Here is a 56,603-nt window from a genome sequence, read left to right as displayed (position 1 = left end):
CGTGCTCGTGCCTCCGGCGGAGGTCGAGAGCTTCGGTGAGCGCACCTTCGCGAGGGCGCTGAACGCGGTGCTCCAGGGGGCGCTCTCTGGCGTCGCGGTGGACGACGAGGAGGAGGCCGTCGACGAGGAGGTGCTCGTCGAGGCCGAGGAGGAGGAAGAAGAGGAAGAGGACCAGGGCGCCCAGCGCGAGCTGGCCTATGAGTACGACGACGACGTGTCGCGCGGCCGGAAGGGCGACGAGGGTGCTGGGCTCGGGAAGAGTGGCGCGAAGCTCGGTGGTGGGAAGAAGGCTCCGTCGAAGGCGGCGGTGACGCAGGTGGAGCTGTTCGTGCGGCCGACGATGCAGGAGGCGCTGCGTAAGGAACTGGGGCCCGAGAAGAAGGCGCCCAAGAAGAAGCCGTCCGCTGCCCAGGCGCCGGAGCCGAAGGTCCCCGCCGAGCCTGTCGTGAAGAAGGCCAAGGCGAAGGAGACCGTGACGCTCGCCGAGGTGAAGCCGGGGGCTGCTCCTCAGGCCGAGCCGGTCGCGAAGAAGGCCAAGGCGAAGGCGAAGGAGGCCGTGACGCCCGCCGAGGTGAAGCCAGCGGGTGCTCCTCAGGCCGAGCCTGTCGCGAAGAAGGCCAAGGCGAAGGAGGCGGCTACGCCACCGGCGCCGGCTCCTGCGACGAGCGCCGTGAGCAAGGCCGTCGGCAAGAAGCCCGCCGCGACGAAGGTGCCAGCGAAGGTGGCTCCCGCGCAGCCTGCCGCGAAGAAGGCACCGGCGAAGTCCGCCGCGAAGAAGGCAGTGGCGAAGGCCGCCACGAAGAAGGCATCCGCGAAGAAGGCACCCGCGAAGGCCGCCACGAAGAAGGCACCCGCGAAGAAGGCAGTGGCCAAGGGTGCCGCGAAGAAGGCACTCCCGGCGAAGGCCACTGCGAAGAAGCCCGCCGCGAAGAAGGCCCCTCCGCCGAGGGCGGGTGCCAAGAAGGCCGCTGCGAAGAAGGCACCCGCGAAGGCCGCCAAGAAGGCCAAGGCGAGGAGGTAGTCACTCCTCGTGTCCACGCGCGGCCCCTCGATTCAGCAAGGGGCCGCCCCGCGGCTCGATGCGAGAAGCCCGTCGATGTCAGCTTGGCGTGGTCTCGCCGTTCCTCATCGTCAACTCCTGGGAGGAGAAATGACGATGGATGCTCTGCGCGCGCTCGAAGGCTGGCTTGCCAATCACTCCAATGGAGATTGGGAGCACCAGTACGGTGTTCGGATCGAAAGCCTCGATAACCCAGGGTGGTCAGTCTATGTCGACTTGACCCAGACGGAGTTGTCGGGGGTCGTCTTCGAGGAAGTGATAATCGATCGGACGGACGAGGATTGGGTTCGCTGCCGAGTGCGTGCCGACGTCTTCGAGGGGTTCGGTGGAGTTGCGAACCTGCGGGAGATCCTGGGTGTCTTCCTGGCGTGGCAGGGGAAGCTCGCGAGCGGAAGCGCTCTGCTCCCTCCCTCTGGCGGGTGACGGCGGTGGGCGCGGGCCTCTTCAGCCCGGCCTCGCCATCGAACCGGTAACGCCGAGAGCCTAGTACTACTTGATCAGATGCGGGACGGCCCGAGAGGAGGAGCGCGAGCTCCGAGTCTGCGGAGGCACAGCGGGCAATGGCCGATGCGGCGCAGCAGCAGGTGCTGAAGGCGACGTCGAACCTGGGGCAGCGTCCACGGCGTCTTGCTCTGGGGGGGAAAGCGCTCGACGGAGCGCGAGGAAACCGTGGGCCACCATGCACAGCGTGGCGTGGTGGTGAAAGCCTCTCCAGGTGCGGCCCTCGAAGTGGTCCAGCCCCACTTCGCCCTTCATCTCCTGGTAGTCCCGCTCCACGCGCCAGCGCAGCTTTGCCAGGGTGACGAGGCGTTTGAGAGGCGTGTCCGCTGGCAATGAGGAGAGATAGAACTTCGTCGGCGCGGCTTCCCCCTGCGGCCACTCACACAGCAGCCATTCGGGAGTGCCTGGCGCTTTGCGGACGACGTGGCCTTCGGCGACTTGGATTCGCACCGCGGCGAAGGTGGAGGACTGCGTGCCACGACTGCCCTCGCGCCAGCTGACACGGCGGTACTCCTCTTCGGGCAACTGGCGCGCCAGCTCTTCAATCGTCCAGGGCTGCACGCCGCTGTCGGTGACGAAGCGCGTCCGGGGGCGCCCGTACTCGCCCGCCTTCTTCACCGGCAGGTGCGGCGCAGTTCCTGGAGGCCATACCTTGTGTTGCCCTGGCACGCCGACGAGGTAGGGCAGTCTCCGGGCCGTGAGTCCTTCGCGGAACTCTCGGCAGTTGCCGTACCCCGCATCCGCCAGGACGACGTGCCGCCGCACGCCCCATCTCAGCGCGTCATCCAACTGCTCCAGCGCCAGCTCCCATTTGCGCGCGGCTCCCACCGTCTCGGGGACACCTACCGCCTTGCGCCGCGCCGTGTCCGCCACCCAGTCCTCGGGTAGGTACAGCCGCATGCCGATGCATCCGCTGCCTCGCGGCCCCGCCAGATGCAGGCTGACGGCCACCTGGCAGTTGTCCGTGCGCCCCAACGTGCCCGAGTACTGCCGGGCCACCCCCACCGAGTGCTGCCCCTTCTTGGGAAACCCCGTGTCGTCCACCACCAGGGCCTCCAACTCCGGCACCTGGGTTTCCAGTTTCCTAGCCAGCCGTTCTCGCAGCGCCTCGTCACTCCACGTCCCCTGCGAGACGCACTGCTGCAGCCGCTGGCGCATCGCCTCCACCTCGCGGGCGTCCTCAACCAGTCGGGACGCCATCGGCTCGATGCTCTTGCGTTCCCCGTCCAGCAGCAGGCCCGTCACATAAGCCTCCATGGCCCGGCGCCGCTCCAGCCGTCCCATGCCGACCACCATCTCATCGAGGTAGGCGCTCAGCGCCTCATCCAGCTTGCGCAGCTGTGCCGGTGTCATCCCGACCGTAGATCATGACCGCCACCCGGATTCAAGTGACCGGGTAGTACTAGCTCTCCGGAAGCTGATCCCTGCGCGCGGGGCGCAAGCGCTCCTCGGGCTGGGCCGTCAGCTCCACTTCTTCCTCTTCTTCGTCACCTCGACGGAACTCGTGAATCTGGTCCGGCAGGATGTCTCGGAAGTCCGGCTCCTCCTCCAGAGGGGGCGTCGCCGCCATGTCCTGGTCGGAGATGTTGATCTCCTCCTCGCCGGTGTCCTGATTCACGTGACGCAATGAGGTGGACTCGCCCACGTCCTCCGAACCGAGCTTCTTGAATCGCATGGTGTCTCCTCGCTCAAGCGGGGTGGGCCGGCCGCCGTGTCTCAACAATGAGAACCCGCGAGCACCGCCGCAATTCGTGCCGCCCGCCCGCCTGCCGGGTTCAACCGTTCAGCCCTTCGGGAACGCCGCACGGCCCGTGGGGTAGACGGGCTCCACCTTCAGCACCACCATGCCCAGCGCCAGCACGCGCGACAGCGTCTCGCGCACGGTGTAGCGCCAGGGCGTCGAGCGCCCCTCGTCGGCCGCCACGCCCCACGCGTCGATGCCCACCGAGTTGGCGATGAACAGCGCCCGGGGCAGGTGGAAGCGCTGGGTGACGAGCAGCGCCTGGCTCGCTCCGAACACGCCGCGCGCCCGCAGGCAGCTGTCGTAGGTGGACAGCCCCGCCTCATCGCCCAGCACCGCCTCCTCCGGCACGCCGCGCTCCAGCAGATAGCGCCGCATGGCCCGAGTCTCGTGGTGGAAGGGCTTCACCTCGTCCCCGCTCACCAGCACCGCGCGCACCTTGCCCTCGCGCCACAGCGCCATCGCCATGTCCAACCGCTGGGCGAGCACCGGAGAGGGCACCGCGCCCGGCGCCAGCCCCGCGCCGAAGACGAGCGCCACCGGCGCGGACGGCGCCTCGGCCAACGACACGATGCGCTCCTCGTAGCTCACCCGCACGAGGTGCGAGGTGACGAGCAGGCCCACCGTGCCCACGAGCAGGAGGATGAGGGCCCTGCGCGCCCAGATACCGCTCGCTCGGGTTGGCTTCATGGACCCTGGAACCACCGCTCCAGGCGCCATTCTGTTACGACCCACCGCCCTGGCAAAGCCCCGTGTGGACTGCCTGCGTCAAAGGGGCGCGTCCGCCTGGGGAGCGGCCAGCCCCGGCAACAGCCGCCGCAGCGTCTCCAGGAGCCGCCTGGGGTCCACCGGCTTGGGCAGGAAGGCCGCCACGCCCTGGCTCGCCGCGTACACCGCCCTGTCTCGAGGGCTCATGTCCGCCGTCTCCGCCGACAGGATGACCACCGGGACCCTGGAGAGCGCCGGGTCCGTCCCACGCGCCGTCAGCACCCGGTGGCCGTCCAGCACGGGCAGCCCCATGTCCAGCAGGATGAGGCAGGGAGGCACCGGGCCCGCCAGGTGCGCCAGCGCCTCCCGGCCGTCACCCGCCACGCGGACCTCGTAGCCCTGGAGCTCCAGGTAGCCCTGGAGCGCCTCGCGGATATCCACGTCGTCCTCGACGATGAGCAGGGGTCCACCGGAGGCGACGGTCGAGGCCATGCCCTGGAAGGTAAGGGGTTCGCACGCCACCGACAGCCGGGGGTGCCCGCCCGGCAGCCCTCCGCCGGAGCTTGCGGGAGCACCCGGGCCGCGTGTCGGGAAAGCCCCGGCAGGACTGCCGTTGACCGGCCTGCGGCCCGCTTATATAGGGGGCCCCGCCGTCAGACTGCCTTGCTCCCACCCGGGCGCACCTGGGCAGAACGTCCCACAGGAGTCCTCCGTCCCATGGCGTCCCTTCGCGACATTCGCAAGCGCATCCGCTCGGTGAAGAACACGCGGCAGATCACCAAGGCCATGAAGATGGTCTCCGCCGCGAAGCTGCGAAAGGCGCAGGACGCCATCCTCGCCGCCCGTCCGTACGCGACGATGCTGGACCAGATCATCGCGGACCTGTCGGCGCGCTCCGGTGACGACAACCTCACCCACCCGCTGCTGGTGTCCCGTCCCGTCAAGCGCGTGGAGCTGCTGACGCTGACGTCGGACCGTGGCCTCGCGGGCGGCTTCAACTCCAACATCACCCGCCGCGCCAACCGCTTCATCTACGAGAACACCGCGCTGGAGAGCATCCGGGTCTCCACGGTGGGCCGCAAGGGCAACGACTTCTTCCGCAACCGCAACCAGACCATCCGCAAGGACTTCGGTGGCCTGTACCAGCGGCTGAACTACCGCGCCGCCGCGGACGTGGCCGAGGAACTGGTCGCCAGCTACCTCAACGGCGAGGTGGACGCGGTCCACATCGTCTACAACGAGTTCATCAGCGCGATTAACCAGAAGGTCGTCGTCGCGCAGTTGCTGCCGCTGCAGACGCTCGGCGCCGGCGCGCCCCCCGCCGAGGGCGCCACCGCGATGGTGGACTTCAAGTACGAGCCGGACCGCCAGGCCGTGCTGGACCGCCTGGTCCCCCAGGCCGTCAACATCAAGGTCTACCGCGCCCTGCTGGAGAGCGTGGCCAGCGAGCACGGCGCCCGCATGAGCGCCATGGAGAACGCCACCTCCAACGCCTCGGACATGATTTCCAGCCTGACGCTCACCTACAACCGCACCCGTCAGGCGGTCATCACCAAGGAGCTGATGGAGATCGTCTCCGGCGCCGAGGCGCTCAAGTAGTCCTTCGCCTCCTGTCCGCAGCGCCTTCGGGCCCGCCCCATTTTTGGGTGCGGGCCCTTCGCGTTTAAAGGCGTCCTCGAGTGCGTGTGGGCTCGCGTGAGGAGGACCTCGTGAAGCAGCGACTGTGGGTGGTGCTGGGACTCTTGTGCATCAGTGGGTGTGCCTGTGAGACGGTGTCCAGTGGCCACGGAGGCATCGGCTTCGACTCCTTCGGCAGCGGCACCCAGCGCGAGCCCTATGGCGAGGGCCTGCACGTGCTCAGGCCGGGCAAGTCGCTCATCACCTATGACTTGCGCGTCCAGGAGATGAAGGACGAGCTGAGCGTGCTCTCCAACAACGGCCTGGATTTGAAGGTGGACTCCAGCGTGCGCTACCGGGTGGACCCGACGAAGCTCTTCGAGCTGCACACGCAGACGGGCCCCCGCTACGCGGACATCCTCATCGCCCCCATCGCCCGCTCGGAGGCGCGCAAGGTGTTCGGCCGGTACGCGCCGGAGGAGATCTACTCCACCAGGCGCGAGCAGATTGAGAAGGAGATCCAGGACGAGGTGACGCGGGCCCTGCAGGGCAAGCACGTCGTCGTGGAGGCCATCCTCGTCCGGGACGTCACCCTGCCGGCCGCCATCCGGGAGGCCATCGCCGACAAGCTCGCCGAGGAGCAGCGCAGCCAGAAGATGCGCTTCACCCTGGACAAGGAGCGCCAGGAGGCCGAGCGCCGGCAGATCGAAGCCGAGGGCATCGCGAAGTACCAGAACATCGTCCGCCAGGGCCTCACCGAGGAGTACCTGCGCTTCAAGGGCATCGAGGCCACGGAGAAGCTCGCCTCCAGCCCCAACGCCAAGGTGGTGGTGGTGGGCGGCGGCTCGAAGGGCAACCTGCCGCTCGTCTATCAGGTGGACGGGAAGTAGCCGGGGGGTTGGCGCCGGGGGCGTGGATCCGCTAAGCGGGACTTACCGGTCAGGTCCCCGGGAGGCTTGATTCTGGGGGAGGCCCCCGGTAAAGGGGCACCGCCCTCCCACCCGGGCCGAAATTTGATGACGGGCACGGCGCCGGCCGCTCCCCCTCACGAGGCAGACGAAATCCCATGAGCGCTCAAGTTCCTACGGCAGGCAAAATCATCCAGGTTCTCGGCCCCGTGGTCGACGTCGAGTTCCCGCCGGGCGGTCTCCCCGAGGTGTACGTCGCCCTGAAGGTGACGAACGCCAACCTGGGTCCGGAGCAGGAGAACCTCACCCTGGAAGTGGCGCAGCACCTGGGCGAGAACACGGTGCGCACCATCGCCATGGACTCCACCGAGGGTCTGGCGCGTGGCACCGCGGTCCGCAACACGGGCGCCCCCATCCAGGTTCCGGTCGGCAAGGCCACCCTGGGCCGCATCCTGAACGTCACCGGTGAGCCGGTGGACGAGATGGGCCCCGTGAAGGCGCAGGAGTACTGGCCCATCCACCGCGCGCCCCCCGCGTTCACGGAGCAGGACGTGCGCGTGCAGATGTTCGAGACCGGCATCAAGGTCATCGACCTGCTCGCCCCCTACACCCGTGGTGGCAAGATTGGCCTGTTCGGCGGCGCCGGCGTGGGCAAGACGGTGCTCCTGCAGGAGCTCATCCGCAACGTCGCCATCGAGCGCGGCGGCTTCTCCGTGTTCGCCGGCGTCGGCGAGCGCACCCGCGAAGGCAACGACCTGTACCACGAGATGCAGGACACGGGCGTCATCAAGACCGACAACCTGGAGGCCAGCCAGGCCGTCCTCGTGTACGGCCAGATGAACGAGCCGCCTGGTGCCCGCGCCCGCGTGGCCCTCTCCGCGCTGACCATGGCGGAGTACTTCCGCGACGTGGAGGGCCGTGACGTGCTCCTCTTCGTGGACAACATCTTCCGCTTCACCCAGGCCGGCTCGGAAGTGTCCGCCCTCCTGGGCCGCATCCCCAGCGCCGTGGGTTACCAGCCCACGCTCGCCACGGAGATGGGCAGCCTCCAGGAGCGCATCACCTCCACCACCAAGGGCTCCATCACCTCGGTGCAGGCCATCTACGTCCCCGCCGACGACCTCACGGACCCGGCGCCCGCGACGGCGTTCGCCCACCTGGACGCGACGACGGTGCTCAACCGCTCCATCGCCGAGCTCGCCATCTTCCCCGCCGTGGACCCGCTCGACTCCACCAGCCGCATCCTGGACCCGGGCATCATCGGCCAGGAGCACTACGCGGTGGCTCGCAAGGTCCAGGGCATCCTCCAGCGGTACAAGGAGCTGCAGGACATCATCGCCATCCTCGGCATGGACGAGCTCTCCGAGGACGACAAGCTGGTGGTGGCGCGCGCCCGCAAGATTCAGAAGTTCCTGTCCCAGCCGTTCTTCGTCGCCCAGGTCTTCACCGGCAAGGAAGGCCGGTACGTGAAGCTCCAGGACACCATCCAGGGCTTCAAGGAGATCGCCGAGGGCAAGCACGACGAAATCCCCGAGGGCGCCTTCTACATGGCGGGCACCATCAGCGAAGTCGTCGAGAACGCCATCAAGCAGGCCGCGTAGACTCGGTATCCACCCGCTTTCCGAGGTGACCATGCGTCACGCGGCGCTCGTCCTGTTCCTCACCGTCCTGTCGCTCCCCGCCGTCGCGGAGGAGCGAAAGGGACGGGCCCGGGTGAGCGCCAACGGCTTGTACAGCGTGCGCATGGTGGACGGCGGCCCGGGCAAGTGCCGGCTCGAGGTGACGAAGGAGAGCGGACCCGTCTGGCAGCTGGAGCAGTGCCTGGGGACGGTGGACGACTACTACTTCGTCTCCAACGACGGCGAGCGCGTCTGGGTGCTGTGGCCCCTGGTGGAGAAGGGGAAGGCGAAGGAAGAGCCGGCGCCGAGGCGGGGCAAGGCGAAGAAGCCCAAGGGTCCTCCGGGCTGGGCCGTGAACGTGCTGGTGGCGGGGCAGTATGGCCGCGACGGGCAGCGCGTCCTGGAGCGGCGGCTGACGGACCTGGTTCCCGCGAAGCAGCTCACCGAGGTGCGCCAGATGACCCACCACTTGAAGTGGGTGGAGGGCACGCTCGGCATCCCTGGCAAGGGGCCTCGGCTGACGGACGGCGGGGTGGTGGAGTTCGAGCCGGTGGGTGGAACCACCCAGCAGCTCCATTTCTGATTTGGGTAGTGCGAGGAGCCTCATGGCCAAGCTGACTGTGGAGATTGTCACCCCCGAGAAGCGCATCCTGTCGGTGCAGGCCGACGAGGCCATCGTGCCCGGCGGCAAGGGTCTGTTTGGCGTGCGGCCGGGGCACACCCCCTTCCTGTCGCTGATGGAGCCGGGCCCGCTGACGCTCATCGACGCCGGCAAGCGCGACGCGTACTTCGTCGCCGGCGGCTTCGTGGAAGTGGCCAACGACAAGGTGCTGGTGCTGGCGGACGCCGCGGAGCACGTGTCCGGCATCGACGTGGAGGGTGCGCGCAAGCGCCTGTCCGACGCGCAGGAGCGCCTCAAGGGCCTGTCCTCCGAGGACGCCCGCTACGAGCTGGAGCAGGCCACGGTGCGTCGCGAGGCGGCCCGCATCGGCGCCGCGTCCACGGGCGCCCGGGGCTGAGTCAGCGTCCTGGCTTCAGGGCCAGGACAGCCCCAGCGACTTCTCGAAGCCCCGCCGGCCCTCGACGGTGAGCCGCACTCCGCGGCCCTCGGGCCGGCGCGCAATCCAGCGCAGCGCGAAGAGGCGCTCCGCCAGCGCGGCGCCCAGCGCCCCACCGACGTGGGCGCGGCGCTCGCTCCAGTCCAGGCAGCGGCGCGCGAAGGCTCGGCGGCCCTGGGACAGCTCCTCCAGGTCCACGCCCCACTTCGCCACGAAGCGCTCGCCTGAGGGCGTGAGCGCGTAGGTGTCCTCGCTGGACTCGAGCAGGCCGCGTTGCTCCAGGCCCTCGGCCATCGCGACACCGAGCGTGCCCGCCAGGTGGTCGTAGCAGGTGCGCGCGAAGCGCAGCGGCTCCGGGACGCGCACGGGCGCCACTCGCGTGGGCACGAGCAGGCTGAGTGCCTCCAGGGCGCGCGCGACGTCGGGGTTGGCGAGCCGGTAGTAGCGGTGCCGACCCTGTACCTCCACGCGGACCAGGTTTCCTTCGAGGAGCTTCGCCAGGTGCCCGCTCGCCGTCTGCGGGGAGATGCCCGCTTCGCGTGCGAGCTCTCCCGCTGTGCGCGCGGGACCTTCGAGCAGGCGCGAGAGCATGCCCGCGCGCGTGGCGTCTCCGATGAGCGAGGCGGTGAGGGCGAGGTCGATGGGATGGGGCATGGGGGGAGCTTGAGCGCGGAGCGTACCAGGACGTTTCGTTGTACGCCGAAGCATCGCGGGTGGTCGACTCGCGAGTCTTGAAGCTCGCGAGGCGGTGGGCCTGTCGCTTCGACGTTTCGGCACATGCCGAAGCAGGTGGGAGCGACTCGCGCGTCGTGAGGCGGCGGGACTGTCGCGCAGACGTTTCATGGTGGGGAGTCGACTCGCGTGTCGTGAGGCTCGCGAGGCGGCGAACCTGTCGAGTCGACGTTTCGGCAGGTGCCGATGCAGGTGGGCGCTCCCCGCGCGTCGTGAGGCATGCGAGGCGGTGGACCTGTCGCGTGGACGCTTCGGTGGGCAGCGAAGCTTCTCGCATCACCTGAGCTCTAGGACGCGGGCATGACCGAGCCGACGAGACACCGTGTGATTACGCCCCGCATCCTCTACTTCGGGACGCCGGTGGTGCTCTTGAGCACCCTTCAAGAAGACGGCTCGCCCAATCTGACGCCGCTGTCCTCCGCGTGGGCGCTGGATGATCGGCTGGTGCTCGGGTTGGGCCAATCTGGCCAGGGCCTGGTGAACCTGGAGCGCACGCGGGAGGCCGTGGTGAATCTTCCCTCCGCGTCCTTGTGGCCACAGGTCGAGCGCCTCGCGCCCACCACGGGCCGCTTCCCCGTGCCGGAGAAGAAGCGCGCCATGGGCTATCAACACGAGCCCCGCAAGTTCGAGCGCGCGGGCTTCACCCCCGTGCCCTCGGACACCGTCGCTCCGCCCCGCGTGGCCGAGTGTCCTCTTCAACTCGAGGCCGTGCTCCTGTCCGCGCACCCCTCCACGCCCACGCTCGACGCGCCCGAGCCGTCCTTCGTCATCGCCGAGTTGCGCGTCACCCGCGTCCACGCCCACGAGTCCGTCACCGTGCCGGGCACGCAGCACATCGACGTCGAGCGCTGGCTGCCCCTGCTCTACGTGTTCCGCCACTACGTCGGCACCAGCGCGACCATGGGCCGCAACTTCCGCGCGGAGACATGACGCCCCCGCGACGGTGCCCCCAGGGGCCGCCTGATTCCGTTGATTCAACAGCCTTGTCCCACCGGAGTTGACGTTACGCTCGAATCAATGCATTTGAAATGCATCTTTATGCCCGAGCGGGCGAAAGGGGCGGACCGAGATGAGCACGGTGGCGCACGAGAAGAGCGTGTACGAGCAGATTGGCGGAGAGCCGGCGATGGCGGCGGCGGTGGACGTGTTCTACCGGAAGGTGTTGTCGGACGACCGCATCAGCCACTTCTTCGAGGACGTGGACATGGAGCGCCAGGCCGCGAAGCAGAAGGCGTTCCTGACGATGGTGACGGGCGGGCCGTCGAACTACTCGGGCAAGGACATGCGCGCGGGTCATGCGCCCCTGGTGACGCGCGGGCTGAACGAGACGCACTTCGACGCGGTGGTGGAGCACCTGCGCGCGACGCTGGAGGAGCTCAACGTGCCCGCGCCGCTGGTGGCACGCGTGCTCGCCATCGCCGGAGGGGCTCGCGCGGACGTGCTCAACCGCTGAAGCAAGGGGAGGCGCGCCATGGCCCGGGTGAAGCACGAGTCGCGGTGGTATCCGCTGGAGTCCGAGGAGAGCGTGCTGGACGGGCTCTTGCGGCAGGGCGTGGCCGTGCCGAACGCATGCCGCGCCGGAGCCTGTCAGTCCTGCCTCATGCGCGCGTTGTCTGGCGAAATCCCGGAGGCCGCGCGCGTGGGGCTGAAGGACACGCTGCGCACGCAGGGCTACTTCCTCGCATGTGTCTGCAAGCCCATCGTGGGCACGGAGCTGGAGGTGGCGGGCGCGGACGCGCTGCGTGTGCCCGCGCGTCTCGAGTCGCTGACGCTCTTGTCCGAAAGCGTGCTGCGCGTGTGCCTGTCCACCGCCGCGCCCTTCGACTATCGGGCGGGGCAGTACGTGTCGCTGTTGCGGGAGGATGGGCTGGCCCGCAGCTACTCGCTGGCGAGCCTGCCGCGCGAGGGCCTGCTGGAGCTGCACGTGCGCCTGGTGCCAGGCGGCGCGATGAGCGGCTGGCTCGCCAGTGAGGCACGCATCGGTGACACCCTGGCCGTGCAGGGTCCGGCGGGGAATTGCTTCTACGTTTCCGGCCGTCCCGAACAGCCGCTGCTGTTGGCGGGCACCGGCACGGGGCTTGCGCCCCTCTACGGTATCGCCCGGGACGCGCTGGAGTCGGGGCACACCGGACCCATCTGGCTCTTCCACGGCGCGCGCACGCCCGAGGGGCTCTACTTGATGGACGCGCTGCGTGAGCTGGCCGCGCGACATTCGGGTTTCCACTACAGGCCTGGCGTGTTGACGGGCGGCAGCCGCGACGTGGCCGAGGGAGCGCTCGACGTGCTCATCCGCGCGGAGTGCCCGAAGCCGGTGGGCTTCCGCGCGTGGCTCTGCGGCGATTCCGGAATGGTGTTATCCCTGCGCAAGAAGCTCTTCCTCTCGGGACTCTCGCTGAAGGACCTCCACGCGGATGCCTTCCTGCCGAGCGCTCCTCGGGTGGAGCCCGTCGGAGCCCGCTGACCGTGCACCTCACCCTCCACGCCGACTACTCGCTGCGCGTCCTGCTCTACCTCGCCGCCCGCCCCGGAAGGCTCGCCTCCACCCAGGAGCTGGCGGATGCGTACGGCATCTCCAAGCACCACCTGGTGCGGGTGGTGCAGACGCTGTCGGGCGAGGGCTTCGTGGAAGTCAAAGCGGGGCGCTCCGGTGGCGTCACGCTGGCACGCCCCACCAAGGACATCTCCGTGGGCAAGGTGCTGCGCGCGGCGGAGCCGGACTTCGAGCTGGTGGAGTGCTTCAACCGCGAGACGAACACGTGCCCCATCGCTCCGGCCTGTGGGCTCAAGGGCGTGTTGTCCGAGGCACGTGAGGCCTTCCTCGCCGTGCTGGACCGGTACACACTGGCGGACCTGGTCGGCCGCTCCCGCAAGGATTTGGCCGACCTCTTCCTTCCCGTGACGGCGCCATGACCTCTGCTCCGCTCGAGTTGTTCCACCGCATCGCCGACAAGCCCTCCGCCGTGGCGCGCCTCTACATCGTCGACCACGCGCTGGAGGACCGCATTGTCTTCCGCAACCTCGTGTACGCGGAAGCCGAGCTGGACTGGACGCTGCGTGGCGGCCACTCCACACCCGCACTCTGGGACGGGACACACCTGCACCAGGGCGCGGAGGCGGTGCTGGCGCGCTTGCAGGCCGTCGTCAACCTGGGCCGCGACGACGCGTGACGCGTGACGGCGCGTGTGCCGACTCCCGCGTGGGGCTGCCACCTGCGCGGTCCTCGTGCGCCATGCGCTCCGTGTGAGCGGACGCGCTGAAGCTTCCGGAGTTGGACACGCGTGCAGGTGCGCGAATGCATGCTGGTGCTCGGGCTTGCCGCGCGCGTGCTGGTTGCGATAGTCAGCCCACCCCCGCGTGTGACGACTCGGGGGGCACGAGGCAAGGAGGGTGGACGGTGATGACGGCGGGCGTCCTGGTGTACGGAGCGGAAGTCGTTCGCGTGAAACACGCGGGTGCCGTCCTCCTCCGCGAGTCAAGTCCCCACGCGTGTCATTTCGTCGGAAGCCGCGCGCGTTTCACGCGATTCGCGCGCTTCTCCCTGTCCGTCCAGCCCTGAGCCTCGGTTAATCTCCTCGAATCCATGCCGCTGACTCCCTCCGAGCGCCAGGACAGGTTCCAAGCGGCGTTCGTGGGGCTCGCCATAGGTGATGCGCTCGGCTTTCCGCTGCGCGGCATTCCTCCCGCGAGCCTCGCGCGGCTGCCAGGGCTCGCCGAGGACTTCGCGCCCCGGCCGAGAGGGAAGTTCGCCAAGGGCCAGTTCAGCGACGACACGCAGCTCTTGCTCGCGGCGGCGGAGAGCGTCATCCGCGAGGGCCGCGTGGACGGGCGCAGCGCGGCGGCGCACCTGGCGTGGCTGTGGCAGGAGGGCATCATCCTCCAGCCGCCTCGCAGCCTCGCGGAGTCGCTCCAGCGGCTCGCCAGCGGCACGCCGTGGATGAGCGCGGGCGCGCCCCTGGGGACTCGCTGCCCGTCGGTGCTCAGCCGCTCGCTGGTGGTGGGCCTCCTGGAGAGCGGTCAGCGCGCGCGCCTGCCGCATGACGCGGGCGTGCTCACCGTCATCACCCACAAGGACCCGGTCTGCGCCGCCGCCGCCGCCGCCTTCGCGCAGGCCGCCGCGCTGGGCATGGAGGAGGAGCCGCTGACGCCCGCGGCCTTCTGCGAGCAGGTGTCGCTGACGGCCGCCGTGCACGACAAGGGGCTGGCCGAGGAGCTGCGGCACCTGCCCCGGCTCCTGACGTGGGACACCGCGCGCGCGCTGTCGCAGCTTCGCAAGGTGGGCGTGCCCCCCAGCGAGCTGAAGGGCGTGGACGGGCTGCCCTCGCACGTGGTGCCCGTGCTGCTCACGTCGCTGTACGCCGCGCTGAAGGTGCCCCACGATTTCCGCGAGGCGGTGGCGCTGGTGCTGCGCTGCGGCGGAGAAGCGGACGTCGCGGCGGCGCTGACGGGCGCGTTGCTGGGCGCGCACCTGGGCACGCGCGCGCTCCCCGCGCGACTGCGCAAGCAGGTGCTGTACATGGACAACCTGGTGGACACCGCGGACCGGCTGTTCCGGGCCCACCAGGTGCGCGAGACGCTGGCCACGGCCCTGGCGCACCAGCGCCGCCGCTAGCCCCTCGCGAGTCTCCCCAGGCAGCCGACCAGGCGGGCCGGTCCTGCACTTCCAGGTGGGCTTTGCGCGCTCGTTCGCCCTGCCCACCTTGTCCGGAGGAGCGGGGCCAGGTGCCGGCCGAGCGGACGGGCGCGCACCCGGGAGTCCCCCTCCTCAGAGCGCGGGAGACGTGAGTCGTGGACCTCGAATCGGAACGCCTGGAACGGAGCCAACTGGAGTCGCTCTCCACGACGGAGCTCATCCGGCATGCCCTGGCGGAGACACGCCTGTTGGTGCGAGCCGAGGTGCTGCACGCCAAGAAGGAGCTTCGCGACGAGCTGAAGGCCGCGCGCACCGCGGGCATCCTCATCGGCGCGGGCGCGGTGCTGGCCCTCACGTCGCTGGCGGTGCTCTTCGTGGCGCTGGGCCTGGCCCTGCCCCTGGGCGCGGCCCTCGGCGTGCTGCTGGTGGGTGTGGTGCTGCTCGCCATCGCCGGCGGGATGCTCTTCCTGGGAAGCAAGCGGGTGCCCAAGAAGCCGCTGACGCACACGCAGGAGCGCCTGAAGCTCGACTACCAGCTCACACGGGAGACGCTGCAATGAACGGCAACGGCCGAGGGGGCAACGAACTGGCGGAGCGTCACCGTCACGTCGACCACCGCATCACCCGGGGCATGGATGACCGCAAGCAGGTGGAGCAGACGGCGGACCGCATCCGGGATGAGCTCCTGTTGACGCTGGAGGAGCTGGACCGGCGGCGCGGGCGCATCCTCGATGTCCGCTATCAGGCGAAGCAGCACTCCGGCGCGCTGGTGGCCGCGGGCGCCGTGGCCATGGTGCTGGTGGGCGCGGGCGTGGGCCTGGCCATCTACCGCTCCCGCCACCGCGGAGAGGTGCTGCGCAAGAAGCGACGCAAGGCGCTCCAGCGGGCGTGGGAGCATCCGGACCGGCTGGCCTCCAGCGCGGACCAACGCCCCGTGGGCGCCGAGCTGGGCCGCAAGCTCGTCCTCATCTTCGCCACCACGCTGGCCACCGCCGTGGCGAAGAACTCCGTGAAGTCGCTCGTGCCCGCCCGTCAGGCCCCGAGCCCCGCTTTGCTGGAGGAGTAGAATCTCTTAATGCGAAGCAAATGGACATAATGCATTCTGATGTCCATGACGGACCTGCTCTATGCGCGGGCGCAGATGGGCCTGTCGCTCGCGTTCCACATCGTGTTCGCGGCGGCGGGCGTGGCGTTGCCAGTGCTCATGGTGCTGAGTGACTGGAAGGCGCGGCGCACGGGAGACTCCGACTACCGGAAGTTGAGCCAGAAGCTGGCGAAGGGGACGGCCATCCTCTTCGCGGTGGGCGCGGTGAGCGGGACGGTGTTGTCGTTCGAGCTGGGCCTGCTGTGGCCGGAGTTCATGGGCCAGTACGGCGAGGTGATTGGCCTGCCCTTCAGCCTGGAGGGCGTGGCGTTCTTCACCGAGGCCATCTTCCTGGGCATCTATCTGTACGGCCGCGAGCGGGTGTCGCCGGGGCTGCACCTGTTCTCCGGTGTCATGGTGGCGGTGAGCGGCGCGGCCAGCGCGTTCTTCGTCACGCTGGTCAACGTGTTCATGAATGACCCGTCGGGCTTCGTGGCCACGCCGCATGGGCCCACGGATATCGAACCGCTGAAGGCGATGTTCAGCCCGGGCTGGCTCACCCAGACGTCGCACGTGCTGCTCTCCTGCTATCAGGCGAGCGCGTTCGCGATGGCGGGCATCCACGCCTTCGTGCTCCTGCGCCATCCGGGCTCGGCCTTCCATCGCAAGGCGCTGTCGGTGGCGCTGCCGCTCGCGTGTGTCACCGCGCTGCTCCAGCCCGTCGTCGGAGACCTGTCCGCCAAGCACGTGGCGAAGGCGCAGCCGGTGAAGCTGGCGGCGATGGAGGGGCAGTTCGAGACGGAGCGCGGCGCGCCCTTGCGGGTGGGTGGGTTTCCCGACGTGGAGACGAGGACTGTCTCGCATGCGTTGGACATCCCCAACGGCCTGTCCATCCTCGCGTTTGGCGACCCGGACGCGGAGGTAAAGGGACTCAACGAGTTCCCTCGCGACACGTGGCCGCCGGTGGCGAAGGTGCACATGGCCTTCCAGGTGATGGTGGGCACGGGCAGCGCGATGGCCTTGCTGGCGCTGGTGACGCTCGGGTACCGGTGGCGCAGGAAGGCGTGGCCATCGGGGCGGAAGATGATGTGGGCGTGGCTGGTGTCGGGGCCGCTCGGGCTGGTGGCGTTGGAGGCGGGGTGGCTCGTCACCGAGTGGGGACGGCAGCCGTGGATTGTCCGGGGTGTGATGCGCACGGCGGACGCGGTGACGCCGGTGCCTCACCTGGCCGCGCCGTTCTGGACGTTCACCGTCGTGTATCTGTTCCTGGGCGTGGTGGTGGTGGCGCTGTTGAAGCGGCAGGTGGCGGACACGCTGCCGGACCGCGAGCCGAAGGGGCCTGACGCGAAGGGAGGCGAGGCGCATGTCCACTGAGGCGGTGCTGGGCTTCGTGCTGGCGGGGTCGTTCGTGCTCTACGCGCTGTTTGGTGGCGCGGACTTCGGTGGCGGGGTGTGGGACCTCCTGGCCTTCGGTCCGCGCAAGGCGGAGCAGCGGGCGCTCATCGCCCGCGCCATGGGCCCGGTGTGGGAGGTGAATCACATCTGGCTCATCCTGGGCGTGGTGCTGTTGTTCGCGGGGTTTCCTCGCGCCTTCGCGACGCTCAGCGTGGCGCTGCATGTGCCGCTGACGTTGCTGCTGCTGGGCATCGTCTTCCGAGGCGCGGCCTTCACCTTCCGCACCTACGACATGCGGGGAGACGCCGCGCAGCGACAGTGGGGCCTGGTGTTCAGCGGGGCGAGCATCGTCGCGCCGCTGCTGTTGGGCATGTGCGTGGGCGCGGTGGCGAGCGGCTCCATCCGCGTGGAGGGCAGGGTGGTGGTGAGCGGCTTCTTCGCGTCGTGGCTGTCGCCCTTCGCCTGGGCGGTGGGCGTGCTGGCGCTGGCGCTCTTCGCCTTCCTGGCGGCGGTGTTCCTCACGCACGAGGCGTCTGGAGCGGAGCTGCGTGAGGACTTCCGGAAGCGCGCGCTCGGGGCGGGAGTGGCCGTGTTCGTGGCGGCGCTCGTTGTCTTGTTGCTCGCGCGCGAGGGGGCGCCTCGGGTGTGGGAGGGGTTGTCGCGCTCGCCCTTCGCGCTGGCGCTGCATGGGGCGACAGGAGTGGCGGCGGTGACGGCGTTCGCCCTGTTGTGGACGCATCGCTTCCAGTGGGCGCGGTTGGCGGCGGCGTTCCAGGCCGGGCTCATCGTCCTGGGTTGGGCGGCGTCCCAGTATCCCTATCTGGTGGTGCCGGACGTGACGCTGCAAGGCGCGGCGGCGGGGCCCGCGACGCAGCGCCTGTTGCTCATCGCGCTCGCGGTGGGTGCCGTGACGGTGATTCCATCCATCGCGCTGTTGTTCCGAGTGTTCCGCCCCAGGCCCGACGGCGCGTCCACCATGGACTCCGGACACTGACGCGCTCGAAGTCAGCGAGAAGCCCCGCAACCAGGATTTCCGGAGCGTGTTCCTGGAGGCATGAAAAGACCCCTCCTGCTGGCTTCCTTGTTGGTCTCCTCCGCGAGCCTCGGTTTCGGTGAGGACCTCTGTTACGCGACGTCGGGCGGTGCTCCGCTCAACTGTCAGCCGCTTCCCGCGGGGTGCGCGCCGGGTGACGCCTCCATGGCGTGCAAGTCGGCGGCGTTGAATGCGGCGGCGACCGCGAAGGGCCAGTCGAATGGGGCGCGCAGCCTCATCCACGCGGACGCCACCTATCTGTTGGCGCAGGCGGTGGGCTTTGATTCCGTCAGTGCGTACTGGATTGCCGCCTATGACCAGGCGACGGACCTGTCCACCTTCACGCCCCGGACGCTGAATGGCGGCGCGGTGTCGGACAGCGTGGCGCGCACCACGAAGTCCATCTCCGGGGTGAACCGGGGCAACTTCGACCAGGGTGGCGTGTTGTTCCACTTCGTCACCCCTCGCAACGGTGGGGCGATGCACCCGGATGCCACGGTGGACGGGCTGCATCCGGACACGACGGACGTGGACGAGGTGCTGCTCGCCAACCTGCGCGCGTGGGTGCTCCAGGGTCAGGGCTCCGGGCGAGGCTGCACGGGTGGCCTGACGACGCCCATCGCCAACGGGGGTTATGCCCTGGGCACTGGCTGCTATGCGTTCTCCGGCGAGCCGGGGGCCATCTCGGGCAGTGTGGCGGCGGTGGGGCCCGTCGCGGTGCCCATCAACTCCACGACGGGGCCGCAGGTGATGGACGTGGGGACGGGCACCTTATCCACCGGTTTCGATGCGTACATCGGCACGTATGCGTTCGAGGCCCGCGCGGGCATCTTTCTGCACGCCCTGGCGGACCGAATCTCGCATCACGTCTGCACGGATGCGTCGTCGAGCTACGGGCCGCTCGGGCCGCAGCGGACCTTCACCATCGACATGTCCAACGCCGAGTGCGTCCAGACGATGCACGTGCTGCGTCACGTCTGGGAGACGGGCGTCGACTTCTCCGCGCTGCCGGCGCGCGAGCAGACCACCACGGCCACGCTGGGTGAGGTGTTCGACGCCCTGCTCGAGTTCGCCACGGCGCGAGGTGTCGCATCAGGGCCGAACAGCCAGACGCTCGCGCTGAGGACGGCGCTCGTCAACGAGCTGTCCACGGCGCTGGAGACCTACGACGCCCGGGCTCGCGCCATCGCCGTGCGAGATGTGGGGTGTACCCGGAGCTACGCCGTGTTCCCGGGCATGCCCGCATGTGGAACGCCGTGACGCTTCCCTGACGTGGGCGTGATCGCTACCGCTGATGTCAGGGCAGGCGACTCCGGAGTTGAAGCCAGTCGGCCAGCTCCGGATGCTTCCGCACCACCCCTGAGTCGGAGATGGGACTCAGTGTGTTGAGCGCGCTCTTGATGTAGCGCAGCTTGAGGAGCGTCTCGATGGGGAAGCAAGCTCCACGACTCAGCGCCTGCTGCTCGTCGCGCTTGTGGTGGGAGCGCTGACGGTGATTCCTTCCATCGCACTGCCCCGTCCCGGGTGTTCCGCCCCAGGCCCGACGGCACGTCCATCCCAGGCCCTTGGGCCTGAGTCCTGCGCTCCCGACTGGCTTCTGTTGTGGGTGTATATGTTTGAGAAGGGGCGAGCCAGGCCTTCGCCTGGTGAGGTGTGGCATCGGGACTTGTCTGGTTATGGGCAAAGCCCTGTCGCGGTGTGGGGTCCTGTTTGACGGCTCTCCATGATGTAAGCCATTGAGGTGGGCGCCGTTCGAACCGAGAAAGGACCGTTGTGAGCCAATCCGATAAGGCGTCGATGAATCGACGAAGGTTTCTTCGCGCGGGCGCGCTGCTGGGCATGGGCGCGGGCAACCTCCTCACCACGAAGGCAGCGGAGGCTGGGTGGGCCATGAGCGGCGGCGTCCCCGCGCCCGAGCTGCTCAATGCGTTCGGTGCTCCGACCTCGCACGAGGGTGCGCTTCATCACCCCCGAGGAAGCGAACTCGCCGAACTCAACCTCGTGAACGAGTCTCCGGGACTCGCCCCATCGCGGCAGGTCATCTACCCCGCCCCCTTGGAGGCGAGCGCGCAGGGCGTTGCGCTGCAGCTGCACTTCCGCAACAGCTACGGGCCTCGAATCCGCCTCTGCATCTCGTTCCACTCCCCAGCCACCTGTGCTGGACGGGGAGATTGGGGGACGCGGGGCTGGTGGTCGTTCGACCTCAACCAGTCGGTGTACGTCCTCAACACAGGTTATCGGTTGGCCTACTACTTCGCTGAAGCCGCTGACGGCGCTTTCTGGACTGGCTCCGACTTCAGCATCTTCGCGCCAGCGGCCAGCTTCGATTCCTGTTCGTGGAACCAGAGAATCGGTGATCGCTCTTTGGGGATGCGGACCGTGAACCTCAAGGATGACGTGCAGACCATCAACCTGACTCGCTGAACACGCGGAGTGAACCGCGCTCGGCGTCCGGGCGCTCTCCTGGCCGTGCTTCAGCGCGGGCCAGCCTCATCGTGAGGTTGTGCCCAGGGAAGAGGCTCCGTTCTTCCTGGGCACAGGCTGCGACGCCTTGAGACAGAAAAATCCTGTCTCGGCGGAGCGCGGCACCTGCAACGCCATGCGGGCGGTTTCTTGCGTGGCGCTCGCATTTTTGGGTGTCGCGGTTCTGTCCGCTTTGGCGTGGGTAAAGGGACTTGTGTGTCTGCCTTTGCTTGGGGTGTGTGACGCTCCGAGTCGTTTTCCAGGCCGCTCGAATCTTTGATTCCCGAGAGGAAGCACCCCGCAGGGGTAGATGTAGGAATTGGATTTTTTACACGCAAGGAGTTGCATCCGCGGCGTTGATACATGCAAGACAGTGAGAAGCACCGCTTCTTCCTGACGTGGAGGTCGCCGATATGGGTGTCGTCCGACGCGCGGTCTTGCTGCTGTGCTTCACCTCGCTCCTGCTCCCCCGGATGTCTCAAGCCGGTGAATCATTCGTGAACTGGGAGGACCCTCATGTCCACCCGCTGGACCTGACTCCTGACGGCAATTTGCTGCTGGCGGTGAACACCGCCGACAACCGGCTGATGGTGTTCGACGTGACGTCGCGACGGGGGCTGGAGCTGGTGGCCTCCATCCCCGTGGGCCTGGACCCCGTGTCGGTGCGGGCTCGCGGCAACTCCGAGGCGTGGGTGGTGAACCACATCTCCGACAGCGTGAGCATCGTCGACCTGAGACGCGGCACCGTGACGGCCACCATCCATACGGATGACGAGCCCGCGGACGTCGTCTTCGCGGGACGCCCGGAGCGGGCCTTCATCACCTGCTCCCAGGTCAACCGCGTGCTGGTGGTGGACCCGCGCCGTCCCGACGCGACGCCCCAGCGCATCACCCTGAAGGGCGAGGACCCGCGCTCGCTCGCGGTGAGCCCCGACGGCCGCTACGTCTACGCGGCTATCTTCGAGTCCGGCAACGGCAGCACCATCCTCGGTGGTGGTTCGCTGATTCCGGACGCCTATCCGCCCAACGCCGTGAGCGACACGCGCGGCCCCTATGGCGGTATCAACCCGCCGCCCAACGCGGGCTCCTCCTTCTTCCCCGCGCTCAATCCCGCCAACCCGCCGCCTCCTCCCGTGGGCCTCATCGTGCGCAAGACGGCGCGCGGCCAGTGGCTGGACGACAACCTCGCGGACTGGACGAACCTGGTGAGCGGGTCGAACGCCGCCGCCTCCGGTCGCCTCAGGGGCTGGGACCTGCCGGACCGCGATTTGGCCATCATCGACACGGCGTCGCTCGACGTCAGCTACGCCACGCGGCTGATGAACGCGAACATGGCGCTGGCCGTGCATCCCTCCGGCTCCGTCACCGTGGTGGGCACCGACGCGCGCAACGAGGTGCGCTTCGAGCCGAACGTCAACGGGCGCTTCCTGCGCGTGTTGATGGCAGTGGTGGACCCGCGCCGGCCTTCGTCATCCTCGGTGCATGACCTCAACCCGCACCTCAACTACGCCACGCCCACGGTGCCCCAGTCCGTGCGGAACCTGTCGGTGGGAGACCCGCGCGGCATCGCCTGGAACTCGCGCGGCACGCGGGCCTTCGTGACGGGCATGGGCTCCAACAACGTGGTGGCGGTGGGCCTGGGCGGCGCGCGGCTGGCACAGGCGGAGGTGGGCGAGGGGCCCACGGGCATCGTCTTCGACGACTCGCGTGACAGGCTCTACGTGCTCAACCGCTTCGGCGCGAGCATCTCCGTGCTGAGCACAGACCGCCTCAAGGAGCTGTCGCGGGTGGCGTTCTTCGACCCGACGCCCGAGTCCCTCAAGGCGGGCCGCAAGCACCTCTACGACACGCACAAGACGTCGGGCCTGGGCCACGTGGCCTGCGCGTCGTGCCACATCGACGGGCGCATGGACCGGCTGGCGTGGGACTTGGGCGACCCGACGGGCACGGTGAAGTCACTGGCCGGGCAGAACCTGGGCATGGGCCTGCCGCTGCCGCCCTTCGAGGCGTGGCACCCGATGAAGGGGCCCATGACGACGCAGACACTCCAGGACATCATCGGCAAGGAGCCGCTGCACTGGCGCGGAGACCGCGCGAGCCTGGAGGAGTTCAACCCCGCCTTCGAGGGACTCCAGGGCGACGATGCCCAGCTCACGACGCGGGAGATGAAGGAGCTGCGCTCGTTCCTCGCGACGCTCACCTTCCCGCCCAACCCGTTCCGCAACCTGGACAACTCGCTGCCCCGGAACCTGCCGCTGCCGGGCCATTACACGACGGGCCGCTTCGCGCCCGCGGGCCAGCCGCTGCCCAATGGCGACGCGACGCGGGGCATGGCGATATTCCGTCCGCCGCGCCTGCTCGCGCAGGGCCTCTTCGCGTGCAACACGTGCCACACCTTCCCGTCGGGCCTCGCCGTCGACATGCAGTGGACCGGCGCCATGTGGATGCCCATGCCGAAGGGCGCCATGGGCGAGTCGCACCACGCGCTTGTCTCCACCGACGGCAGCACCAACGTCACGCTCAAGGTGCCGCAGCTTCGCAACGTCTACGAGAAGGTGGGCATGGAGTTGACGCAGAAGGAGAGCCTCTCGGGCTTCGCCTTCATCCATGACGGCAGCGTGGACTCGCTGGCGCGCTTCATCACCGAGCCGACCTTCAATCCGGAGAGCGACCAGGAGGTGGCGGACCTCGTCGCGCTGCTGCTGTCGTTCTCGGGCTCGGAGCTGCCGCGCGGTTCGGCCACGGACATGTTCTTGCCGCCAGGGCCGGACAGCAAGGACTCGCACGCGGCGGTGGGCCAGCAGGTGACGTTGACGACGGCCACGCCCTCCGAGCTCGCCCGGGTGTTGCAGTTCATGTCCCTGGCGGAGCAGGGCAAGGTGGGCCTGGTGGTGAAGGGGCGCCGCTCCGGTGAGGCGCGCGGCTTCGCCTACCTGGGCGGCGGGGTGTTCCAGTCGGACCGGGCCTCGGAGAAGGTGGGCGCGTTCCTGCTGCTGGCGGGGGCCCGGCCCGGCTCGGAGCTGACGTACACCGTGGTGCCCAAGGGCTCCGAGCGACGCATCGGCTTGGACCAGGACGAGGACGGGATGCTGGACCGGGACGAGTTGGACAGGGGGCGCAGGCCGGACCTGGCGAATGATGGCCGCAGGTTCGTCGAGGGCGAGGGGGCGGGTCAGAGTGGCCCGCTTGCGACCGCGGATTTGTAAAACGTATCGTCTCGGGTGGGGGGCTGCTCGTCAGCCCATACGGGTCCTTGGAGGCGTGAGCATGAAACTGAAAGTCGCGTATTGGGTTGTCACCGGGCTGGTATCACTGTCGGCTTCGGTCTCCGCCTTCCTGTATCTGAGCGCGGCGCCGAACATGGTCCTGGCGTTCGAGCACCTGGGCTACCCGGACTACTTCCGGAACATGCTCGGCATCGCCAAGCTGCTGGGTGTGGTCGCGCTGTGGGCCCCCGTGCCCCGCACGTTGCGCGAGTGGGCTTACGCGGGCTTCGTCATCGACTTCATCGCGGCGGCGGTGTCGCACATCGCGATGGGGGACCCGGTGGGCACGGCTGTCGCGCCCATCGTCGTCCTGACGCTGGCGCTCACCTCGCACCAGCTCTGGCACCGCCTGTCGGCTGGCGTGGAGGCCACGCCCGTCGCGCATCCCGTGGGGGCCTGAAGTCTCTCTCGATGAAAAGGGGGACGGCTCCTTTGCTCCGGAGCTGTCCCTCGTGCGACGTGGCGCTCAGGGCGTCGTGGGCCAGATGAGGCGAGGCTCTTCGTCGCCATTGGCCACGAGCACGCTGACGTCATCGACGAGGTCCTCGGAGTCGAGGGCCTGAAGCACGGTGCGGACGGCGGCCTCGGCGTGCATCACCTGGCAGTGGACGCGCAGGTGGCCGTCGCGCAGCTCGCCGCCCTCCACTTCGCCGTTGCCCGTCCAGCCGAGCGCGTCGGTGAGCAGTTCCTCGACGGCGACGCGCTTCTCCACGTCATGGCCGGTGCCCTTGCCCTCGATGGGGTACTGGACGATGAGCGTGGCCATCGCGTCGGGCTCGGGCTCGTCGTAGTCCTGTTCGATGAGCGGGCCGGCGGCGTCGGCGATGGCGAAGTCGGGGTCCTCTTCCGGAGGGAGGGGCGTGTCCTTCTGTTCGCCCACTTCGCCCACGGTGCCCCAGTGCGTGGTGAGCACGCCCTCATGCACCCAGACCTCCCAGAAACGGAGGCTGTCGCCTTCCTTCTTGTAGAGCTTCAGCAAATCAGACCCCAGGGGAGGGCCCTCCATAGCATGGCGTCCGGCTGGCGCCAGCCCGTGGAGGAGCCCGGACCCAGGGGGCCGTTCAGAAGGCGCGGCCCTGTCCGCCGTCCACGGGGAGCGTGGCCCCCGTCACCCAGCGGGCGCGCTCCGAGCAGAGGAAGGCCACCACGTCCGCCACCTCTTCGGGCGAGCCGAAGCGACCCCAGGGCAGCTCGTCCTTCACCATCTTCGCGACCTTGTCCGGGTCCGCCTTCTGGCGTTTGTCCCAGCTCCCCCCGGGGAAGAGGATGGAGCCGGGCGCCACGCCGTTGACGCGGATGCGGTGGCGCGCGAGGTCCACCGCCATCTCCTTGGTGAGCGCGGTGAGGCCCGCCTTCGCCGTGGTGTAGGGCGCGCTGGCGGCGTACTCGCGGCCGTAGATGGAGTTGATGTGGATGATGGTGCCACCGCCCTTCGCGCGCATGACCTCCACCGCGCGCTGGCTGCACCACACGGCGGACATCAGGTTGCGGTCCATCACCGCGCTCCACTGCTCCACCGTGGCCGCGTCGAACGAGCCCGCGCCGCCGCTGCCGCCCACGTTGTTCACCAGGATGTCGAGCGTGCCGAACGCGCGCACCGCCGCATCCACCGCCGCCACGGCGCCAGCCTGGGTGGCCACGTCCGCGACGACGGTGGCCACGTCCGCGCCCGCCGCGCGCAGCTCCTTCGCGGCGGTCTCCAGGGTCTCCGCGCCCCGCGCGCTGAGACACACCCGTGCACCCTCACGGGCCAGCGCCGCCACCGTGGCCCGTCCGATGCCCCGACTGCTGCCGGTGACGAGGGCCGCCTTGCCTCTGAGCTCCAGTTCCATGGCGCCGGTTCTACTTCAGGTGAGCCGGGCGCGACCGCCGTCCGTGGGACACCTGATGGATGGCCTACACGGTTACCGAGGGTTGGCGGGGCGCGGGGTGAGCGCCTGGATGGCGAGCCACTCGACGGCGTCTTCCCACAGCGTGTCGCGGAAGCTCTCGCGGAAGAAACCGAAGTGGCCGATGGGCTGGCCCACCTGCTGGGGCGTCACCCGGCGGTGCTCCACCAGCGCGTCCGCGTAGAACGACAGCAGGTGCTCCACGGCGGCCTTCGAGGCGATGGGGTCATCCGCGAAGCTGTAGGCCCGCAGCGGCAGGTACAGCGACGCGAAGGCCTCGCGGCGCGACTCACCGCCCTCGCTGAGCAGGTAGTTCGGAGACAGGCACCAGCGCGCCCACTGCTCGGCCACGCCCGCCGGCAGGTCCTCCGCCGTTCCCGCCCACCCCGGCAGCTTGCCGAAGGCCCGAATCAACACGGGGGTGAACACGCGCCAGTTGAGCGCCATGCGCAGCCGCTGGGGAAACAGCTTGTAGTAGCCGGAGCCCGCAGCCACGCTCAGCAGCGCTGACACCTCGCGCGCGTTCTCCGCCAGCCCGAGCAACTGGCCGCCCACGCTGTGGCCCACCATCAGCAGGCGGCGGCCCGGGAAGCGCTCTCGCATCGTGGCGATGGCGCCCGCGAGGTCCTGGCTCCCCCAGTCCTCCATGTGCGCGCCGAAGCCCTCGAAGGAGTCCGGGCGCGAGCCACCGATGCCTCGGTAGTCGAAGGTGACGGTGGGAAAGCCCCGGCGCGCGAGGAAGGCCGCGAAGCGCGAGTAGTACCGCTGCTTCGCTCCCGTGGCGCCCACGACGAGCACCACCGCGCCGACCTCCGCTCCTTCGTGCGGGAAGAGGGTGGCGGACAGCGTGTAGCCGTCCTGGGCCTTGAGTCGAAAGGGGACGCCCGGGCTCGAAGCCTGGGTGGCCGCCGTCAACCTGTCCTCCTGCGGGATGCTCCGCACCGAGGGGACCGTGTCTTGCTCCAGCGCCGTCGCATGAGACATGGACATCGCGTTCTCCTGTCGTTCGCGCGGGGCCGCCAAGAGTGCCGCCGCTTCCAGGCTCCGAGATAGCGCCGGAAGTGCTGCGGGAATGCAGGGCTTTGCTGCACCATTGCAGGCATGGATATGCGATGGGACGACCTGCGCTACCTCCTCTCCGTGGCACGCCAGGGCTCGCTCGCCGGGGCGGCCCGTGAGCTGCGGGTGGATGCGACCACGGTGGGCCGGCGGCTGTCGGCGCTGGAGAAGGCGTTGGGCACGCGGCTGGTGCTGCGAGGCTCGCGCACGTTGGGTCTCACCGAGGAGGCCGAGGCGGTGGTGGCGCGGGCGCGGGAGATGGAGGACTCGCTCCGGTTGCTCCATGACTCCGTCTCCGGAGAGACGAAGGCGGAGGGCACTGTCCGCCTCGCGGCCACGGAGTACCTGGCGCAGGCCCTGCTCGCCGCGCACCTGGGCGAGCTGCACACGCGCCACCCCGGGCTGAACCTGGAGCTGGTGGTGGGCACGGACGTGGTGGACCTCCAGCGCGGTGACGCGGACCTGGCGCTGCGGTTGACGCCGCCCCAAGGCGATGCGCTGGTGGTGCGCAAGGTCGGCGAGATTGCCTTTGCCTTGTACGCCGCGCGCGGCTACCTGCGTCGTCGGGGTGCTCCCCGGCCGGGGGACTTCCGCGAGCACACGGTGCTCGTCTACCGCACGGCCCTCACGTCCGGGGAGGAGTCCGCGGAGCTGAAGCGCCTGACGGCGGGCGGGCGGAGACTGCTCCAGAGCAACAGCACCGCGGTGCTGCGGGAAGCGGCGGCGGCGAGTCTGGGCGTCGCGCTGCTGCCGTGTCTCTCGGGAGGGAGAGACCCTCGGTTGACGCGGGTGGGCGCGGGAGTCGTGGCGAAGCGGCCCTTGTGGCTGACGTTCCACAAGGACTTGCAGCGCAGCCCGCGTGTGCGCGCGGCTTCGGACTGGGTGGCGGACCTGTGTCGGAGGGAGAAGGCGGGGCTCGCCGGGACGGAGGCGGCGTCGCGATGAGCCGCTTCACCCGCGCGCGGCCCCGAGCGAAGCTCTTCTTCCCCGAGGAGTACCCGGACCTCATCGCCGAGGAGGCACGTCGCCTCTGGTGCGTGGGCTGAAGCGATACGCGAGAGCCCGGCGCTGAATCACGCCGGGCCCGGCCGCGGTGAGGCTCACTTCACCTGGAAGCGAGCCTCCAAGGGGCTCGCGCCACCCGAGCGCTGCACGCCGCGCCCCGGGTTGGCGGCCAGGTGCTCCAGCACCTTGAACACCGTCTCCACCTCGTCGGGCTGGCCGATGTCGTTGGCGAGCTGCTCGGCCGTGCGTGCCGAGGCCCGCGCATCCAGGAGCCGCGCCGTGAGCTTCTTCTGGATGTCCAGCACGCTCGTGGCCGCCTTCTTGCCCGCCTCCACGCCCGGCTGGTGGTACGCGTTGATGTGCACGAGGCTCGCGTACAGGCCCACCGCGCGCTCATAGAGGGCAATCAGCGCGCCCACCGTGCGCGGGCTCACGTCCGGGACGGTGAGGGTGAGGGACTCGCGGCCCTTCTCGAACAGCGCGCGGCGCGTGCCCAAGAGGAAGCCAAGCAGGTAGTCCCCACTCGTGATTCCGCGCTCCACCTCCATGGACTCGCCGTCGCGGTCCTTCAGCACCTCGATGAAGGTGGCGAAGAAGTTCGGCACGCCCTCGCGGAGCTGCTGCACGTACGCGTGCTGGTCCGTGGAGCCCTTGTTCCCGTAGACGGCGATGCCCTGGTTCACCACCTTGCCGTCCAGGTCCTTCTCCTTGCCCAGCGACTCCATGACGAGCTGCTGGAGGTAGCGCGACATCAGGAGCAGGCGGTCCTTGTACGGCAGGATGACCATGTCCTTCAGGCCCTTGCCGTCGCCCGCGTGGAACCACATCAGCGCGAGCAGCGCCGCCGGGTTCTTCACCGCGTCCCGCTGCCGCGTCGCCACGTCCATCTCCCGGGCGCCCGCCAGCATCGCGTCGATGTCCAGGCCCTGGAGCCGCGCGGGCAACAGGCCCACCGCCGACATCACCGACGTGCGTCCGCCAACCCAGTCCCACATCGGGAAGGTGCGCAGCCAGCCCTGCTTCTTCGCGTGCGCGTCCAGCTCACTGCCCGCGCCCGTGACGGCCACCGCGTGCTTGCTGAAGGTGAGCCCCTGCTCCACATAGGCGCGCTCGGCCTCCAGCATGCCGTTGCGCGTCTCCTTCGTGCCGCCGGACTTGCTGATGACCACCGTCAGCGTCTCGGCCAGTCGGGCCCCGAGCTGCGCGAGCGCCCGGTCCATTCCATCCGGGTCCGTGTTGTCGAAGAAGGACACGGTCAGCTTGTCGTCCCGCGACGTCAGCGCGTCCGCCACCAACTGCGGCCCGAGCGCCGAGCCGCCGATGCCCACCAGGAGCAGGTGGGTGAAGCGCGATGCCTTCTGCGGCTTCAGCTTCCCCTCGTGCACGTCGCGCGCGAAGGCGTGCACGGCGGCCACGGTGTCGGTGATGTCCTTGGCCAGCGCCGGCTCCGGGGCCAGCTCGGGCGCGCGCAGCCAGTAGTGGCCCACGCGGCGGTTCTCATCCGGGTTGGCGATGGCGCCCTTCTCCAGCGCCTCCATCCGGGTGAAGGCCTCCTCCAGGCGCGGCTGCATCCGCTCCAGGAAGTCCGCGGCGAAGCCCATGCGCGAGACGTCGAGGGAGAACCCCAGCGACGGGACGACACTCAGATACCGCTGGTACCGCTCCCACAGCTCACGCTCGGTCATGACTCGTCCTCCTCCTTGGGGTTGCTCGCGCGAAAAAACAGGCGGCTGGCTTAGCGCCTCCGCTCGCGTGAGGGAAGCCGAACACGCGTGCGGCGCGAGGACTCGACACCCGGAGAGGGCGCAGTGCTCAACACCCCTCACTCCCCAGGGAGTCAGGGGCACCCCTGGCGGGGCTTCACCTCAGGCCGAGGGGCGCAACGGCTCCGTCGCTGGAGGGCTCCCCGGCGGCGCGCTCCGCTCGTCCGGCTTCCATGCGGGATTGCGGAAGACGTAGCTCAGCCGCTGCTTCAAGGAGCCCGGCTTCATGGCGTCCTTCGCGATGGCGAAGAACTCGTGGAACGCGATGCGAAACGGGTTGTACGTCGCGAGGTTCTTCGTCAGCCCGTAGACGGGCTTCTCACCCTCGGGTTCGAAGGTGCCGAACAGCCGGTCCCAGATGATGAGGATGCCCGCGTAGTTCTTGTCGAGGTAGCGCGGGTTGGACGCGTGGTGCACGCGGTGGTGCGACGGCGTGTTGAGCACCCACTCCAGCGGACGCGGCAACTGGTGGATGGCCTCGGTGTGAATCCAGTACTGGTAGAGCAGGCTCACCGACTGCTGGACGACAATCATCACCGGGGAGAAGCCGAGCAGCGCCAGCGGCGCCCAGAATATCCAGCCGGTGGGGTTGGTCCACGTCTGCCGCAGCGCCGTGGTGAGGTTGTAGTGCTGGCTGGAGTGGTGCACCACGTGCGATGCCCAGAAGAAGCGGCTCTCGTGGTGGACGCGATGGAACCAGTAGTAGCAGAGGTCCTCCGCGAAGAAGAGCGCCACCCACGCCAGGATGCCCGTGCCCACGCGCAGCGGCGTCAGGTTGTAGAGCGCCAGGTAGCCGGCGAAGGCCACGCCCTTCCACACGATGTTGATGAACACGTTGCCCAGGCCCATGGAGAGGCTGGCGGCCGAGTCCTTCAACGTGTGCCCCGCCACATCGCGGCCCTCGTCGCGCAGCTTCTTCACCCACAGCGCCTCGGCCACCACCGTCAGGATGAAGACGGGGATGGCGGGAGTGATGAGGTCGGGAATGTGTACGGCGTCCATGGGACACCTCCTTCGTGAGACTCAGGAGCGGTGACGTTGGCGCGGGCGACGAGTCGCGGATGGAGAGAAGGCACTGCGCATGAAGCGGGTGAGGGCATCCAGCATGCGGCGGTGGGCCGGGTCATCCGGCCTCGCGCTTCCTCCGACGGCCGCGCCCTGCACGGCGTCCAGCGCCAGCTCCACCACGGAGTCGAACTCCGGGTAGGCGGTCGCCGCCTCGGGGAACAGCTCACGCGCCACCCGGTGCAGGTTCTCCCGGTGGGGCCCATCCACCGCGGCCAGCGCCACCTGGAGCCCCGTGTCCGTGCGCGCGGCCACATACAGCTCGATGGCGGCTTGAAGCTCCGGCCGCTGGTACGCGGCCCACAACATGTCCACCGCGGAGGCGATGCGGTCCTTGCTCGACGGCCTCGCGCCGACTCCCGCCAGGTAGTCCTGGATGATGCGCGGGAAGAGGTGCTCCACCGCCGCGGCGAGCAGCTCCTCCTTCGTGTCGAAGTGCGTGAAGAGCGCGCCCTGCGACACGCCCGCTCGCTTCGCGACCTCCACCGTCGTCAGGCGCGCGTGTCCCAGGTCCACCAACGTGGCGATGGTGGCGTCCAACAGCTTGCGGCGCGTCGTCTCGCGGCGCTCCTGCTGCGTGCGGCGGGGAGGGCGGGGTGGCCCTTCAATGGGGGATGCGCTCTTCACGGCCATCTGGGAGAAGCATAACGCCGATGTTAGTGAGTGACCAGTCACTATGTGGCGGCCGCTGGTGAGCAGGGGTGATCCACGGTGCCACCCTCGGAGGCACAGGTGAGACACGAGGGCCACTCCGTCCTGATGAGGCTCGCCTGGGCACTTTCGCGGTGGGCCGGCGAGCGGGCGAGGAGACAGGGGCCCGTTCGCTGAAGGCGATTCGCCCGCTCGACAGCGAGGGCTCCAGGCCCCACGGACGAGCGGACGGGCCATGGGGTCCCTGGTGATAGGCCTTGAGACCGCGAGATAATTGCGCAGGGAAATACCCCCGCTACTTGTCTCCGTTGTCCGCCGGCCCGATATGAACCTTTCCTCCGCTCTCCTTGTCGGCTCCCTCCTGGCCACGGCGCCAGCGGCTACCAACTCGATTGCCTCTCCTCTGGGCGACATGCCCGAGGTCGGCGTCCCGTTCGCGTGTGGACGCATCCACACCGTGAGCCAGGGGCACGACACAGGCAGTCACCAACACAACGACACGTATGCGTGGGACTTCCGGATGCCGGAAGGCACGCCCATCGTCGCCGCGCGTGAAGGTGTGGTGCGGCTGGCGCGGGGTGACAGCACGAAGGGCGGGTGTGACGAGAAGTTCGCGCCCTACGCCAACTACGTCGTCCTCTCGCATGGGGACGGGCTGGAGACGCAGTACCTGCACTTCAACGCCGTGGTGGTGAAGCCCGGCGAGACAGTGAAGGAGGGGCAGCTCATCGGCTTCTCCGGCTCCACGGGTTGGGCGTGCGGCGCGCACCTGCACTTCAAGGTGGCGCGTGAGGTGGGCAAGGGTTGGAACAACCCGTCCGTGCCCGCGCGCATCGCTGGCTATGGAGACCCGGTGCGCGAGACGCGCGTGGCCGCGCCCATCTGCCGTGACTCCAGTCGCGACACGCTCATGGCCGCTTCGGAGGGCGCGCACACGCCGGGCCAGCCGGTGGTGTCCATCTCACCGGAGCGCCAGGATGCGCCGCGCGGCCTCCCGCCCGGGGCGAAGGCCATCATCGACGGCCTCTCCCAGCCGCCCGCCCAGGGTGGCCAGGGCCTCGACGAAGCGCGTGCGCCCGCCAGCGCCAGCACGGCGAGCGGCCCCAGCGAGACTCGCTGAGGCCAGCATCGCGCCCGCGCCCGCGAGCAGCGTGAAGAGGGCTCCCGCGTTGACGAAGTAGTCCAGCGGCAACAAGGGGCCCTCCACGTAGGCGCGCACCACGCGGTAGCCCACGTGTCCCAGCAGCACGAGCAGCGGCAGGTTGATGAGTGGCAGCACCAGCCAGCGCGCGGTGCGCCACCACCTCGCGACTGCTTCCGCCACGCCCGTCGTCGCCGTGTAGCGCCACGCGGCGGCCCGCGCCGCGCGCACCTCCTCCAACATCGTCTCCACGTCCGGCACGCCGAGCAGCGAAGGCTCCAGGCCTCCGGCGCGCGCGATGCTGCGGGCTTCCGCCAACGCCGTGCGCGCGGCGGACTCCACGCCGAAGTCGTCCTCGAAGGGCTCAATCACCGCGCTCTCGGCGGCGCGCGCGCGGGTGTGTCCCCGCACCGCGTCCACCACCGTGGAGGCCGCCGCCACCGCGAGTCCCGCGGGCAGGCTGCGTCGGCCCACCAGCGCCGCCGCGCCCAGGCCGCTCGCGCCCCACACGGAGAAGCGAAGGCCCCACGCGGCGGGGCCCCAGAAGCGTCCTCCCGCCTGTCGTCGCACCTCCGCCGCCAGGTGGCCGTGTGCGAGTCGGAGCCGCGCGTCGAAGTCCTCGCGCAAGCCGTCGGACGCCTTCGCCAGTCCGGAGTCCAGGGCCGTGCGGGTGCGCGCGAGCAGTGCGTCCGTTTCGTCGAGCGCGGCCTTCACGCGCGCTGACACTTCGTCGAGCGCGCCCATGGCATTGCCACGGCGCACGCGCGCGGCGATGGCCTGGGTGGCGAGTCCTCGCAGGTGGAAGAGGAGCGGGCCGAACTCGCCGGACACGTCGCGGCCTTCCTTGGCGGCCAGTGCGCTGATGGCGAAGACGGGCACGTCCTGGGCGGGGAGGCCGAACTGCTCGGCGGCGACGCGGCGCACCTGGGCCTTGAGCGTCTCGCGAGACTCGGGCGACAGCTCGTCCGCGAAGTTGAGGATGAAGACGAGCGCGCGGCGGCGGGCGAACTCCGCGAGGAACTCCACCTGGGTGGCCTCGGCCACGCTGCCCCGATGCATGACGACGAGCGCCACGTCCGCGCGCTCCAGCGCGGCGCGAGCGACGTCGCGATGGGTGGTGGCCACGCTGTTGAGGTCGGGGGTGTCGATGAACACCTGTCCGCCCCAGAGGGCCTGGGGGCCTGGCACGTACCGCGCCACGCGGGCGCCCGTCTGCGCGAGGGTGTCCGCCGCGGCGCCTTCGGGGGCGAAGACGGTGGCGGCGGTGCTGGTGGGGCGGTCCACGCCTTCGCGGGAGAGGGACTGTCCGGCCAGGGCGTTGAGGAGGGTGGACTTTCCCGCGCCGGTGGCGCCTACGAGCGCGACACCGAGGGGAGCGTCCCTGCTCGCGACGCCGCGCGCGTAGTCGTCCACGAGGCGCTCGAACCGCGCCGCATGTGGCTGGAGCGGTGGCAGTTCCAGGGCGGTCTTCAAGAGGGACCGCAGGGCATCGGGTTCAGGGAGGCTCGTCTCGTCCACGTGTGGGGCAGCCTGTCCCGGCGTCGCGTCGAGGGCCAGCGCGAATGTGACGAGGCGTGCGCCAGCGTTCAATGGACGGGGGTGCGGTGGCGGTCCTCCGTGGGGGAAGGGTAGAAGCGGAGGGGTCATGGAACTCTTCCTCATGTCGCCCCCGGGGCGAGGCTGGGCGCTGCGCGGGCGGAACAACTTCCGCAGTCGCGAGGCGGGGCAGGTGGATGCGCCCAAGGCCCGGCGCGAGTGGCTGACGTTGGCGCGGGCCATCGAGGCACGGGGCGGCACGGTGGTGGCGCTGTCTTCGCCGTCGGAGTTGCTGACGGGCATGCCGTACGCGGCGGAGTGCGGACAGGTGGTGGCGCGCTCGGGTGCGGCGCCGTGGTTCGTGTTGCCTCGGATGATGAGCGCGCACCGTCAGGCGGAGAAGGAGCACTGGGCCGCGTTGGCGCGGCGCATGGGGTTCGAGGTGGTGGAGCCGGACGTGGGCATCTGGGAGGCCCATGGAGACGTGGCGCACTTCGACGGGGCCACGCTGCTGTTCTGGGGCGGACGCACGACGTTGGACGGGCTGGAGGCCGCGTCACGTTGGCTTCCGGGCGAGGTGGTGCGTGTGCAGGTCCGCGAGCCCGCGTTCCACGGCAACATGGCGCTGCTGCCGTTGCCCGCCGTGGACCGGATGTTGGTGTGTCCGGAGGTCATCGCCGCGGAGTCGCATGCGCGGCTGCTCGAGCGGTTCGGTGAGGAGCGGTTGCTCACGGTGACGGAGGACGAGATTCGTCGCTATGCCACCAACGGGTTGCCGGTGGGGCGGGACTTGCTCGCGCCCTCCGTGGTGCCGGAGGCGGTGAAGGCGCGGGTGGAGGCGCTGGGGATGGGCGTGGTGTCGCTCGACATGAGCGAGCTGTGTGAGAAGGGTGGGGGTTCTTCTCGCTGCCTCGTGTCGCGCGCGTGGGTGGAGGACGGCGCGGTGCGGATTCCGGACGAGGCGAGGCTGTCAGCCGTGGCGAAGGACATCGAAGCCGATGCGTGACACCGAGGCACTGGCGAGGCAGGCCGAGGCATTCTTCTCCGCGCATCCGGGCGTGTCGCTGATGGCGCTGGGGGCGGGGGAGCACGCGGAGGCGATGGACCTGTCACCGCTGGGGTTGCCGGCGACGTATCTGCCCGCCGAGCGGAATCTGGAGTTGGCGAAGCAATACCTGGCGCTGAACCAGTTCGCCTTCAGGGGGATTGGTGTGCCGCGTTGGGTGTTGTCGGACCTGTACCTGATGCCGGGAGCGATTGGGTTGCTGCGCTGTCCCGCGCGGATGTTGAAGTCGGAGCTGCGCGCGCACTTGGAGCTCGCGGACGAGGCGCCGGCCATCGGCGCGGCGTACTACGCGGCACCGTCGATGACGTCGGGGTTGTTCATCGGCGTGTCGCTGCTGAGCTTCCTGCCGGGGACGGGCGCGGGCGCCTGGGTGAAGGCACTGACCTTGTGCATGCTGCGAGCGACGCGGCTGCGCGGCGTGGCGCAGTGGGACAACCCGAGTGTTCGTGTCCACGCGAGACTGGGGCCCTTGCGACTGGTGGGGCGTGTGCCTGGAGGACACGAGTACGGCGAGCGGACCTTCGTCTACGAGACGGACCTGTCCGATGGGGCGTGTGTGGCGGAGGCGATGGAGCGTCGACTGTCTCTGGAGCCCACGCGGCGCATCGCCGTCACGGACCTGCCGGCACTGAGCGCGCTGCTGGACCGCGCGGAGGCGGGCGAGGCGTTGTACCTCGTCCCTCCCGGTGTCCAGAAGGGCCACGTGCTGGTGCGCGAGGGCTGTACCGCAACGGATTGTTGAGACACCGAGTCGCAGTACATGGCCGCAAGCGCTCGACAGACTGACTCAAGTCTGACGCCAGGCCGGCGCTCGCCAATCCAGGAGCCCCGCGCGCGAGTCGAGCAAGCACGCTTGAATGGATGCGGCAATGCGCTGCCGTTGAGTCCCCAGACGAATCACCTCCAAGCACCCTTCACTGGAGAGGAGTCGTCCCATGAAGTACTTCGTGTGCTTCGCGAACCGCGATTCGTTCGTGCGATACCACTGGGACAACTTCGCCGGATCCGGAACCGGAAGATGTGCATCAGGGTGCTTCGTCTCGTCTTCGCCCTCGTCGTCAACGGGCTCGTCATCCCGCGCTCCCCTGGCAGGCTGGGCCGACAGTCCCTCCCTCTCAAGGTTCACTCCCGTCACGAGCGAGACAGCCTCTGCCGCGGGCCGACACCACTTCGGGTCCTCGGCAAGGCTGAGCAGCCATGGCAACTCCGCGATGTCGCCAGCGCTCCCTACCGCTTCCACCACCGTGCGGCGCGGGGCCGAGTTTTCGCGCAGCTTCCGTACCTGCTCACGAGCACGCGCAAGCCCGGTTGCCCGGAGCGACACGCGCAGCGCCAGTTGTTGATAGTTGCCAGGAATGGCGGCGAACGCCTCGACACACTCGAGCGCCGTGGACCGCTCACCCAACAGGACGGCCGAGGTCGCCGCCCAGAATCGGCACGCATCGTCGGACGCCCGAAGATGCTGGGCAATCGTGGGAAGCAGCTCGCGGCGCTTCAACTCGACAACCGCGCGCAACGCACGGGCACGTACGAGGAGAGCCTCATCATCCAGCAACGCCTCCAGCAAGCGACCGCACTCCAGCCGATGACGCGCGGCAGCGGCAATTCCGATTCGTCGCAACGAGGGCTCCACTGCGCTAAGCAACTCCAGGGCAGGGCCACGAGCGACAGAAGATGGTACCCACGCCAAGGCGGACGTCACGGCGCATGAAATCGCGGGAGTTTGGTCTACCCGAGCGAAAAGCGCACCGAGTCGTTCCGTGTGGCGATGAACGAGCGCCGTCACCGTCGCAGCGAAAACGACTCCTGCGTCTTCTGCTTCGGAGAGCGCCTCCTCGCAGAGAGCCCACCCGTCATCACCCGCGAGGCAGAGGCCCTCCAGGTTCGCCTGAAGCCGCTCGTCGAAGTTGAGCAAATCTTTCAGTCGATAGTGGGGCGCCGTGAGGATGTCCCGGCGCTGCTCCCACAAGAAGGCGACCTCCCCGACATGCTGTTCAAGGATATGTGCGATAGGACGAGGCACCTCAAGACCACCGCTCGACATCGAGGTGGTCATCCACGATGGCGCAGAGTCTCGCGAACTCTCGGCTGTCATCGGCATGGACGTGGATGCTGTCGCTCGCCACTTCTTCCGTGAAGAGCATCAGCACTGCACCGGGTCGCTCGAAGAAGACCTGCTTGCCCTCAACGTAGGGGACCGGGTGACAGCCCAGATTCCCGGAGACAGTCCGGAAGCGACTGCGTCGCGCGTTTCTCGCGGCATCACCTTCGCCCAGACCCTCCCCAGGGCTTCGAGCTCGAAACTCGGCATGGTGTCCCATCGTGGCCACACGAATCCTGAGAACGGCTTCTCGGTAGAGATATTGAAACAAAGACCGGGCAATCATGTGCTCTTGTCGAGCGTCGTTCGTGAACCTTCCCGTCTCTGAATCTACTGACCATGAGTACGCGATCAGGGGATGCGCCCCAGCCTCTTCTTGAAGCCGCAAGAACATCTCGTTGTCGAAATCCAGGGTCCATACGTAGGTTGCATCCGGGGGCACCGGCACAGGGGGCTCCGAATAGAACCGGACGATCGCCTCCACCCCGAACTCGACGCTCTTGAGGAACTCCCCCAGATTGTCAGTCGGAGTCCGTCCCATCCGCGAAAGAAAAGCTCTGTGCTCGGGCGCTAGCGGGCGACCCACCTTCTCCTCGACACGCGCGATGTCGTGCTCGTTGGCTCCGACGAGCTTCCGCGAGAACCCTTGAGCATACTGGTCGCAATAGCGGATCAACTCGTCCATCTCGCGAGTCCACTCCGTCACAGGCTGGTTCGTCCCCATCCGATTCATCCCCGGCCCTTGGGCGCGTTCTCGCACAGCATCGAGGTCAGAACCCGTTTACACGTATCACACGACGGAACAGCGCTTTTCCCATTCTGGGTCTCTCGCAGGACCGTCATGCTCGCCTCGCATCCCATGCCCACGGGAAACGCCCCTTTCTCGAACGCCTGGAACAAGGCCTTCTGCTCGGCGCAGTTCCCGGCGGGATTCCTGTCCGCCGGTCCTGTGGAGGGGATGGGGGTCTTGTGCTTGAAGTTGACTGCCTTTTGGGCGAAGTTGTCTGGAGTCAACGAGGAGCGGAGATCTCCCGCGACCCCGCTGAATGCCGAACTGCCCTTCTTGCATTTCACCACCACCGCCGCGGTTGTTCGCCCACGGACCTGCTCGGCACTGCGAAAGGACTCGGTCGAGCCCTTCAATTGGGGATGCCCGGGGCTGGCCAGTGGCTTGCCACAGTTGTCGCACACAATCTCGCCAGTCTTGTCGTCATGCCCGGGATACCCCATGTTCTTGCCAGGGGTATTGCCAGCATTCCCATTGTGCATGCCGTCGTCCATGAATCGGACGACTCCTTTTCCCTCGAACTTGACCGACATGCTGAAGAGCAACCATGTCAACTTGCCTTGGATCTTGCTCGATGCGAGCCCTCCCCCAGCCGTGCCACCTTCGTCACCTGTGCTCTTCTTCAGGAACGAGTCCTCGAGCGCGACGGCATTCCCCTCGATTTCAACACTCTTCGATCCTTGGGAGAGGTCGCTTGACACCGCGAGATTGGGATAGGGAACCGGGACAGGTCCTCCGGGTGATGGAGTCTTGCAGACATCAGGCGCCATGGCGACGAACTGGAGACCATCGCCGGCATGGACGACGCTCTTTTTGTCGACAAAGGTCTTCGTCATGAGAGTTCCGTGAACCTGCGACTCATGGGGCCTGCTTGCATCAAGCAGCCGCCCACCTGACCGTGGTCCGCCGAGCCATACACCAGGAGATGTGGAGGAGCGCCGGGTGCCGGGTGCCGTAGACGGGCGAGAGAGAGCAGTCCCATTCCCAGCATGACACCCCCAGCGGCAGCGCCAAGGTCTCCGAAGGACGAGGCCGCGAGAGTCCGAACGAAGGGCTCTGGCATCAAGGGGATGTTCCTCAGATATGCCATGGACAGCTCGGCGACCCAGAAGGTCTCGCCCGTCTCGCAGGTGTAGAGGAGTTCGGCACGCTCAGGACAGCGTTCGCGCAATTGACGGAACACCGAGGACAAGGCCTGCCCCGAGTTTGGCGCCTCCTGGAGAAAGTAATGAGGCTCCTGCGCCGTCACGGCCCCACGAACCCACCCGAGCACTTCGGAAGCCTTCTCTTCCCGGGAAGGCCTCCGTTCGAGCAGTACGACCGCGGCGCCTTCACCTGGAATCGTGTCGTTGCCGTCAGGCCGGAGGACCCGACCTTCGCGCTGAAGATGACGGAGCATCTCTGGCGCGCACAGGGAATCGACGGCGCCGATGATGACCTCTTGGCACTCACGCCTCGACAGCAGGGAGGCTGCGTGCTCCATCGCGAAGAAGAACCCACTGCGGCCTTGTTGGAAGACACGCACGGGTCCTCGCGCGGCTGGTAGACGCTTCCGAAGCTCGTTCAGCCACCGGGCCACGAATTCCTCCACTTGGACCCCTGGCCCGTCACGGCCCTCTGGCAGCACCAATGCCAGCGCCGTTCTTGTCCCGCCTCCCAGGGAGACGGGCAGCTTCAAATCCTCCAAGGCCCAGTCAGACATGGCTGCCATCCGCTCGAAGCGGGGCAAGTCCTCTTGAAGGAGCGTAAGAGATGATACGCGGATGGGGTCCGTGGAATTCCCCTGGCTTGATGTCAGCCAGAACGACACCAGTCTCGCCCGCAACGCGGCATGTGTTGCCGCGGCCGACAGTCCAAGAGGCGTACATATCCCCATGGATGTCACGGCAATGGACGTGGCCAACCCCTGGTTCCCCTGACTCATGAGAGGCCTTCCTCCCAGGGCTCGAGAAGTCGCACGGAGGTATGCAGGTGGGCCTTCCGGCCGTGGCCGAGTGGTACGACACGTCGCCAGTACAGCGTGACGACCCCCTCTTCAGGTTCGAACAGCACTCCGTCGAGTGCCAGCGCCCCTCGTACAACACGATCCGTGTACTCGCTCTTCGAGAGAATTCGATAGCTGGGCAGGTTGAATCGGAACACTCCGTCTGGTGAGAAGCCTTCGAGCGCGACGGGCTCGTCGCCCTGCAACGGCGCCGGGAGCGACATGCCAGGCGCGGCCGCCAGGAAGAAGCGGAGGTCCAAGTCCCGAGGCCACAAAGGAAGCCGCTCGGCCATCCATCGCGAATCATAGGTCCCAGCAAACCCCAATCGCGGTTGCCATGCAGGAGGGATGGGGCCGTACCCCCATGGCTGACTTGGAGTGTCCCACGCGGGAGTCTGCTCCCCGGGCTTCCGCAGGTTGTGGAGCGGTTTGTCGAGCGACATTCGCTCACGCGTATAGAAACCTCGCCCCGTGGGATTGCGCGCTTCATGAGCGACGAGCGCGCCGTCGTCGCCATGAATCGAACCGCCAAATGCCCGTTCATAGCGCAGCGGCATCTGTTCGAAGGGTGCGGGACTGCTGGGGGTCAGGCCCAGGAATCCTCGCCGCCAGAAGCGGTCTCCAATCACTTCGACTGACTTTTCACACGACCCCACGCGAATCCGGGTAGGCACAGCGACGGCCGGGCCACGGACCGCCCAGGCACTTCCTTGCAGGTAGATCTCGGCTCCCTGTCGGCGGACGACGCCTTGTCCCGCATATCTCACGCTGGTATGTGCGGGGTTGCCCCAATGCACATCGGCCATTGGAGGAGGTCTCTGCTCCTCGTGAATTGCGAGCGGCTCTGGTCGGGAGTCTCCCGGTGGTGGAAGAAGGAACCTTCCTGCAACGCAGACAACAAGCTTCTGTGTGTCGTCAATGTCATACTGGAAGCAGGTTGTTAATGCGAAAGGGGTAAGGTTCGCGGCTGCGCCGCCGACGCTCATTCGAGCCTCTCTTCTTGTCGTGAGTCGATTCAGCCCCATCTCGGAACCCTCAGCCTGATGAGGGTTCGATGCAAGCGGCGTTCAGGGCTGCCTTTTCTTTGCGCCACATATATAGCATGGCGCCCGAGGCCTTCCAGCTTCTCAAAAGGCAGCGATTGGCAGGGATGATTGACTGTGCAACCATTCCAAGGAATGGGCCTGAGCCATGGACGAACTGCTCCCCTGACGCTCATGCCGTACTGGCTCGGCCTGGAAGCACCCTCTGAGGATGGGGACTGTCAGGTGGTGCGGATGCACCTGGGAGAGCACACCTGGAAGACGAAGTTGTCCAGGGTGAGGACAACGCGGACCTTGAGAAGTCCCTCTGGAATGCACCCTGACGCTGATGCCTATGGCGACGGCGCGGCGGGAGTGTCCATGTCTTCCTGCAATGCACGCCGCAGCGCGCTCGCGCCATCCGAGAGGATGGGCTCCCCGTGCGCGAAGCAGACGATGTCCACGACGGCCAGGTGGTCCAGGATGCGCTGGACGCTCTGCCGGGTGCGAAGGGGCTCGTCCTGGTACTCGCTGGGGATGAACTCCGGCGTGCCGTCTCCCTCGTGGGTCAGCAGGTCGGAGATGAAGGCGATGCCGCGCGGATGCTTCTGCATCCACAGCGTGTACATGGCCACTGCGGGACCCGGCGTGTGGAAGGGGAGCAGACCTCCCGGGAGCGTGTCGCCCGCCACGTAGATGAAGTCGGGCTTGTCCTCCAGGCCGTAGGCATTCTCCGGAGCCCACACCGGCGCGCCGAAGGCCTTGCGGAACCTCCAGGCGGAGCGCTGGTGATTTCCCGCCGTCAGCACGATGGCGGTGATGTCTCCCAGCTCCCGCAGCTTCGCCTCCTCGATGGGCAGCGGGTCGATGAGGATGACCGCCCCATCGACATCCACCACCGCGTAGGCATCGCTGCGCGTGCCGCCAATGCGGTTGTCGTTCAGGGTCCAGTGGTGGATGCCAGGCGCCACCTCGACCAACTGCTTTGCCTTCCCCTTCGGCTCGCTCATGCCGTGAAAGCTAGGCACCCCGCTTCGATGTCCAGGGGCTCCCACGTGCCTTCGAGCTTGCTCGCCCGGCGCCCCGGCCCTGGAGCGACCACCGCCTCCGTGCGCGGGGGCAGCCATCTCCACCCGCCGCCCCCATGCTTCAGCCATGGTGGGTCTACACACGCACGCGCGTGTCTCCGCCTTCGGGCGACTCACGCGTCCGTCGCCGCTGCTGCTCTACGACGCCGATTGCGGCTTCTGTCGCCGCTGGGTGGCGCGCTGGGCGCAAAGCACCGAAGGCCGTGTCCGTTTCCTCCCAGGTCGCCGCTGGCTCCTCCTGCTGCTCGGCATTCCGAGGCGGGACATGCGTCGCGCCACTCAGCTCGTGGAGCCTTCGGGCCGCGTGTCGCAGGGCGCGGAGGCGGTCTTCCGCGCGCTTGGCCGGTCGCCCCGCTGGCTGACGCGCGGCGCGGCGAGGCTGGGGTTGCTGCCCGGAGTGCTGGGCCTCTCCCAGCGCGTCTACGGCGTCATCGCCCGCAACCGTCGCACGGCGTCGAGAGTGGACCGCTGGCTCTTCGGGCGCACCGTGGCACCGCGTGACTTCCGTCAGGTGCGCTGGGTCTTCCTCCGGTTGATGGGAGGCACGTTCCTCATCGCCTTCACTTCGCTGCGAGGACAGGTGCTGGGGCTGTTCGGCTCGCGAGGCATCCGTCCCGTGAAGGACCTGGTCAGCCAGGAGCGGAAGCAAGCAGCACCTGCTCGCGAGCGCTGGCGTCAATTGCCTACGGTGTTCTGGTTCGGCGCTTCCGACAAGGCGCTCACGCGGGGCTGCACGGTGGGACAGCTCCTGTCCCTCGCGGTCATCTTCAACGCGGCGCCCCGGAGCGCGCTGGCGCTGCTGTGGGGCCTGTACCTCTCCTACGCGGCCGTGGGTCGGGAGTTCCTCTCGTTCCAGTGGGACGTCCTGTTGCTGGAGATGGGCCTCCTGTCCGCGCTCACCGCTCCACGAGGACTTCGACCAGGCCTCGGGCCAGAGTCGCCAGGCGCGTTGGAGGTGTTCCTCTTCCGGCTGCTCGTGTTCCGGCTCTACTTCGGCTCGGGCATCAGCAAGTGGCAGTCAGGGGACAGGACGTGGCGCGAGCTGACGGCCTGTCGGCACTATTACGAGACGGCCCCCCTTCCCACGCGCGGCGGCTGGTACGCGCACCACCTGCCCGAGGGACTCCAGAAGACCTCCACTGCGATGGTGCTCGCGTTGGAGGCCGCGGTGCCCTTCCTCGTCTTCGCCCCCCGTCGACCGAGGCAGCTCGCCTTCGGGGCCTTCTCCGCGTTGCAGGCCGCCATCGTCGCCACCGGCAACTACGGCTTCTTCAATCTCCAGTCCCTGGTGCTGGGCGTGTGGCTGCTGGACGACGCGGCCCTGCGACGGCTGCTCCCATTTCTCCCCGAGAGCCCACCTGCGTCGCGCTCACGAACCTCCTGGAGCAATCTCCTGCTCATGCCGTTCCTGGTGCTCGGCGCCGCCGACATCCTCCTGCGCTTCGAGCGAGGTGCCCGCCTCCCCGAGCGCGTCCTGCGTCCCCTGACATGGCTGCACGGCCGCGTGCGTCCGCTGCGCTCGGTGAATCGCTATGGCCTCTTCAGCGTGATGACGGTGGAGCGGCCGGAAATCGTCGTCGAGGGCTCCAACGACGGCGTGCACTGGGAGCCCTATGGCTTCCGCTACAAGGTGGGTGACGTCGACCAGCCGCCGAGGCAGGTGGCTCCGCATCAACCTCGCCTCGACTGGCAGATGTGGTTCGCCGCGCTCTCCTCGCCGCCGAGCTGGTTCATCGCCTTCCTGGCGCGACTGCTGGAGGGCGCTCCCGAGGTGCTGGGACTGCTCGCGCGCAATCCCTTCCCGGACGCGCCGCCCCGGCAGGTTCGCGCGGTGCTTCACGACTACCGGATGACGGGGCTGGACGAGCGTCGGCGCACGGGGGCGTGGTGGACGCGAGCGCGGCGCGGGCTCTACGTCCAGCCGCTGGCCCTGGCTCCGGGGCCTCGCCCCACGGGCAGCATCCCGCGCTTGAGATGGCTCGCGTCGGGGGGGTAAATGACACCCGGTGGCTGATGTCCCGCAGGGGGCAATGGAAACTGGCGGGAGCCCGGGGCCACTGACTACGGTGTGAGGAAGATGATGTCCGCCAGTGGCTCGGTTCCCCTCGTCTTCGGCCGCTATGCGGTGCTGAGCCGGCTTGCCGTGGGAGGCATGGGCGAAATCTTCCTGGCGCGTCAGGTGGGCGTCAGCGGCTTCGAGCGGGCCGTCATCCTCAAGAACCTGTTGCCGGACCTGCTGGAGCAGGAAGGCTCGCTGGAGATGTTCCTGGACGAGGCGCGCGTGGCGGGGCGCCTCAACCATCCCAACGTCGTCTCCGTGTTCGAGGTCGGCGAGTGGGAGGGAACCTTCTACATCGCCATGGAGTACATCGAAGGCGAGAACCTGGGGCGGCTGGCTCGCGCGGCGGTGCGTGCTGGCGCGGCGCTGAGTCCGGCGGTGTGCGCGGAAATCATCCGTGACGCCGCGCTCGGGTTGGACCATGCGCATCAGGCCGTGGACGCGCAGGGCGTGCCGCTGGACCTGGTCCACCGCGACATCAGTCCGCAGAACATCATGGTGCGGCTGGATGGCGTGACGAAGGTGGTGGACTTCGGCGTGGCCAAGGCGAGCAACCGCTCCACCCGCACGCGCACCGGCATCCTCAAGGGCAAGCTGCGCTACATGTCGCCCGAGCAGGTGCGAAACCAGCCGCTCGACGGACGCAGCGACCAGTATGCGCTCGGCGTGGTGTTGTGGGAGCTGGTGACGCACCGGCCGCTGGTGGAGACGGACAATCCCGCGGAGGCGATGCGGCGTGTCGCGCTGACTCCCGCGCTCAAGCCGTCGATGCTCGTCGACGGCGTCTCCCCGCTCTTGGACAACATCATCCTGCGCATGCTGGCCAAGCCGCGCGAGCAGCGCTTCGAGCGTTGCGCCGACGTGGCCCGCGCGCTCCAGCAGTACCTGGATGAGAGCCCCCGAAAGTCCGAGGACGGCGTCGCCGCGACGACCGAGCGCCTGGTGGGCGAGTTGGTCCGCGCGAGGATGCGCGAGTCGAGCGTGGGCCTCGGCAGTCTCTTGCCGCGTGCGGCGGGCTCCAGCGTGACGTGCCCCCGGTGCGGCCAGTCCACCAGCGGCACCAGTCGCTTCTGTCCTCACTGCGGCAGCGCGCTCAACACTCCCTCCGGGCCCCAGACGCGAAGCAGGCTCACCGGAATGGCGGCGCCCGTCTCGGAGGTGTCCGAGGTCACCTCCGGACACCTCATCGACGCGGAGGCTCCTCCAACCGAACTGCACGTCCCCACCGCCACCGCGCCGACACCGCAGGCCCAGGGGCTCGACGCCGCGTCTCCGGATGCCACGGTGAGGATGCGAGGGCGAGAGGCGGGCGCGCTCCGGCGCAAGCTCGTCATCGTCACGGTGGAGGTGGAGGGCGCGGAGGCGCTGCGGCAAGCGCTGGGGCCGGAGGAGGGCATGGAGGCGGTGGGGCAGCTTCTCGACCTCGTCGCCTCCATCGCCGAGCGACACGAGGCGGAGGTGGTGCAGCTCACCGAGTCCCGCTGGAGCCTCGCCTTCGGCCTGCCGGTGTCGCGTCGCGACGACCCGCTGCGCGCGGTGCGCTGTGTCCTGGAGTTGCTGCGCGCGGTGGAGACCCTGGGGTTGACTCCCTCGCCTGTGTCTCGGGCGGGCCTGGAGTTCGACGCGGTGCTGGTGAGTGGCGGCGGTGGGCGCGTGCCCTGGCGGGTGACGGGCGCGGGGCTGGAGCGGTCCGCCGCGCTGGCGCAGGCGGCGTCACCAGGCGAGGTGCTCGCGGGAGCGGCGGCGAAGGCGCTGCTGGAGGAAGGGGTTCGCTTCGGCGCGGAGCGAACGCTGTCGTCGGGCGCGGCGTGGCGCGTGGAGGCCCTGGGCGGCGTGGTGCGTGGAGTGCCCTTCGTGGGGCGCTCGGACGCGCTGGCGGCGGCGCGGGCCGTGGTGGACTCGGTGCGAGCGGGGCAGGGAGGCGCCAGGCTCTTCGCGGGTGCGGCCGGCGTGGGCAAGAGCCGACTGCTGGAGGCCGTGGCGGAGAGCGCGTCCCACGTGGCTTCGCTGCGCGTGGTGCGGACCAGCGCGGAGGACCTGCGCGGCGCGGGGGCGATGGGCTTGATGCGCTCGGTGCTCACGGGACTGGCGCGCGCGTTGGGTCCGGTCCCGGAGGGCGCGCCACTTCAGCCACTCGGTGCGTTGGGGCTCTCCGCGCAGGAGGTCTCCGCGCTGTGGCGGAGGCTGTCTCATGGCGGGCCGTCGGGACAGCTCCAGGCCGGAGACGCGGCGGTGACGGAGACGCTGCTGCGCGCGGCGCGTCCCGGTGGCGTGCTGCTGCTCGTGGATGATGTGCACCACGCGGACGTGGCCTCGCTGGAGCTGCTCGTGGCGCTGCTGAGCGCGCCGGGCTCGCGGGTAGGCCTGGTCGCCACGACGGCGCCTGATGTGCTTCCCGTCGCGCTCGCTCCGCTGCCGCTCTCCGCGCTGGAGGGAATGCCTCGGCCGGAGTTGCGGGCCCTGTTGGGCACTGCCTTCGGGGCGCTTCCAGGCGCGGAGGTGGAGAAGCTCGTCGTCGAGCGTGCCCAGGGCAATCCCTCCTTCGCCTTGGAGTTGATGCGCGCCCTGGTCGAGCGCGGCGCCGTGCAGCGCCTCGGTGGTTCCTGGCAGGCCACGGCGCCCCTCGGGGAAGCGACGCTGCCCGACAGCCTCGGCCTCGCGCTGGGGGCCCGCCTGGACCTGCTGCCACCGCAGCTCCAGCGCTTCCTCTCACGTGCCGCTGTCGAGGGCTCCGTCTTCTCCTCTTCGCTGGTGCGCGCGTCCCTGCCGGCAGAGGACGCCGTCGAGGACGCGGCGGAGCTGCTGGTCGCGGATGGCTGGCTCGCGGAGGTGGCGGATCGGCCGGGCTGTCTGCGCTTCACGCAGGAGCTGTCGCGTCAGGTGTTGCTGGAGCGGTTGCCGGCGAGCGCGCTGCGCCGCTCGCACCAGGAGTTGGCGGAGGCGCTGGGGCAGGACGCCTTCGCCGCCGAGCCCGCGCGCGAGGTTCGCGTGGCCGACCATCTGGTCGCCGCCGCCGCGCCCAACGCCGCCGCGGCGTGTGAGCGCGCTGGTGAGCGACTCTCCGCGCGAGGTGAGTGGCGCGCGGCCTCTGACTACTTCCGCCGGGCGATGGGAGATGCCCCGGGTGCGACGTCCACCTCGCGGCTGTGGCAGCTCGGCATGCTGACGCGAGCGTGCACGTGTCTGACGCAGGTGGACCCCACGGCCGTGGAGCCGCTCGCCGCGCCCTGGCTGGAGAAGCTGCCCGACACCGAGTCCCCCGCCGCGCGCGCGGAGGTGGTGCGCCGTGTCGCGGCCGCGGACCTGAAGCTTGGCCGTGTCGCCGCCGCCGAAGCGCGCCTGGTGGCGATTCGCACCGCCGCCGCGGCGGACCCGGAGGTCCTCGCGTGGGTGCTGGGCGAGCAGGCCCGTGCTCGCGAGGCCCGGGGGGACGTCGCCGGAGCTGTGGAATTGCTGACACAATCCTTCCAGCGCATGGGCGGGCGTCCCGCTCGCGCGTCTGACTTCTACTGGGAGCACCTCAACCTGCTGGGTCGTCTCCAGCTTCGACTCCAGCAGCCGGAGAAGGCTCGCACCAGCTTCACCCATGCCTCCGAGCAGGCTCGCGCCACGGGACATGTCGTGGGTCAGGCCCGTGCCCTCTCCAACCTCGCGGGCCTGCGAGTCCTCTCCGGGGAGCACGCGGCGGCGCTCGTCGAGCTGGAGAGAGCGCTCGTCCTGGCCGAGCAGGGGGGCGATGCCCAGGAGGCAGCGCGCATCCATTACAACGTGGGGCGGCTGCTCGGCGCGGGGGGCCGGGTCGACGAGGCACGTGAGCGATTGGAGCGGGCCCGGGAGCGCGCCCGACTCGCTGGGTGGCGCGAGGGAGAAGCCCTGGCGACCCAGGCCCTGGGGGCGTTGGGGGCCACCGCGCCTCGTCTGTGAAAGGCAACGTTCATTTGGCGGTGCTTGGATTCTGGCTTTAGTGTTCCGCCAGGAATTCAATGCATTGCCAGCCATGCCCGCTCCGACTCCCGCATCCAGAGGCCAGCCAGCGACCCCGAGTCCGGTGGGGGCGCCCGCGCTCTCGCCAGAGGAAGCCGCGACGGAGGTGGGCCACGCGCTGAACAAGGTGCTGGGCGCCTATCGCTTCTACGCGGAAGGGCATGCGGCGCTGGTGGAGGTCCAACAGCGCTTGAGTGAGGCGGTGCGCCGCTATCACGAGGTGACGAGCGAGGCGGTGGTGCTGCACGTGCGCTCCACCGTGCTGCTCCTCGGCGACGTGGTGCTGGTGGAGTCGACGTCGGCGAAGGACTCGGTGACGCGGCCGCTGTTCCTGGAGGGCGTCCAGGAGGTGTTGCTGCAGCCGGGGTTGGAGGCGGAGGAGCTGGGCGCCTTCCTGGGCATGTGGCACCGCGCGCTGCAGCGCACGCTGCCTCCGGAGTACGACTTCTACACGTGGTTCTGGGAGCACGGCTTCGAGGACATCGAGCTGGTCGTCGCGGAGGTGCCCGCGTCGACGGAGACGGGTGAGTCCGCGCAGGCCGAGGCGCAGCTGGCCGAGCGCGAGGAGCAGCTCTTCGCGGAGCTGACGCGGCGCCAGGCCTCGGGCTCCGGCCGTCGTCGTCCCGTGGGACATGACGAGTGGTTGGCGCGACTGGAGGCGGAGGTGCTGGCCCCCGTCAGCGCTCAGGACCTGGTGCGCTCGGGAGCGCCGGCCTTCGCGGGCGCCAGCGACACGGAGGTGGCGGAGCTGCGGGCCTTGCTGGAGCGCGAGCGGGGCGGCGAAGGCGTGCACGAGCGGGGCCTGTGGGTGGTGTGGGGTCTGCTCGCGGTGTGCCAGGAGGAGGAGCGCGGAGAGCTCCTGGCGTGGATGGAGGAGCTGCTCTCCGGGCTCGTCTCGCATGGCCGCTGGGCGGAGCTGTCGCAGGTGGTGCAGGGCATGACGAAGGATGCCCGGGCCGCCGGGGCGCGCGCGCCGGACCTCTATGCCGTCACGCGGCTGTTCTTCCGGGAGAAGATGCGCTTCGCGCTGGCGCAGGCCGCCGCCCAGCCGGGCGTGCTGCTGCGGGTGTTGGAGCTGTTGAGCGCGTTGCCGCGTGACACGCTCCAGGGCGCCACGGACCTGCTCTTCGAATTGGCCTCGCCCGAGGCCCGAGGGGCGCTGGCGAAGCTGCTCGTGCGCCGGGGAATCTCGCTGAGCGTGCTGGTGACGCGGGCCTCGTCGCTGGGTGAGGCGGACCTGGACTGGGTGCAGTTCCTGCGCGAGGGAGGGCCCGAGGCGATGCCCCTGACGGCGGCGCTGCTGGGCCATCCCAAACCGGAGGTGCGCGCGTCGCTGCTGTCCCGGCTGAGTCCTCGGGACGTGGAGGTCCAGCGCTCGCCGCTCCTGAAGCTGCTGGCGGACCCGGCGGCGGGGGTGCGCGGCGCGGCGCTGGTGTTGCTGGTGCGCCATGGCGTGGAGGCCGCGGTGGGGCCGCTGGTGTCCCGGCTCGACGCGAAGATGGAGGCTCGCGAACGCATGGCGGTGCTGCGCGCGCTCGCGGACCTGGGCGGGCCCATCGCTGGCGCGGCGTTGCGCTCCGCCTTCGAGCGAGAACTGGACACCGAGCTGAAGGCGCACTGCGCGCGCTGCATCGGCATCCTCGGAGACCCGAGGGCCCGGCCGTTGCTGGAGGCGGTGGCGAACAAGCTCTTCGCGCCGCGCAACTTGAAGCAGGCGTGTCGGGAAGCGCTGGCGCAGCTGGCCCCGGTGGGCTGAAGCCACGGACGAGACGTCGGGGGAACGCGGAGACATGGCGACGGCGACGACACGGGAGGACGCGGCACTGGTGGGGCCGAGGCTCATGGGCCTCGTCGTACGGTGTCTGAACACGGTGTCCCTGCACGACGTGGACAACGCGGGCGTGAAGGAGGCACTCGAGGAGCTGGGCACGCTGCTGGACGCGGAGCTGCGGGGACAGAAGTCCGTGGAGCTGCAGTGCGTGGGCGGAATCCCGTTCCTCAATGGCTCGAGGATGAAGCTGGGCGAGGAACATCTGGAGATGGCCGTCTCGCTGAGGCGCTATCTGGAGCACCTCCAGGTGCAGGAGATTTCGTTCGGCTCGGGGCTGCGTCGCGAGCACCTGCGCGCCTTCCTCGTCGCGTTCCAGAAGCACCGGCGCGCGCAGAAGCCCCAGGCCATCCTCCAGGAGAAGCTGGGGCCCATCCGCCTGCGCGACGTGTTGTCCTCCACGCACGTCCTGACGCCGCGCGAGGTGATGCTGCGCTACTACGCGCGGCTCGTCGTCCTGCTCAAGCACGTCATCAGCACGGGAGGGCAGGTGCGCGTGGAGCGCTTCCGCCGCGTGCTGTTGCGGCTGGCCGAGTCTTCCGTGGGGCATGAGTCGCTCCTGGTGGGCCTCACCCGCTTTCGCCGGACGGACGTGGACGGTGGGCAGCACGGCGCGGCGGTGGCGGTGCTGGCGCTGTTGATGGCGCGTCGGATGGGGCTGTCTCGCGCGCAGCAACTGGACCTGGCCCTCAGCGGGCTGTTCCATGATTTGGGGCGGGGCACCACCACGCTCGCGCCGGAGCAGGAGTTCGACCGCGCCTCCCATGAGCTGCTGGCGCGGCGGGGGCCCTTGAAGACGGCGCTCCGGCTGTTGCAGCGTCCGCTGGACACCAGCCGGCTGGAGCGAGTCGTCGCCGCGCACGACTGTCTCCAGCCGGCCTGGAGTGGACCCGTCCAGCGTCCGGTGGGGATGGCGGGACGGCTCCTGGCGGTGCCCTGTGCCTTCGACCTGCTGACGTTCCCCGCGCCGCCTCATCCGGGGTTGGCACCGGACACGGCGCTGCGGCTCATCACCCACCGGGCCGGCACCCGGTTCGACCCGAGGGTCGTCCGCCTCTTCACCGCGGTGGCCGGCTTCTATCCGGTGGGGACGCTGGTGCGCCTGTCGGGCGGGCAGCTGGGCGTGGTGATGGATGTGCCCACGGATTCGGCGCAGGCAGCCAGACCCCGAGTCCGGGTCATCCAGGGGGCCGGGAAGACCAAGGCGGACTACGTGGTCGACCTCGCGGAGCCCGGTCAGCGGCTCAACATCGTCGCGTCCCTCGATTCCACCGAGAGTGACTTCAACGTCCCGCACTTCCTCTTCTCCTGAGGAGCCGGGCGGATACCGCCTGTCTGGACGAGTGCCTTGCGGACGGCACCGTGCGCGGAGGCGGTGAGAAGAAGGTCTCAGGGGTTCACACGTGGAGCGATGGGCGTGGTTAAAATGGGCGTCACTCCCACCCCGCTTCGTTGTCTGTCTCCGCCGCCGTGAAGACGCCGCGCCTCCTATTTCGTTCCGTCGTTGTTCTCGCGCTCGGCTTGCTGGGCGCATGTGGGCCGTCGCCCGAGTCGCTGACGTTCCAGCCGCTGGAGTCGAAGTTCCTGCGCACGCCGGGGCAGAACGTGAAGCTGGACTACACGGTCCTCGATGCCGAGGGCCAGCGCATGTCCGAGCCGAAGCTGCGGTGGACCAGCTCCGCGACGGATGTGGCGCTGGTGCAGGACGGCGTGGTGACGGTGCGCAAGTCCGGGAAGACCATCATCGGTGTGACGGGGGGCAAGGTGCGTGAGGCCCTGCCGTTGGACCTGGTCATCCTGAACTCGCTCGACGTGCGCGCGCCGGGGGCCGATTTCCTGGAGGTGGGGCGCACCATCAAGATGCGCGTGGTGGCGCGCAATGAGCAGGGCGCGTCGCTTCAGGACGTCACACCGGAGTTCCGCTCGTCGGACGAAACGGTGGCGCGGGTGGAGGACGGGCAGGTGGTGGCGGTGAAGCCCGGCTCGGCCACGGTGAGCGCCAACCTGGGGCACCTGGCTCGACACCTCGCTGTCCAGGTGGTGCCGGCGGACTTCGCGCGTCTGGGGCTCAACCTCACCCACCATCAGTTCGCGCGTCCGGGTCAGTCGGTGTTGCTCCTGGCGCGGGCCTTCAACCGCAACGGCGCGGTGCTCGACAGTGTGCCGCTGGAGTGGTTCTCGTCGGATGCCGCCGTGGTGTCGGTGTCCAAGGACGGCCGGGTGACGGCGGTGGGCTCGGGTCGCGCCGTAGTCTCCGTCGTCGCGGGCCGCCGCCGCTCCGCCGCGGAGTTCGTCGTTCCGTAGTGGCGGTGAGGTGCCTGCTTCGGTGGTGCGGGCCGCTGCTTACGCCTGTGGGTTGAAGGCGCCGCGCCTGAGGCTCTGGCGGGGTGCGCGGACGATGCTTCCTTGAGACCCGGCACCACGCTGAGGATGTCTCAGCGCGGCAAGCCGCAAACGCTGCCTGGTGGGCGCAATGCGCCGCACTGAGAACATCAGTGCGGCGAGCCGAGGACGCTGCCTGAAGACCGCGCCTACGGCTTCGGCGCGGGACTGGCCTTCGGACCCGGTGCCTTCGTCCGCGAGGGGCGCTTGCCCTTCTTGTCGGACGGGTCCTCGGGGCAGGGCGGACGTGGGCCCTCGCTGGGCGGTTGGATGGTGAACTCGACGCGGCGGTTGAGCGCCATGCCTTCTTCCGTCGCGTTGTCGGACAGCGGCCGGCTGCGGCCGAAGCCCTGTGAGCACACCCGCTCCGCCGCCACGCCGCTCTGGACGAGGAAGCGCATCACGCTGGACGCACGCCGACGCGACAGCTCCAGGTTGTACGCATCACTCGCGCGAGCGTCCGTGTGGCCCTCCACCAGCACCCGGTCCATCTCCGGGTTCTCATTCATCACCCGGGCGACCTCCTCCAGAATCGGGAAGGACTCGGAGAGGATGACGTCCTGGTCCGTGGCGAAGTTCACCTGCTCCAGGATGACAATCTTGTTCCCGTCGCGGCGCGCGAGCGGACATCCATCGCGGCCCCGGCTTCCGGCCGGCTGGTCCGGGCACCTGTCGAGCCGGTCCACCGTACCGTCGCCGTCGCGGTCCGTGTCCGGGCAGCCCGCGTTCTCCACGGGGCCGGCCACATCCGGGCACTTGTCGCCCACGCCAATCACCGAGTCGCCATCCGGGTCCACCAGAGGAGGAGGAGGCGGCGCCGGCTCGGGCGGCTCCTTGAAGCGCTCCAGCGCCTCCCACTCGCGCGTCTTCGCTGGAATCCAGATGATGGACGTGAAGAAGCTCAGCGTGGGCGACGCGAGCGAGCATCCACAGCCCGCGCCTCCGCCGAAGGTGAACGTCACGCCGGTGGAGCTGTACCAGCGCAGGCCGATGAGCAGCTCCGCGGGAACCTGCCGCTCCGTCCCAGGCGCCTTCTTCAGTCCCACCGCGCCGTTCACCATGGCGAGCGCGGTGATGCCGCTGCCTCGGAGGATGGGCACCTCGGTGCCCAGGCCAAAGGGCGCCATGTCCCCCAGCGCCACGCCGTCGAACACGCGGTCCGGCCGCTTCCAGAAGCCGCCGTTGAACGCCAGCAGGATGCCGTTGCCGAAGCGGTAGTCGAGCACGAGCCCGGGGGCCCACGTCAGCTCGCCGTCTCCAGCGAACGCGTCCTGCGCGCCCGTGGGGAAGGACACGTTGAGCGTCAGCGCGGCGCCCCAGCCCTTGCCCTCGGCGGGACGGCGAAGACCCGGGATGGCCACCTTGCCGGAGAGGCGCAGGTCCCCGAGCACGAAGCTCTCCACGCTTCCCTCGGTGCCGATGACCTCCAGGTTCTGTCCGCCCTGCGCGAGGATGAGCGGCAGGTCCACGCCAATCTCGCCCCAGTCGAACAGGCCCACCATGACCATGACGTCGAGCTGGAGGCGGTTGCCGACCAGGCTGATCTTCTCGAGGTCTCCTCCCTCGGGCACCAGCGTGAGCGGGTTGAGCGAGTAGCTGAAGTACGGGCCGAAGGCCACGGACATGTGGGACAGCGGCCGGGACTGGGTGACGACGACCAGGTCCTGCGGCGCCGCGGACGGGCGGAACAACTGCACGTCGAAGCGGGCGTCCGGCTGTGCGGAGGCGACACTGGCCCCTCCGAGCGCCAGGAGGAGGAGCGGGAGGTGGAAGGGTTTCATCGGACGCGGCGCTGGGAGCGGAGGAGCAGGAGGCCCGCGGCGAGCAGGACGAGGATGGTGGCGCTGCCGGCCGGAGTGGCATCGGCGGCGGTGCCGCAGCAGAAGGCGCCGCCCTGCGGGTCGGTGCCGGGCTTGCGTCGGCCGCGCTCGCATTCCTGCGTCTTGGCCGAGCAGTGCTGCACGCCGAGGCAGTCGCCGCTGTCCTCGCACGAGGAGGAGCAGGTGTTGTTGGTGAGGTCGCAGGTGCCGCCGCAGGGGCAGTGCGCATCGGCGAAGCACTGGACGCAGGCTTCACCGTCGCAGACGAGGCCCGCGTCACACGTCACCGCGCAGGCGCCGGCGTTCTCACAGGTGCGAGTCGTCGCATTGCACTGGCCGCTGCCGCAGTCCTCATTGCTCCGGCAGCCGACGCAGGTGCTGTTCTGGACCGAGCCGTCCGACAGACAGAAGGGCGCGTCCGTCTCGCAGGCCTCGCAGCGCGAGCCGCAGTGACGGTCGGTGGTGCAGGAGCTGCACTCGCCGCTGAGACAGAACTGGCCGTCGCTACATTCCAGGTCGGTGCGGCACTGAACGCAGACCTCGCCGTCGAGGCAGAAGGGGCGCTCACCGGGGCACTTGGCGCAGGCGGGGCCGCAGGCGTCGGCGGTGTTGCACTCGGGCAGCGTGGTGACGCAGGTGCCGTTGAGAGGATCGCACTTCTGGCCCTCGCCGCACTGGGCATCGGTGGTGCACTCGACGCAGGAGGGCGAGCCACCGGGCGTCAGCGCCGCGCACTGGGTTCCATTGGGGCAGCAGTTGCAGGAGTTGCCAGCGCAGGAGTCATTGGTGGCGCAGGGGAGGCACTGGTTGTTGGTGCAGACCTCGCCACGCTCGCACTGCGAATCGTCGTTGCACTCACGGCACTGGTGGATGTCGGTCGCGCAGACCTGGCCATTGGGGCAGTGCTCGTCGTCGGTGCAGGGGACGCAGGTGGCGGTGGGCTCGTCGCACACGGCGCCCGGGCAGTCCGCGTCGTCGTTGCAACCCGAGCACTGGTTCGTCCCGAGGTCACAGCGGCCGGTGGACGGACAGTCCTCGTCGTCGTTGCAGCCACGGCAGGTGTTGTCGCTCAAGTCGCAGCGGCCGTTGGGGCAGTCGTCATCGCCGTTGCAGCCACGGCAGGTGTTGTCACTCAAGTCACAGCGGCCGTTGGGGCACTGGCCATCATCCGTGCACTGCACGCATTGCGTGTTGCCGTTGATGTTGGCGCAGTAGGGCGAGGACTGACCGCAGGGCGAGCAGGAAGAGCCGCAGAAGAGGGCGGAGTCACAGGGCGCGCACAGGGCCGCGGCGTTGCAGTGGAAGTAGGAGGCACAGCCGCCGTTGTTGGGGGAGTTGACGTTGGCGCGGCTGCACTGCTCGCAGCGGTTGGGGTCCGTCGAGAAGGAGGGGAGGCCGTTCTCCGTCTGGAAGAACTGCGCGGGCTGGAGCAACTGGAAGCCGGAGCTGTACAGGTTGATGATCGGCGGCTGGTTGGCGGCGCGCTCGAAGTCCGTGAAGGCCCCTTGGCGCATCGACAGCTCAAGGGCTGCGTGCTCACTGACCTGCGCGTAGATGATCTCCACGGCGTAGAGGCCTGCGGCGGCGAACGTGACGGAGTTCGTGGTCCGCCACGTCGGCAACCCGAGCTGGGGCGGCCGGTTGATGACGGTATAGGACTGCACCCGGTCATAGATGACGAGGCTGACGGCATCGTCCACGTAGAAGCCGAGATGCAGCGGCTGACCTACGGAGTCGCTCTTGATGTTCAGGTAACCGCGGAAGCGTGAGACGAACGGCGTGAACGCGTCGCCATCGTTGATGACGTTGAAGCTACATCCACCCGTGGAGCACCCAGGCGAAGGGACTGCATTCAGGAAGTCGCCGTAGCTCAGCGTGCGGCCGTCGTTGAGGTTGTTGGACAGGTCGAAGTCCGTCCGCAACACGGTCGTGACGCGGTTCTGCTTGCTGACGGGTTCCTCGATGTACCCATTGATGACGTCGAGGTACGTGCCGCGCGTCTGCGGGAACTCATTGGCGTTTCGCGTCCACACGTTGGAGGCGACGCACATGCCTTGCCCGGCTCCGCTCAGCGCGGGGGCAATCGGAGGGCCGGCGACGATGACGTCTGCGAGCTTCTGTCCCCGTGCGGGGGAAGCCACAAGGCACACGGCCAGGGAAGCGAGCGCGAATCGCGCGATGCGGAACAAGGGGGATTTCAAGGCGGCGCCAGCATGCGGGAAGCCCCTGACAAACTCAATTCTCAGGCCATCTGGGCGTCAGACGCGCTTGGTGACGTGGCACGTCGGGCTTCTGACGGCAAACCCGTACCCCTGTCGACACACGGCTATATCAGTTATCCGGAACAGCTCGGAAAGCCCGTCCTCATGGCGTGTGCGCGGGACTCCTACGAGACGCGGGACGTCATTCCAGTCACCCCGGAGACCGACCTGCTGAATCTCGTCACCGCACTCATGCGCGGCGGCAGGCCGCGTCACCGTCCTGGGAGCGGATGAACGCGGCGGTCAGCTCGGTTCCCACGGCGGCGCCCAGCACCTCGTACGTGCGCCGACGCGCTC

50 protein-coding genes and 1 pseudogene (2 of these 51 only partly in view) are annotated in these 56,603 nt (G+C 68.9%); 30 read left to right on the top strand and 21 right to left on the bottom strand.

Annotation, left to right across the window (positions count from 1 at the left end; all coding sequences use genetic code 11):
- Both G4D83_RS09430 and G4D83_RS09425 read left to right on the top strand, forming a co-directional pair.
- Positions 1–1,021, top strand: partial view of an SMI1/KNR4 family protein gene (locus G4D83_RS09430; protein ID WP_163864343.1) — the 3' portion only. It extends 449 nt beyond the left edge of the window; the window shows 1,021 of its 1,470 coding nt (coding positions 450–1,470); the start codon falls outside the window, past its left edge; its stop codon occupies positions 1,019–1,021.
- A 135-nt stretch (positions 1,022–1,156) separates the two neighbouring features.
- A complete protein-coding gene (locus G4D83_RS09425) occupies positions 1,157–1,483 on the top strand; it encodes an immunity 53 family protein (protein WP_163864342.1) in 327 nt (108 codons plus the stop codon).
- 66 nt (positions 1,484–1,549) lie between these two features.
- Here the strand turns inward: G4D83_RS09425 and G4D83_RS09420 are convergent, their stop codons facing one another.
- The 4 genes from G4D83_RS09420 to G4D83_RS09405 form a co-directional block, all read right to left on the bottom strand.
- A complete protein-coding gene (locus G4D83_RS09420) occupies positions 1,550–2,914 on the bottom strand; it encodes an IS701 family transposase (protein ID WP_163864341.1) in 1,365 nt (454 codons plus the stop codon).
- Positions 2,915–2,963: 49 nt separating this feature from the next.
- The gene (locus G4D83_RS09415; protein ID WP_163864340.1) at positions 2,964–3,236 is read right to left on the bottom strand and encodes a hypothetical protein; all 273 of its coding nucleotides are present in this window, start codon (positions 3,234–3,236) and stop codon (positions 2,964–2,966) included.
- 108 nt (positions 3,237–3,344) lie between these two features.
- Positions 3,345–3,992 (bottom strand): SanA/YdcF family protein, encoded by a 648-nt coding sequence (locus G4D83_RS09410; RefSeq protein WP_176433301.1) that lies wholly within the window; start codon positions 3,990–3,992, stop codon positions 3,345–3,347.
- A 78-nt stretch (positions 3,993–4,070) separates the two neighbouring features.
- Positions 4,071–4,502, bottom strand: coding sequence for a response regulator (locus tag G4D83_RS09405; protein ID WP_163864338.1), 432 nt, complete (start codon positions 4,500–4,502; stop codon positions 4,071–4,073).
- A gap of 225 nt (positions 4,503–4,727) precedes the next feature.
- Between G4D83_RS09405 and atpG the strand changes: the two genes are divergently transcribed.
- The 5 genes from atpG (at position 4,728) to G4D83_RS09380 (ending at position 9,173) form a co-directional block, all read left to right on the top strand.
- Positions 4,728–5,609, top strand: a complete 882-nt coding sequence (gene atpG / locus G4D83_RS09400) for an ATP synthase F1 subunit gamma (RefSeq protein WP_163864337.1) — start codon at positions 4,728–4,730, stop codon at positions 5,607–5,609.
- Positions 5,610–5,719: 110 nt separating this feature from the next.
- On the top strand, positions 5,720–6,517 hold the full coding sequence (locus tag G4D83_RS09395) for a prohibitin family protein (RefSeq protein WP_163864336.1): 798 nt from the start codon (positions 5,720–5,722) through the stop codon (positions 6,515–6,517).
- Positions 6,518–6,693: 176 nt separating this feature from the next.
- Positions 6,694–8,136 (top strand): F0F1 ATP synthase subunit beta, encoded by a 1,443-nt coding sequence (gene atpD / locus G4D83_RS09390; protein ID WP_163864335.1) that lies wholly within the window; start codon positions 6,694–6,696, stop codon positions 8,134–8,136.
- 31 nt (positions 8,137–8,167) lie between these two features.
- Positions 8,168–8,737 carry a hypothetical protein gene (locus G4D83_RS09385; RefSeq protein ID WP_163864334.1) on the top strand — a complete coding sequence of 190 codons (570 nt, stop codon included), beginning with the start codon at positions 8,168–8,170 and terminating at the stop codon, positions 8,735–8,737.
- 22 nt (positions 8,738–8,759) lie between these two features.
- On the top strand, positions 8,760–9,173 hold the full coding sequence (locus G4D83_RS09380) for a F0F1 ATP synthase subunit epsilon (protein WP_163864333.1): 414 nt from the start codon (positions 8,760–8,762) through the stop codon (positions 9,171–9,173).
- A gap of 15 nt (positions 9,174–9,188) precedes the next feature.
- Here G4D83_RS09380 and G4D83_RS09375 read toward each other — a convergent pair whose 3' ends face one another.
- A complete protein-coding gene (locus tag G4D83_RS09375; protein ID WP_163864332.1) occupies positions 9,189–9,866 on the bottom strand; it encodes an ArsR/SmtB family transcription factor in 678 nt (225 codons plus the stop codon).
- Positions 9,867–10,244: 378 nt separating this feature from the next.
- Between G4D83_RS09375 and G4D83_RS09370 the strand changes: the two genes are divergently transcribed.
- The 14 genes from G4D83_RS09370 to G4D83_RS09305 all read left to right on the top strand — a co-directional run bounded on the left by G4D83_RS09370 (position 10,245) and on the right by G4D83_RS09305 (position 24,215).
- Positions 10,245–10,874, top strand: coding sequence for a flavin reductase family protein (locus G4D83_RS09370; RefSeq protein WP_163864331.1), 630 nt, complete (start codon positions 10,245–10,247; stop codon positions 10,872–10,874).
- A 139-nt stretch (positions 10,875–11,013) separates the two neighbouring features.
- Positions 11,014–11,397, top strand: coding sequence for a group I truncated hemoglobin (locus tag G4D83_RS09365; protein WP_163864330.1), 384 nt, complete (start codon positions 11,014–11,016; stop codon positions 11,395–11,397).
- Positions 11,398–11,415: 18 nt separating this feature from the next.
- Positions 11,416–12,405 carry an FAD-binding oxidoreductase gene (locus G4D83_RS09360; RefSeq protein WP_163864329.1) on the top strand — a complete coding sequence of 330 codons (990 nt, stop codon included), beginning with the start codon at positions 11,416–11,418 and terminating at the stop codon, positions 12,403–12,405.
- A 2-nt stretch (positions 12,406–12,407) separates the two neighbouring features.
- Complete coding sequence (locus tag G4D83_RS09355) at positions 12,408–12,854, top strand: RrF2 family transcriptional regulator (RefSeq protein ID WP_163864328.1); 447 nt, start codon at positions 12,408–12,410, stop codon at positions 12,852–12,854.
- On the top strand, positions 12,851–13,111 hold the full coding sequence (locus G4D83_RS09350; protein ID WP_163864327.1) for a hypothetical protein: 261 nt from the start codon (positions 12,851–12,853) through the stop codon (positions 13,109–13,111). Before G4D83_RS09355 ends, G4D83_RS09350 begins: the two co-directional genes overlap by 4 nt.
- Positions 13,112–13,524: 413 nt before the next feature.
- Positions 13,525–14,553, top strand: coding sequence for an ADP-ribosylglycohydrolase family protein (locus G4D83_RS09345; protein WP_163864326.1), 1,029 nt, complete (start codon positions 13,525–13,527; stop codon positions 14,551–14,553).
- Between the two features lie 176 nt (positions 14,554–14,729).
- The gene (locus G4D83_RS09340) at positions 14,730–15,134 is read left to right on the top strand and encodes a phage holin family protein (protein ID WP_163864325.1); all 405 of its coding nucleotides are present in this window, start codon (positions 14,730–14,732) and stop codon (positions 15,132–15,134) included.
- The gene (locus G4D83_RS09335) at positions 15,131–15,640 is read left to right on the top strand and encodes a hypothetical protein (RefSeq protein ID WP_163864324.1); all 510 of its coding nucleotides are present in this window, start codon (positions 15,131–15,133) and stop codon (positions 15,638–15,640) included. Before G4D83_RS09340 ends, G4D83_RS09335 begins: the two co-directional genes overlap by 4 nt.
- Positions 15,641–15,679: 39 nt before the next feature.
- Entirely contained in the window at positions 15,680–17,032 is a 1,353-nt protein-coding gene (locus G4D83_RS09330) for a cytochrome ubiquinol oxidase subunit I (protein ID WP_163864323.1), read from the top strand.
- Positions 17,022–18,047, top strand: coding sequence for a cytochrome d ubiquinol oxidase subunit II (locus tag G4D83_RS09325; RefSeq protein WP_163864322.1), 1,026 nt, complete (start codon positions 17,022–17,024; stop codon positions 18,045–18,047). The genes G4D83_RS09330 and G4D83_RS09325 overlap by 11 nt, the downstream gene beginning before the upstream one ends.
- A 60-nt stretch (positions 18,048–18,107) precedes the next feature.
- Positions 18,108–19,346, top strand: a complete 1,239-nt coding sequence (locus tag G4D83_RS09320; RefSeq protein WP_163864321.1) for a hypothetical protein — start codon at positions 18,108–18,110, stop codon at positions 19,344–19,346.
- A 537-nt stretch (positions 19,347–19,883) separates the two neighbouring features.
- Complete coding sequence (locus tag G4D83_RS09315) at positions 19,884–20,510, top strand: DUF1036 domain-containing protein (RefSeq protein WP_163864320.1); 627 nt, start codon at positions 19,884–19,886, stop codon at positions 20,508–20,510.
- 452 nt (positions 20,511–20,962) lie between these two features.
- Positions 20,963–23,755: a beta-propeller fold lactonase family protein gene (locus G4D83_RS09310; protein WP_163864319.1), complete on the top strand. Its 2,793-nt coding sequence runs from the start codon at positions 20,963–20,965 to the stop codon at positions 23,753–23,755.
- A gap of 61 nt (positions 23,756–23,816) precedes the next feature.
- Positions 23,817–24,215, top strand: coding sequence for a DoxX family protein (locus G4D83_RS09305; RefSeq protein WP_163864318.1), 399 nt, complete (start codon positions 23,817–23,819; stop codon positions 24,213–24,215).
- 66 nt (positions 24,216–24,281) lie between these two features.
- On the opposite strand, the gene G4D83_RS09300 is transcribed toward G4D83_RS09305, so the two are convergent.
- The 3 genes from G4D83_RS09300 to G4D83_RS09290 form a co-directional block, all read right to left on the bottom strand.
- Positions 24,282–24,821, bottom strand: coding sequence for a hypothetical protein (locus G4D83_RS09300; protein WP_163864317.1), 540 nt, complete (start codon positions 24,819–24,821; stop codon positions 24,282–24,284).
- A gap of 55 nt (positions 24,822–24,876) precedes the next feature.
- Positions 24,877–25,647 carry an SDR family NAD(P)-dependent oxidoreductase gene (locus G4D83_RS09295; protein ID WP_163864316.1) on the bottom strand — a complete coding sequence of 257 codons (771 nt, stop codon included), beginning with the start codon at positions 25,645–25,647 and terminating at the stop codon, positions 24,877–24,879.
- Positions 25,648–25,719: 72 nt separating this feature from the next.
- The gene (locus G4D83_RS09290; protein WP_163864315.1) at positions 25,720–26,694 is read right to left on the bottom strand and encodes an alpha/beta hydrolase family protein; all 975 of its coding nucleotides are present in this window, start codon (positions 26,692–26,694) and stop codon (positions 25,720–25,722) included.
- 117 nt (positions 26,695–26,811) lie between these two features.
- On the opposite strand from G4D83_RS09290, the gene G4D83_RS09285 reads away from it, so the two are divergent.
- Positions 26,812–27,708 carry a LysR family transcriptional regulator gene (locus tag G4D83_RS09285; RefSeq protein WP_163864314.1) on the top strand — a complete coding sequence of 299 codons (897 nt, stop codon included), beginning with the start codon at positions 26,812–26,814 and terminating at the stop codon, positions 27,706–27,708.
- A gap of 155 nt (positions 27,709–27,863) precedes the next feature.
- Here G4D83_RS09285 and G4D83_RS09280 read toward each other — a convergent pair whose 3' ends face one another.
- The 3 genes from G4D83_RS09280 to G4D83_RS09270 form a co-directional block, all read right to left on the bottom strand.
- On the bottom strand, positions 27,864–29,453 hold the full coding sequence (locus G4D83_RS09280) for a glucose-6-phosphate isomerase (protein WP_163864313.1): 1,590 nt from the start codon (positions 29,451–29,453) through the stop codon (positions 27,864–27,866).
- 180 nt (positions 29,454–29,633) lie between these two features.
- Positions 29,634–30,533: a sterol desaturase family protein gene (locus G4D83_RS09275; protein ID WP_163864312.1), complete on the bottom strand. Its 900-nt coding sequence runs from the start codon at positions 30,531–30,533 to the stop codon at positions 29,634–29,636.
- A 21-nt stretch (positions 30,534–30,554) separates the two neighbouring features.
- Entirely contained in the window at positions 30,555–31,229 is a 675-nt protein-coding gene (locus G4D83_RS09270; RefSeq protein WP_163864311.1) for a TetR/AcrR family transcriptional regulator, read from the bottom strand.
- A 343-nt stretch (positions 31,230–31,572) separates the two neighbouring features.
- Between G4D83_RS09270 and G4D83_RS46785 the strand changes: the two are divergent.
- Positions 31,573–32,025: pseudogene (locus tag G4D83_RS46785) on the top strand (M23 family metallopeptidase); the annotation flags it as partial.
- 183 nt (positions 32,026–32,208) lie between these two features.
- Here G4D83_RS46785 and G4D83_RS09260 read toward each other — a convergent pair.
- On the bottom strand, positions 32,209–33,906 hold the full coding sequence (locus G4D83_RS09260) for a GTPase (RefSeq protein WP_163864310.1): 1,698 nt from the start codon (positions 33,904–33,906) through the stop codon (positions 32,209–32,211).
- Between the two features lie 127 nt (positions 33,907–34,033).
- On the opposite strand from G4D83_RS09260, the gene G4D83_RS09255 reads away from it, so the two are divergent.
- Together G4D83_RS09255 and G4D83_RS09250 are read left to right on the top strand one after the other, a co-directional pair.
- Complete coding sequence (locus G4D83_RS09255; protein ID WP_163864309.1) at positions 34,034–34,930, top strand: dimethylarginine dimethylaminohydrolase family protein; 897 nt, start codon at positions 34,034–34,036, stop codon at positions 34,928–34,930.
- On the top strand, positions 34,923–35,732 hold the full coding sequence (locus G4D83_RS09250) for a hypothetical protein (RefSeq protein WP_163864308.1): 810 nt from the start codon (positions 34,923–34,925) through the stop codon (positions 35,730–35,732). The genes G4D83_RS09255 and G4D83_RS09250 overlap by 8 nt, the downstream gene beginning before the upstream one ends.
- Before the next feature lie 45 nt (positions 35,733–35,777).
- Here G4D83_RS09250 and G4D83_RS09245 read toward each other — a convergent pair whose 3' ends face one another.
- The 6 genes from G4D83_RS09245 to G4D83_RS09220 form a co-directional block, all read right to left on the bottom strand.
- Positions 35,778–37,046 carry a TIGR02270 family protein gene (locus G4D83_RS09245; RefSeq protein WP_163864307.1) on the bottom strand — a complete coding sequence of 423 codons (1,269 nt, stop codon included), beginning with the start codon at positions 37,044–37,046 and terminating at the stop codon, positions 35,778–35,780.
- Positions 37,015–37,776, bottom strand: a complete 762-nt coding sequence (locus tag G4D83_RS09240; RefSeq protein WP_163864306.1) for an SMI1/KNR4 family protein — start codon at positions 37,774–37,776, stop codon at positions 37,015–37,017. Before G4D83_RS09240 ends, G4D83_RS09245 begins: the two co-directional genes overlap by 32 nt.
- A 44-nt stretch (positions 37,777–37,820) precedes the next feature.
- Positions 37,821–38,714, bottom strand: a complete 894-nt coding sequence (locus G4D83_RS09235) for a PAAR-like domain-containing protein (protein WP_163864305.1) — start codon at positions 38,712–38,714, stop codon at positions 37,821–37,823.
- Positions 38,711–39,802 (bottom strand): beta-ketoacyl synthase N-terminal-like domain-containing protein, encoded by a 1,092-nt coding sequence (locus G4D83_RS09230; RefSeq protein WP_163864304.1) that lies wholly within the window; start codon positions 39,800–39,802, stop codon positions 38,711–38,713. The genes G4D83_RS09235 and G4D83_RS09230 overlap by 4 nt, the downstream gene beginning before the upstream one ends.
- Complete coding sequence (locus G4D83_RS09225) at positions 39,799–40,848, bottom strand: DUF2169 family type VI secretion system accessory protein (protein WP_163864303.1); 1,050 nt, start codon at positions 40,846–40,848, stop codon at positions 39,799–39,801. The genes G4D83_RS09230 and G4D83_RS09225 overlap by 4 nt, the downstream gene beginning before the upstream one ends.
- A gap of 389 nt (positions 40,849–41,237) precedes the next feature.
- Positions 41,238–41,894, bottom strand: a complete 657-nt coding sequence (locus G4D83_RS09220; protein WP_205522597.1) for an MBL fold metallo-hydrolase — start codon at positions 41,892–41,894, stop codon at positions 41,238–41,240.
- A 145-nt stretch (positions 41,895–42,039) separates the two neighbouring features.
- Between G4D83_RS09220 and G4D83_RS09215 the strand changes: the two genes are divergently transcribed.
- The 5 genes from G4D83_RS09215 (at position 42,040) to G4D83_RS09195 (ending at position 52,147) form a co-directional block, all read left to right on the top strand.
- Positions 42,040–43,968, top strand: a complete 1,929-nt coding sequence (locus G4D83_RS09215; RefSeq protein ID WP_163864301.1) for a lipase maturation factor family protein — start codon at positions 42,040–42,042, stop codon at positions 43,966–43,968.
- An 81-nt stretch (positions 43,969–44,049) separates the two neighbouring features.
- Positions 44,050–47,955, top strand: coding sequence for a serine/threonine-protein kinase (locus G4D83_RS09210; RefSeq protein ID WP_163864300.1), 3,906 nt, complete (start codon positions 44,050–44,052; stop codon positions 47,953–47,955).
- A gap of 166 nt (positions 47,956–48,121) precedes the next feature.
- The gene (locus G4D83_RS09205) at positions 48,122–49,771 is read left to right on the top strand and encodes a HEAT repeat domain-containing protein (RefSeq protein WP_163864299.1); all 1,650 of its coding nucleotides are present in this window, start codon (positions 48,122–48,124) and stop codon (positions 49,769–49,771) included.
- A gap of 34 nt (positions 49,772–49,805) precedes the next feature.
- Entirely contained in the window at positions 49,806–51,155 is a 1,350-nt protein-coding gene (locus tag G4D83_RS09200; RefSeq protein ID WP_163864298.1) for an HD-GYP domain-containing protein, read from the top strand.
- Positions 51,156–51,364: 209 nt separating this feature from the next.
- On the top strand, positions 51,365–52,147 hold the full coding sequence (locus G4D83_RS09195; protein WP_240356226.1) for an Ig-like domain-containing protein: 783 nt from the start codon (positions 51,365–51,367) through the stop codon (positions 52,145–52,147).
- Positions 52,148–52,374: 227 nt separating this feature from the next.
- Here G4D83_RS09195 and traB read toward each other — a convergent pair whose 3' ends face one another.
- The 3 genes from traB to G4D83_RS09180 all read right to left on the bottom strand — a co-directional run.
- Entirely contained in the window at positions 52,375–54,006 is a 1,632-nt protein-coding gene (gene traB / locus G4D83_RS09190) for an outer membrane exchange protein TraB (RefSeq protein ID WP_163864296.1), read from the bottom strand.
- Entirely contained in the window at positions 54,003–56,246 is a 2,244-nt protein-coding gene (gene traA, locus G4D83_RS09185; protein ID WP_163864295.1) for an outer membrane exchange protein TraA family protein, read from the bottom strand. Before traA ends, traB begins: the two co-directional genes overlap by 4 nt.
- 250 nt (positions 56,247–56,496) lie before the next feature.
- Positions 56,497–56,603, bottom strand: the 3' portion of a protein-coding gene (locus G4D83_RS09180; protein WP_176433324.1) for a hypothetical protein. Its footprint extends 964 nt past the window's final position; the window shows 107 of its 1,071 coding nt (coding positions 965–1,071); the start codon falls outside the window, past its right edge; it ends in the stop codon at positions 56,497–56,499.

The organism is Myxococcus eversor (assembly GCF_010894455.1).
GTDB classification, from domain to species: Bacteria; Myxococcota; Myxococcia; order Myxococcales; family Myxococcaceae; genus Myxococcus; species Myxococcus eversor.
This window is presented reverse-complemented; position numbering and strand designations above follow the sequence as displayed.

Coding starts and splice junctions, on each gene's coding strand:
- G4D83_RS09425 (WP_163864342.1), top strand. CDS start 1,157: ATGGATGCTCTGCGCGCGCTCGAAGGCTGGCTTGCCAATCACTCCAAT.
- G4D83_RS09420 (WP_163864341.1), bottom strand. CDS start 2,914: ATGACACCGGCACAGCTGCGCAAGCTGGATGAGGCGCTGAGCGCCTAC.
- G4D83_RS09415 (WP_163864340.1), bottom strand. CDS start 3,236: ATGCGATTCAAGAAGCTCGGTTCGGAGGACGTGGGCGAGTCCACCTCA.
- G4D83_RS09410 (WP_176433301.1), bottom strand. CDS start 3,992: ATGAAGCCAACCCGAGCGAGCGGTATCTGGGCGCGCAGGGCCCTCATC.
- G4D83_RS09405 (WP_163864338.1), bottom strand. CDS start 4,502: ATGGCCTCGACCGTCGCCTCCGGTGGACCCCTGCTCATCGTCGAGGAC.
- atpG (WP_163864337.1), top strand. CDS start 4,728: ATGGCGTCCCTTCGCGACATTCGCAAGCGCATCCGCTCGGTGAAGAAC.
- atpD (WP_163864335.1), top strand. CDS start 6,694: ATGAGCGCTCAAGTTCCTACGGCAGGCAAAATCATCCAGGTTCTCGGC.
- G4D83_RS09385 (WP_163864334.1), top strand. CDS start 8,168: ATGCGTCACGCGGCGCTCGTCCTGTTCCTCACCGTCCTGTCGCTCCCC.
- G4D83_RS09380 (WP_163864333.1), top strand. CDS start 8,760: ATGGCCAAGCTGACTGTGGAGATTGTCACCCCCGAGAAGCGCATCCTG.
- G4D83_RS09375 (WP_163864332.1), bottom strand. CDS start 9,866: ATGCCCCATCCCATCGACCTCGCCCTCACCGCCTCGCTCATCGGAGAC.
- G4D83_RS09370 (WP_163864331.1), top strand. CDS start 10,245: ATGACCGAGCCGACGAGACACCGTGTGATTACGCCCCGCATCCTCTAC.
- G4D83_RS09365 (WP_163864330.1), top strand. CDS start 11,014: ATGAGCACGGTGGCGCACGAGAAGAGCGTGTACGAGCAGATTGGCGGA.
- G4D83_RS09360 (WP_163864329.1), top strand. CDS start 11,416: ATGGCCCGGGTGAAGCACGAGTCGCGGTGGTATCCGCTGGAGTCCGAG.
- G4D83_RS09350 (WP_163864327.1), top strand. CDS start 12,851: ATGACCTCTGCTCCGCTCGAGTTGTTCCACCGCATCGCCGACAAGCCC.
- G4D83_RS09345 (WP_163864326.1), top strand. CDS start 13,525: ATGCCGCTGACTCCCTCCGAGCGCCAGGACAGGTTCCAAGCGGCGTTC.
- G4D83_RS09335 (WP_163864324.1), top strand. CDS start 15,131: ATGAACGGCAACGGCCGAGGGGGCAACGAACTGGCGGAGCGTCACCGT.
- G4D83_RS09330 (WP_163864323.1), top strand. CDS start 15,680: ATGTCCATGACGGACCTGCTCTATGCGCGGGCGCAGATGGGCCTGTCG.
- G4D83_RS09325 (WP_163864322.1), top strand. CDS start 17,022: ATGTCCACTGAGGCGGTGCTGGGCTTCGTGCTGGCGGGGTCGTTCGTG.
- G4D83_RS09320 (WP_163864321.1), top strand. CDS start 18,108: ATGAAAAGACCCCTCCTGCTGGCTTCCTTGTTGGTCTCCTCCGCGAGC.
- G4D83_RS09315 (WP_163864320.1), top strand. CDS start 19,884: ATGAATCGACGAAGGTTTCTTCGCGCGGGCGCGCTGCTGGGCATGGGC.
- G4D83_RS09310 (WP_163864319.1), top strand. CDS start 20,963: ATGGGTGTCGTCCGACGCGCGGTCTTGCTGCTGTGCTTCACCTCGCTC.
- G4D83_RS09305 (WP_163864318.1), top strand. CDS start 23,817: ATGAAACTGAAAGTCGCGTATTGGGTTGTCACCGGGCTGGTATCACTG.
- G4D83_RS09300 (WP_163864317.1), bottom strand. CDS start 24,821: ATGGAGGGCCCTCCCCTGGGGTCTGATTTGCTGAAGCTCTACAAGAAG.
- G4D83_RS09295 (WP_163864316.1), bottom strand. CDS start 25,647: ATGGAACTGGAGCTCAGAGGCAAGGCGGCCCTCGTCACCGGCAGCAGT.
- G4D83_RS09290 (WP_163864315.1), bottom strand. CDS start 26,694: ATGTCCATGTCTCATGCGACGGCGCTGGAGCAAGACACGGTCCCCTCG.
- G4D83_RS09285 (WP_163864314.1), top strand. CDS start 26,812: ATGCGATGGGACGACCTGCGCTACCTCCTCTCCGTGGCACGCCAGGGC.
- G4D83_RS09280 (WP_163864313.1), bottom strand. CDS start 29,453: ATGACCGAGCGTGAGCTGTGGGAGCGGTACCAGCGGTATCTGAGTGTC.
- G4D83_RS09275 (WP_163864312.1), bottom strand. CDS start 30,533: ATGGACGCCGTACACATTCCCGACCTCATCACTCCCGCCATCCCCGTC.
- G4D83_RS09270 (WP_163864311.1), bottom strand. CDS start 31,229: ATGGCCGTGAAGAGCGCATCCCCCATTGAAGGGCCACCCCGCCCTCCC.
- G4D83_RS09255 (WP_163864309.1), top strand. CDS start 34,034: ATGGAACTCTTCCTCATGTCGCCCCCGGGGCGAGGCTGGGCGCTGCGC.
- G4D83_RS09250 (WP_163864308.1), top strand. CDS start 34,923: ATGCGTGACACCGAGGCACTGGCGAGGCAGGCCGAGGCATTCTTCTCC.
- G4D83_RS09245 (WP_163864307.1), bottom strand. CDS start 37,046: ATGACCACCTCGATGTCGAGCGGTGGTCTTGAGGTGCCTCGTCCTATC.
- G4D83_RS09240 (WP_163864306.1), bottom strand. CDS start 37,776: ATGGACGAGTTGATCCGCTATTGCGACCAGTATGCTCAAGGGTTCTCG.
- G4D83_RS09235 (WP_163864305.1), bottom strand. CDS start 38,714: ATGACGAAGACCTTTGTCGACAAAAAGAGCGTCGTCCATGCCGGCGAT.
- G4D83_RS09230 (WP_163864304.1), bottom strand. CDS start 39,802: ATGAGTCAGGGGAACCAGGGGTTGGCCACGTCCATTGCCGTGACATCC.
- G4D83_RS09225 (WP_163864303.1), bottom strand. CDS start 40,848: ATGAGCGTCGGCGGCGCAGCCGCGAACCTTACCCCTTTCGCATTAACA.
- G4D83_RS09220 (WP_205522597.1), bottom strand. CDS start 41,894: ATGAGCGAGCCGAAGGGGAAGGCAAAGCAGTTGGTCGAGGTGGCGCCT.
- G4D83_RS09215 (WP_163864301.1), top strand. CDS start 42,040: ATGGTGGGTCTACACACGCACGCGCGTGTCTCCGCCTTCGGGCGACTC.
- G4D83_RS09210 (WP_163864300.1), top strand. CDS start 44,050: ATGATGTCCGCCAGTGGCTCGGTTCCCCTCGTCTTCGGCCGCTATGCG.
- G4D83_RS09200 (WP_163864298.1), top strand. CDS start 49,806: ATGGCGACGGCGACGACACGGGAGGACGCGGCACTGGTGGGGCCGAGG.
- traB (WP_163864296.1), bottom strand. CDS start 54,006: ATGAAACCCTTCCACCTCCCGCTCCTCCTCCTGGCGCTCGGAGGGGCC.